Genomic DNA, 57,671 nt, shown 5'->3' with positions numbered 1-57,671 from the left:
ATTGTGGAGCCGCCTGCCTGACGAGGAGATCCTTAGCAGACAGCCCGGTTATCTTTAGTATAATTTCATGACTAATACCATTCGCTAACATCATCTGGGCAATGCGTAATGCCTCTTGTTGTTTGGCTTCCTGTTGCAAGACTTCCGCGATAGTCATCAGACGTTCCTTTTGCTGTGGTACCCGATGGGCAACCTCACGGATAAATTTATCAACGTGAGGCGTATTTCCAAACTGCATCATGTAATTAAATAGCGTTTTGAGCTGGCTGTCATTAGCGTATCCCGTAGCCAGCAATGAGACCAGTTGCTCCACTAACCCCATTAAATCACGCTTGCGGATATGTTTTTGCATCAATTCCAGCAGTGCTATACGGCGATGCTGCATAATTTCGTCATCGGGTATTACTGTGATATCCACCAGCGGAAATGTTGCTGAGTAAAGCTGTCGTGCCAGTGCGGGATCGTCAAACTCATCCAGCCAGCAGAGTGAAAAGGGGTAGGGGCTGAGAGCGCCATGATAAAACAACATCGGTATCACCAAAGGTAATGTTTTATGGCCAGCATCCAAATGGCGTTGCATTGCAGCCATGGCATAGCGCATCAGCCGAAATGCCATGTGAGCGTCTGGCGAACTCTGATGCTCGATAACAACATAGATATACCCATCGCCTTCGTTTGTTTTTAATGACCACAGCACGTCGGAGTAGCTGGCTCGCAGGCTATCCTCAATAAAACTGCCTGATTCCAGTTTTAGCGTTTGCAGATCACATAGCTCCCGCAAGGTTGATGGAAGATAGATATCCAGAAAATCTCTTGCGGTATCGGGATGGTACAAGAACTGTTTGAAGACTGCGTCATGTGGAGTGGCTGTTGTCATTTTTGTCATGGCGATCCGTCACCGTTAATTAAGATAACGTGACTGTAATCGCCCACATGGCGAGGCGCATTGGGTGATTAACGCTTATGCGAGCTGGTATCGAAGGAAAATGCCCCACCTTGTAACGCATTCATTTTTAGGGAACTGAGTACGCATTTTAGCGTGTTCTCAAACCGTTCAGTAGCACGGCTTGAGAACAGCGAAATTACCCGTGCAGAAAATCTTCGCGTATGGGCGTGAAGGTATCAAGCAATGTCCCCGGCTTTAAACAGACGCAGCCGTGCATGATATTGGGTTGCTTGTACAGGGTGTCTCCTGCACTGACAACATGCTTTTCTTCCCCAATCGTAAATTCAAACTCACCCGATAAAACGTACGTGAGTTGTTCATGCGGGTGGTTGTGCATCGGGCCAACTGCGCCCTGCTCGAAATTCACTTCCACGGCCATCATTTTGCCATCGTGAGCCAGAATACGCCGGGTAACGCCGTTACCCAGATCTTCAAGCGTGGTTTCTTTATGAAAAATAAACATTCGGTATTCTCGCAATAAAATGAAACATTATTTCATTAAATTTATATCAGAAAATAAAAAAAGGAAATGTGCGCCGACAGATGTGGAAAGTTGATCACATCTTTGGTTCACTGGGAGGACAACCACGAATAAGGGCAAATGATGAAAACGATTGGTCTGTTAGGCGGAATGAGCTGGGAATCCACTATTCCCTATTATCGTCTGATTAATGAAGGGGTTAAGCAGAGTCTGGGCGGTCTGCATTCTGCGAAGATTCTGCTGCACAGCGTCGATTTCCATGAGATTGAAGCCTGTCAGTCGAACGGTGACTGGCAGCGGGCAGGGGAGATCCTGGCGCAGGCTGCGGTGGGGTTACAGCAAGCGGGTGCTGAAGGGATTGTGCTGTGTACCAACACCATGCATAAAGTGGCCGAGGCCATTGAAACGGCCTGCGATGTCCCGTTTTTGCACATTGCCGATGCAACGGGGCGGGCCATACAACAGCAGAAGATGAGTAACGTCGCGTTGTTGGGCACGCGTTACACCATGGAACAGGATTTCTATCGTGGGCGTTTACAGACGGAATTTGGCATTAGCACGCTAATCCCTGACGCTGATGACCGACAGAAAATAAACCAGATTATTTTCGAGGAACTGTGCCTTGGTGAATTTAGCGAAACGTCCCGTGATTACTACCTGAGCGTGATTGAGCGACTGGCTCGTCAGGGTGCACAAGGGGTGATCTTCGGCTGCACCGAAATTGGCCTGCTGGTTCCCACTGAAATGAGCCCGTTGCCGGTCTTCGATACCGCGGCGATCCATGCGCAGGATGCTGTGACGTTTATGCTTTCACCTGAGACTGCAAAATAGCATCCAGTGGATCGGTAAGCCGGTGGAGATGGGCCTGTAGATGTGCCGTAAAAGCATCAACCAGCGCGGATGCCGGACGATGCAGTGGATGAATGAGGCTGACGGTAAAAGGTACCGAAACACTAAAACGCCGGATGGCAATCCCGCTGCCTGCGTAATCCAGTGCGGTCAGCGGGTTCACTACTGAGATCCCCACGCCGGCACGCACCATCGCACAAATTGATGCGGCACTGTGCGTTTCTATTACCATTCGGCGCTTGACCTGATGATCATTAAACAGGGTATCCAGCAACTGGCGATAGCTGTCGGTGCGCGACAGGCTGATATAGTTTTCCCCCTGAAAATCTTGCGGTGTTAATACTGCTTTCCCGGTTAGCGGATGTCCCTGCGGCAGCACGCACACTTCATCCAGCGACAGTAACTCAGTGCGTTTAGTCCCAGCGGGGGTATGCAGGGTCTCAGTTAACCCGAGATCGTGACGTTGTGCTGATAGCCACTCTTCCAGCAGCGGCGACTCCTGCGGCACAATCTGAATGTTAACCTGTGGGTAGCGGGTGAGGAAGGGGTGTAGCAACGGAGGTAAAAAGGACTGTGAGAACACGGGCAGACAGACAATCGACAGCTCACCCTGACGAAATTCACGCAGGCTTTCGGCGGCGCTGACGATCCGATCCAGGCCATACCAGGATCGCTGCACCTCTTCAAACAGGCGTAGACCTTGCACTGTAGGATGCAGCCGACCTCGCGTACGTTCGAACAGTGTTAACCCCAGAACTTTTTCAAATCTTGCCAGCTCGCGACTGACGGTAGGCTGCGACGTATGCAGCATCCGTGCGGCTTCCGTCAGGTTGCCTGCTGTCATAATGGCGTGAAAAATTTCAATGTGGCGTAAGTTAACGGCGGGCATTGTCGATCCTCAAATAAACATCCCATATCATTTTTGCATAGACTCGCGATAAAACGATATTTTTTATTCTCTTCGTGCTGTGGCGTAATCATAAAAAAGCCAATACCGGAGCACACCATGCCACGCCCACTCAACAGCACTGATACTGACCTGACCGCAGATAACCTGCTGCGTCTGCCCGCCGAATTCGGCTGTCCGGTATGGGTTTACGATGCGCAGATTATCCGCGCGCAGATAGCCAAACTGAGTCAGTTTGATGTGGTGCGTTTCGCCCAAAAGGCCTGCTCGAATATTCATATACTGCGCCTGATGCGCGAGCAGGGCGTGAAGGTGGATTCCGTCTCGCTTGGTGAGATTGAACGTGCGCTGGCGGCAGGTTTCGTGCCGGGAAATGATGAGATCGTCTTTACCGCCGATATGATTGACCAGGCGACGCTGGCCCGGGTGTATGAGCTACGTATTCCTGTAAACGCCGGGTCGGTTGATATGCTGGAACAACTGGGTCAGGATTCGCCAGGCCATCGCGTGTGGCTGCGCGTCAACCCAGGTTTTGGTCACGGGCACAGTCAAAAAACCAACACCGGCGGCGAGAACAGCAAACACGGTATCTGGTACAGCGATCTACCGGCGGCGCTGGAAGTAATCCAGCGCTACCAACTGAAGCTGGTGGGTATTCATATGCATATCGGATCCGGTGTGGACTACGGCCATCTGGAACAGGTATGCGGCGCGATGGTGCGTCAGGTTGTCGAGTTCGGTCAGGATCTGGAGGCGATCTCCGCGGGCGGCGGGTTGTCGATCCCGTATCGCGAAGGAGAAGAGGCGATCAACACCGATCACTACTTTGGTTTGTGGAGCGCGGCACGCGATCAAATAGCCAAACATCTGGGGCATCCGGTGAAGCTTGAGATCGAGCCAGGACGCTTTCTGGTGGCGGAAGCGGGTGTTCTGGTGGCGCAGGTGCGCAGTGTGAAAGAGATGGGCAGTCGTCACTTCGTGTTGATCGACGCTGGCTTTAACGATCTGATGCGGCCAGCAATGTACGGCAGCTATCACCATATCTCCGCACTGGCCGGGGATGGCCGCTCGCTGGATAATGCGGCGCAGATTGAGACGGTGATTGCCGGTCCACTGTGCGAATCGGGCGATGTTTTTACCCAACAGGAAGGTGGCAAAGTCGAAACCCGTCTATTACCTGCGGTAGTGCCGGGAGATTACCTGGTATTGCATGATACCGGTGCGTATGGCGCATCGATGTCGTCGAACTACAATAGCCGCCCGCTGCTACCGGAAGTGCTGTTTGATAACGGCGTGGCGCGACTGATTCGTCGTCGCCAGACCATTGAAGAGCTACTGGCGCTGGAGCTTATCTGATTGCATGCCGGATGGCGCTACGCTTATCCGGCCTCCGAAATTAACGGTGGGTCTGTAGGCCGGATAAGCGAAGTCACCATCCGGCCTCTGATTACTTAAAGTACGGTCCAGGCGTTACGGAGTCACGCAACACCAGGGTGCCCGTAAACGGTGGAATGGGTTCTACGTCTTCGTCATTAGCCAGACGAATCGCCTGATCGATTGCCGTGGTTATCATGGTATCGATCGGCAGATAGACAGTGGAGAGTCCTGGCTCCAGCCATTTCGCGCTGGGCGCATCATCAAAACCGAACAGCGAAACATCCTCGGGGATCTTTAGTCCAGCCTGATGTAATGCTTTCGATGCACCTAACGCCATGTCATCGTTACAGGCGAACAGTGCGCTGAATTTCACCCCTTCATCCAACAATTCACGACAGGCTTCATAGCCCCTGGTCATCGTTGAATCGCCGTATTTGACCTTGGTGGGTTCCCAGGGAATACCATTTTTTTCCAGTGCCTTACGATATCCCATCAACCGGGATTTACCGGTTGGCGTATGGCCGGGGACGGTGATGCAGGCAATATCACGATGTCCTTGCGAGATGAGGTAATCGACTGCCTGAAACGCCGCGTCTTCCTGTTCAAAGAAAATCGCACGGTCGCGGGCCTGGCTGACGTCGCGGTTAATGACCAGCAATGGCATATCAATGCGGGTCATCAACGACATAATCGCTTTTTCGCTCATGTAGCGGGTGTAGAGAATAATGGCGTCGCACTGTCGGTCGGCCAACATTTGAACAGCTTCCTGCTCACGCTCTGGTGTATCATGGCCGTCGGTGACAATCAGCTGTTTGCCGTGAGATTCCGTCTGGCGCGATGCCTGTTGCAGCAAACGACCAAAGTAGAATCCATCAAATGTAGACACCACCAAACCAATGCTGTTGCTGGTGCGGTTTGCCAGTGAGCGGGCTAAAAAATTAGGCCGATAATCTAACGCCTGCATGGCTTTGAAGACTTTCTGGCGCGTGCTTTCTTTAACCTGCCCCGTACCATTAAGTACGCGTGAAACGGTCGCTTTCGATACGCCAGCATGTCGTGAAACGTCTAACATCGTTGTCATGACGCAATCCTGATTAATCGTTTGACGAAGAATTTCCCGGCTCTGTCAGCGCTGAAACGGAATGCCGACGTACCAGCGTTGGGTTAAAGACGTGAGTGATTTCCGGGACCGGACGTTTTTCGGCCAGCGCCAGCGCCAGCTCGGCGGCCTGGGTTGCCATCGTCACGATAGGGTAGCGTACCGTCGTCAGCCGTGGGCGCACGTAGCGTGAAACCAATACATCATCAAAACCAATCAGCGAGATTTCGCCCGGTACATCAATGCCATTATCGTTTAACACACCCATAGCGCCCGCCGCCATTGAGTCGTTATAGCAGGCGATTGCCGTGAAGTTTTTGCCGCGACCAAGCAGCTCAGTCATTGCCTGCTCGCCGCCGCTTTCATCGGGCTCGCCAAACGTGACCAGTCGATCGTTTACCGGAATATTGCTTTCCGCCAGCGCGTCGTAATAGCCTTGCAAACGATCTTCCGCATCTGAAATGCTGTGGTTGGAACACAGATAACCGATGCGCGTATGGCCCTGCTGAATAAGATGACGGGTTGCCAGCCACGCACCGTAACGATCGTCCAGCGCAACGCAGCGTTGTTTGAATCCCGGTAAGATTCGGTTGATCAGTACCATTCCGGGGATCTGTTTCATCAATGATGCGAGCTCGGCATCCGGGATAATTTTAGCGTGGACCACGAGGGCTGCGCAGCGGTGGCGAATAAGCTGCTCAATCGCCTGACGTTCCTTTTGCTCGTTATGGTAGCCGTTGCCAATCAGTAAAAAATTACCGGTGTTATAGGCCACCTGCTCGACAGCTTTAACCATTGCCCCAAAGAATGGATCGGACACATCACCTACTACCAGACCGACGGTTTCAGTTGATTGTTGTGCCAGCGCACGCGCATTGGCGTTGGGGTGGTAGCTGAGTGATTCCATTGCACTCATTACAGCCAGACGCGATGCTTCGCTGGCTTTGGGGGAGTCATTGATCACTCGAGAAACGGTGGCGACTGATACACCAGCTAGTCGGGCTACATCCTTTATGGTCGCCATGATAGTACCTGTTGTGGGTAAACGCTTACATCCCGTCAGTGTTACGGAAAACGGCTGTCTGTTCAAGCAGATTGCCCGTCAGGACGTCGCAAATGTGAGCGGACACGAGCGAAGTAAGACAGAAAATTGAAAATGAAAACCTTTGCTTACACTTTGCGATGTGCTGTTGCGATTGTTCGCTGGTGAGGGGAGAGAGCGGATTGATAAAGTTGAGATCCCAGAGGTATTGATAGGTGAAATCAACTTTCGGGTTGATCACAAGATTTACACCAGCCTGCGCAGATGCGCAGGTTTTTTTTTGCGTTCAGCGTATCTGTAACAGTAACCGATAATTTACACAACTCGTTGCACTTGGGTTCATTCCTTTGCGTTTTCCAACTGGCGGAACGGCGCGGTGACGACCACAATCAAGATCCCAGAGGTATTGATTGGTGAGATTATTCGGTACGCACTTCGTACCTGTCTCTTGCACCGACCTGCGCGGATGCGCAGGTTTTTTTTCGGACTCTATTTACCCGTTACCTGTCGCGCCCATTCCCCAACTCGTATACTCTCCCATCATTGATGTTTATATAATTAATGGCACAGGGAGTTGAGATGCTATTTGGCTTTTTTCGTAAGCTGTTTCGCGTACTTTTTCGTGTTCGCGTCACGGGCGATGTCAGCGTGCTACGGGGAGAACGTGTCTTAATCACGCCTAACCATGTCTCATTTATCGATGGTATCCTGCTGGCGCTCTTTTTACCGATTCGCCCTGTGTTTGCCGTTTATACTTCTATTAGTCAGCAATGGTATATGCGCTGGCTCACTCCACTGATTGATTTCGTACCGTTAGACCCAACCAAACCGATGTCGATTAAACATCTGGTACGCTTGGTTGAACAGGGACGTCCGGTGGTTATCTTCCCGGAAGGGCGTATTTCGACCAGCGGTTCACTGATGAAAATCTACGACGGTGCCGGGTTTGTTGCCGCAAAATCAAAGGCGACGGTGGTGCCTGTGCGTATTGAAGGCGCGGAACTGACCCATTTCAGCCGTCTGAAAGGTCTGGTTAAACAGCGATTCTTCCCGCAAATCAGCATCCATATCCTACCGCCAACGTCATTGCCGATGCCGGAAGCGCCGCGCGCGCGCGATCGTCGCAAAATGGCCGGTGAAATGCTGCATCAGATTATGATGGAAGCGCGTATGGCCGTCCGCCCGCGTGAAACGTTATACGAGTCTCTGCTGGCGGCAAAATACCGGTTTGGCGCAGGCAAAAACTGCATTGAAGATATTAATTTCACGCCGGACAGCTATCGCAAACTGCTGACGAAAACGCTGTTTGTCGCACGTATTCTGGAAAAATACAGCGCCGAGGGGGAAAGAATTGGCCTGATGCTGCCAAATGCGGGTATCAGCGCGGCGGTTATTTTTGGTGCTATTGCGCGTCGACGTATCCCGGCCATGATGAACTACACCGCGGGTGTGAAGGGGTTAACCAGCGCCATTACCGCGTCAGAAATCAAAACCATTTTTACCTCCCGGCAGTTTCTCGATAAAGGCAAGCTCTGGCATTTGCCGGAACAACTTACTCAAGTGCGCTGGGTGTACCTGGAAGACCTGAAGGCCGATGTGACCTTTGGCGATAAGCTGTGGATTTTTTCACATCTGCTGGCTCCGCACCTGGCACAGGTGAAACAGCAGCCGGAAGAGGCCGCGGTGATCCTCTTTACCTCGGGATCAGAAGGCCACCCGAAAGGTGTTGTACACAGCCATAAGAGCCTCCTGGCGAACGTCGAACAGATTAAGACGATTGCCGATTTCACCGCCGACGATCGCTTTATGTCAGCATTGCCGCTATTTCATTCCTTTGGCCTGACGGTAGGGTTATTTACGCCGTTGCTGACCGGTGCTGAAGTGTTTTTGTACCCCAGTCCGCTGCATTACCGCATCGTTCCTGAGCTGGTATATGACCGTAACTGCACCGTGTTGTTTGGTACCTCAACGTTCCTTGGCAATTATGCGCGGTTTGCTCATCCCTATGATTTCCACCGTCTGCGCTATGTTGTTGCCGGGGCCGAAAAGCTGCAAGACAGCACGAAGCAGTTGTGGCAGGAGAAATTCGGTCTCCGCGTTCTTGAAGGCTATGGGGTGACGGAATGTGCGCCGGTGGTGTCGATTAACGTACCAATGGCGGCGAAATCGGGAACGGTAGGGCGCATTCTGCCTGGTATGGATGCCCGACTGTTGGCGGTGCCTGGTATTGAAGATGGCGGGCGTTTACAGCTGAAAGGCCCTAATATTATGAGCGGCTATCTGCGCGTCGAAAAGCCGGGTGTACTGGAAGTCCCAACCGCAGAAAATGCCCAGGGCCAGATAGAACACGGCTGGTACGATACCGGTGATGTCGTGCGCTTTGATGAAAATGGCTTTGTACAGATTCAGGGGCGCGCCAAGCGCTTTGCCAAAATCGCCGGTGAGATGGTGTCACTGGAAATGGTTGAACAACTGGCGCTGGCGGTATCTGCTGACAAAATGCATGCCACGGCTATCAAGAGCGATGCCAGTAAAGGGGAAGCGCTGGTGCTGTTTACTACAGACGGCGAGCTGACCCGTGAAAAATTACTCCAGTATGCGCGCATCCACGGCATTCCAGAGCTTGCCGTACCGCGTGATATCCGCCACCTGAAACAACTCCCTCTGCTCGGCAGCGGTAAGCCAGATTTTGTCACACTGAAAAGCTGGGTCGATGAACCGGAAAAACAACATGCGTGAGTCAGCACACACTAGCACTTCAATCTGGTCAAAAGGGATGATGTCCGTTATCGCCGCGCAGTTTTTGTCAGCGTTTGGCGATAACGCGTTGTTGTTTGCTACCCTGGCTTTGCTCAAGGCGCAGTTCTACCCGGACTGGAGCCAGCCAATTCTGCAAATGGTGTTTGTGGGTGCTTACATTCTGTTTGCTCCTTTTGTCGGGCAGGTCGCGGATAGCTTTGCGAAAGGCAGAGTGATGATGTTCGCCAACGGTCTCAAGCTGCTGGGGGCGGCGAGTATCTGTTTCGGCTTTAACCCGTTTCTGGGGTATACGCTGGTGGGTATTGGCGCAGCGGCGTATTCTCCGGCCAAGTATGGCATCCTGGGTGAGCTGACGACCGGCGACAAGCTGGTGAAAGCCAACGGTCTGATGGAAGCTTCCACCATTGCCGCTATCTTGCTGGGTTCTGTTGCTGGCGGTGTGCTGGCCGATTGGCATGTCATTGCTGCGCTTTCCGCCTGCGCCCTGGCTTATGCTGGTGCTGTGGTGGCTAACCTGTTTATCCCGAAACTGGCCGCGGCTCGCCCCGGTCAGTCGTGGCATTTGGGGAAAATGACGCGCAGTTTCTTCTGTGCCGCCTCTTCGCTGTGGCGTAACGGCGAAACACGTTTCTCGTTGGTAGGAACCAGCCTGTTTTGGGGCGCGGGCGTCACACTGCGTTTTCTTCTGGTGTTGTGGGTGCCGGTGGCGTTGGGCATTACCGATAACGCCACACCGACCTATCTTAACGCTATGGTGGCTATCGGGATTGTTGTGGGTGCCGGTGCGGCAGCAAAACTGGTGACGCTGGAAACGGTGTCGCGTTGCATGCCTGCGGGGATTCTGATCGGCGTGGTCGTCCTGGTTTTCTCGCTCCAGCATGCGCTGTTGCCAGCTTATGCCTTACTGATGCTTATCGGCGTGTTGGGCGGTTTTTTTGTGGTGCCGTTGAATGCGTTGCTTCAGGAACGGGGCAAGAAAAGCGTCGGTGCGGGTAATGCGATAGCGGTGCAAAACCTCGGTGAAAACAGCGCGATGTTGCTGATGCTCGGTATCTACTCACTGGCGGTGTTGGTGGGTATTCCTGCGGTAGCCATTGGCGTTGGATTTGGTGCGCTGTTTGCCCTGGCGATTACGGCTCTGTGGATTTGGCAGCGCCGCCATTAGTCTGTTGTATGCTGTTGCCGGATGGCGGCGTTGCCTTATCCGGCCTACAGGACGCTCACTTTGTAGGCCTGATAAGCGTAGCGCCATCAGGCGCTAATCGTCGCGGTGCGAGATAAGTATGCTATGAATGTGCCGGATGGCGGCGTTACCGTATACGGCCTACAGGATGCTCACTTTGTAGGCCTGATAAGCGTAGCGCCATCAGGCGCTAACTGTTACGGTGCAGGATAGGTATACACCTGATGCACCGCTTCAATCTCCGCCAGTACTTCTTCACTCAACTGCAGATGCAGGCTTTCAACGTTGGTTTTTAGCTGCTCCATCGTCGTTGCGCCCAGCAGTGTGCTGGCGACAAACGGCTGACGACGAACAAAGGCCAGCGCCATCTGCGCAGGATCGAGGTTATGGCGTTTGGCGATATCCACATAGGCAGCTACCGCTTTTTGCGTTTGTTCGCTGCTGTAGCGCGTAAAACGGCTAAACAGCGTATTGCGCGCGCCGGCAGGTTTCGCACCGTTCAGGTATTTGCCGGTTAAGGTGCCAAAACCAAGACACGAGTAGGCCAGGAGCTCAACGCCTTCATACTGGCTCACTTCGGCCAGTCCAACTTCAAAGCTGCGGTTTAGCAGGCTATACGGGTTCTGGATAGTGGCGATACGCGGCAGGTCATGTTTGTCTGCCAGGTGCAGGTAACGCATTACGCCAAACGCCGTTTCGTTAGAAACACCGATGTAACGAATCTTACCTGCACGCTGAAACTCTGCCAACGCGTCCAGCGTATCCAGCAGGGAAACGACCGGCGCGGAGTCCGTCCAGCTATATCCCAGCTTACCAAAGCAGTTTGTTGGACGCTGCGGCCAGTGGACCTGATAGAGATCGAGATAATCGGTCTGCAGTCTTTTCAGACTGTCGTGCAGTGCCTCACGGATGTTTTTACGATCCAGCGCCTGATTCGGTCGAATACCGCTGTCATTGTTACGTGCCGGGCCGCTAACTTTAGAGGCAACGATCAGTTTTTCGCGGCTGCCGTGTTTGGCAAGCCAGTTGCCCACATAAGTTTCGGTGAGTCCCTGGGTTTCAGGGCGAGGCGGTACCGGATACATCTCGGCAACGTCGATTAAATTTATGCCTTGTGCAACGGCATAGTCGAGCTGTGCATGTGCGTCGGCTTCGCTGTTTTGTTCACCAAACGTCATTGTGCCCAGCCCCAGTGTACTGACTTCCAGCGAGCTGTGGGGTATACGGTGATATTGCATAGCCGTTTCCTTTTTATAATCACGACATAAGGATTATAAAAATGGCTGAGGGAAGGGAAAAAGGGAAGCAAAATTGTTAAGGCCAGCAGCGTGGCTGACCTTAACCATCAACGCTCAATGATTTGAGAGACTTCGTCGCGGTTAATTTGCATCGCATTGCCTTGCTGATCGTGGTAACTCACCAGACCGGTATCATCGTCAATTTCTGGTTTACCATCGGTCAGGATCATTCGACCATCTTTTGTTGCCATCACATAATCACTGCTGCATCCGGAAACGGCAAAAGCCAGCCCGACGGCGGAAATTAAAACTGCCCATTTTTTCATCTGCTTATCCTCACATGGCCTGCGTCTGACACTAGTTTAGTAATAACGCGAAGTTGTGCGGGGCGAAAGCAGTAAAATCTTAATCTGTGAGAGAGGGAAGGTGCGCAGGGAGTATTCGCTCCCCATGCGGGGAGCGATAGTATCTGTCAGAGCGGATTTTTTTTATTGCGCCACAGGTTCAGAGTCTCTACAGCGATAGAGAAGAACATAGCGAAGTAAATGTATCCTTTCGGCACATGGACATCGAAGCTTTCCAGGATTAGCGTGAAGCCAACCAGTATCAGGAAAGAGAGTGCCAGCATTTTTACCGAAGGGTGACGATCAACAAACTCACCGATTGGGCGGGCTGCGAACATCATTACACCCACGGCAATCACGACGGCTGCCATCATAATAAACAGATGATCGGACAAGCCTACTGCGGTGATTACTGAGTCCAGACTGAAGATAATATCCAACAACATGATCTGCACAATCGCGCCGAGGAAAGAAGAGACGCGGGTTTTCAGCCCTTCCTCTTCGCCCTCAATGGACTCGTGGATCTCTTTACTCGCTTTCCAGATCAGGAACAATCCGCCGAGCAGAAGGATCAGATCGCGCGCTGAAATCGCCTCGCCAAACAGCTCGAATAACGGATTAGTGAGCCGCGTTACCCAGGCGATGGATGCCAGCAGCGCCAGGCGCATCACCATCGCTGCCGCCAGCCCGATTCGTCGGGCATGATTGCGTTGTGCTGTTGGGAGTTTTGCTACAACCAGAGAAAGGAAAATAATATTGTCGATCCCGAGAACGATCTCCAGCAGCGTCAGCGTACCGAGCGCCAGCCAGGCGTTAGGATCGGTTATCCATGCAAATAACATCGAACAAAGTCCTGCCAAAAAAAAGAAGCGGTAATTATAGGCGCGTAACGCGACGGGCGAAAGGTCAGGGTGTGTTATTGAGCCTGGAATAGAAAATGCCGTTCCAGCAGTGCGCGCGTAAAGTTCTTCTTCAGGTAAAATCCGCGTGGCAGAGTCAGGATCGGTTCACCATGGGCACCGATAGCCTCGGTAAGCGCCCGGGCGTTGGCGGCTTTTGGGCGTAGTTGTAAAACTTCACCATGACGGGCGGTGATACGTTCGACGTGCCCTAACACAATCATGTCCATTAACTCTTCCCAGTCCAGACGTAACTGTCGATCTTCCTCTTCATTCGGACTCCACAACAGCGGGGAGCCAACGCGACGTTCAGCCACAGGGATGCTGCGTTCACCTTCTACGGGTATCCACAATACGCGTTTAAGCTTGTGTCGAACATGGCTGGTTTCCCAGGTCACGCCGGTATTGCCGGTTAACGGTGCCACGCAGACAAAGGTCGTTTCCAACGGTCTGCCAAGGCTATCCACAGGGATCGTTTTTAACTCCACGCCCAGCGCGGCAAAATCCTGCTCCGGTTTACTGCCCGCACTGGCCCCAAGCCAGATTTCCAGCAGCACGCCAATCCAGCCTTTGTCCCGCTTCAGATCCTTTGGCGCGACGAGTCCAGCCATCGACGCCAGTTCTCCCAGCGTGTAGCCCGAAAGTTGCCGTGCCTGGTGCAGCAACTGGGCTTCGGATTCAGGAGGCGAAAGCAATGGATGGAGTTCTGGCATCAGGTTTACCCTTGGGGTTAAAAAATGAGCAATGATTTTATACCGTGTGGACAGAGTTTATCTTTTTCCACATGCTTTATCCAATTGCATGATTTATAGTGGTTTTTATATTTTTATGTAAAGTGTTGCGCAACAGAAAACTGGGTTTTCCAATTCTGGTCACTGACAATGAACAGGATCTTACACCATGTTATCCACAGAAAGATGGGATAACTGTGAAAAACCCCCACTACTGTTTCAATTTACAGCCTTGACGTGCGACGAAAATCGAATTTTCACACAAATTGTGCCTAACTTATTGGCATAATCTGTGGATAAAACCAACGCTGGTCGATCTTTCATCAGGTCGGAGATCGTATGCGTGATGCACATCACATTTCTGCATGTTTAGCTACGGTTGTTGCTTTTAACTTAATGAATATATAAGACTATTTTTGTTATGTGACGGATGTCTTATTCAGACTGTTCCGGGTTTTCCCATAGTAATTCCGTACTTCTTCACAACTATATCCACAGAAAAGGTGAATAAAATCGCCTATGTAGCGTATCTTCTGTTTATAACTTGGCCCTTTGCTGTGAGTTATTCAATTGTTATTAGAATATCGCGCCCTTAACAGAGTGGTTTACCGCCCCTCTGGAGTGTGAAACAATCGTTTGTATATAAGGTTTATGTTGAGGTAGTCCGGTGATTGATGACGATGGCTACCGCCCGAATGTAGGGATAGTAATTTGTAACCGCCAGGGGCAGGTCATGTGGGCCCGGCGATTTGGTCAGCACTCCTGGCAATTCCCGCAAGGCGGGATAAATGCAGGAGAGACAGCAGAGCAGGCGATGTACCGGGAACTCTTTGAAGAAGTCGGTCTGAGTCGTAAAGATGTACGGATCCTTGCTTCTACTCGTAACTGGTTGCGTTACAAGTTACCGAAACGTTTGGTGCGTTGGGACACAAAGCCGGTTTGTATCGGCCAGAAACAAAAATGGTTTCTTCTGCAGTTGGTCAGCAGCGATGCTGAAATCAATATGCAAACCAGCAGTACACCTGAGTTCGACGGCTGGCGCTGGGTGAGTTACTGGTATCCGGTTCGACAGGTGGTGTCATTTAAACGCGATGTCTATCGCAGGGTGATGAAAGAATTCGCAAGTGTTGTGATGGCGCTTCAGGAGAGCACTCCTAAGCCGCAAAGCGCACCTGCGTACAGACGTAAAAGAGGTTAAGCTACGCAAATTATGCTCACCCGCCTGCGCGAAATAGTCGAAAAGGTGGCCAGTGCCCCACGTCTCAATGAGGCGTTGAATATTCTGGTTACTGACATCTGTCTTGCGATGGATACAGAGGTCTGCTCGGTCTACCTGGCCGATCACGACCGACGCTGTTATTACCTGATGGCGACCCGAGGACTTAAAAAACCACGCGGTCGCACTGTTGCACTGGCGTTTGATGAAGGGATCGTTGGCCTGGTTGGCAGGCTGGCGGAACCTATCAACCTCGCCGATGCGCAAAAACACCCCAGCTTTAAATATATTCCTTCGGTGAAAGAGGAACGTTTTCGTGCGTTCTTAGGCGTACCGATCATCCAGCGGCGCCAGTTATTAGGCGTCCTGGTGGTACAGCAACGTGAGTTGCGCCAGTACGACGAAAGCGAAGAATCTTTTCTGGTTACGCTTGCCACACAGATGGCCGCTATTCTGTCTCAGTCGCAGTTAACCGCGCTATTTGGGCAATACCGGCAAACGCGTATCCGCGCGTTGCCAGCCGCACCCGGTGTGGCGATCGCTGAAGGCTGGCAGGATGCCACGCTGCCGCTGATGGAGCAGGTGTATCAGGCTTCAACGTTGGATCCGGTGCTTGAGCGTGAACGTCTGACTGGCGCACTGGAAGAAGCCGCGAATGAATTTCGCCGCTACAGTAAGCGTTTTGCTGCCGGGGCACAGAAAGAGACAGCGGCAATTTTTGATCTCTATTCGCACCTGCTCTCCGATACCCGTCTGCGCCGCGAGTTGTTTGCAGAAGTGGATAACGGCTCGGTGGCCGAGTGGGCGGTTAAGACGATCATTGAGAAGTTTGCCGAACAGTTTGCCGCGCTAAGCGATAACTATCTTAAAGAACGCGCCGGGGATTTGCGCGCCTTGGGGCAGCGTCTGCTGTTCCATCTTGATGACTCTGTTCAGGGACCGAATGCCTGGCCGGAACGTTTCGTGCTGGTGGCGGATGAGCTGTCTGCCACTACGCTGGCGGAACTTCCCCAGGACCGGTTGGTAGGGGTTGTCGTCAGGGATGGTGCCGCCAACTCTCACGCGGCGATTATGGTTCGTGCGCTGGGGATCCCGACCGTAATGGGGGCTGATATCCAGCCGTCTGTGTTGCACCGCCGCACGTTGGTGGTGGACGGTTATCGTGGCGAACTGTTGGTTGATCCGGAGCCGGTATTAATCCAGGAATATCAGCGTCTCATTAGTGAAGAGATCGAACTGAGCCGCCTGGCGGAAGATGATGTTAATCAACCGGCGCAGTTGAAAAGCGGCGAGCGCGTGAAGGTGATGCTCAACGCGGGGCTAAGCCCGGAACATGAAGAGAAGCTGGGTAGCCGAATTGACGGTATCGGGCTGTATCGTACTGAAATCCCGTTCATGCTGCAAAGCGGCTTTCCATCTGAAGAAGAGCAGGTTGCGCAGTATCAGGGCATGCTGCAGATGTTTAACGATAAGCCCGTAACTCTGCGTACGCTGGATGTCGGGGCCGATAAACAACTGCCGTACATGCCCATCAGCGAAGAGAATCCATGCCTTGGCTGGCGGGGTATCCGCATAACGCTCGATCAACCGGAGATCTTTTTGATCCAGGTTCGCGCCATGCTGCGTGCGAATGCGGCAACCGGAAACCTGAGCATTTTACTGCCGATGGTGACCAGTATTGATGAAGTGGATGAAGCGCGACGCCTGATAGAACGTGCCGGACGCGAAGTGGAAGAGATGATCGGCTACGAGATCCCAAAACCACGCATTGGCATCATGCTGGAAGTCCCGTCGATGGTGTTTATGTTGCCGCATTTGGCAAACAGGATCGATTTTATCTCGGTCGGGACCAACGACCTGACCCAGTATATTTTGGCTGTCGATCGGAACAACACGCGCGTTGCCAGCATTTATGACAGCCTGCATCCGGGAATGTTACGTGCGCTGGCGATGATTGCGCAGGAAGCGGAGAAAAGCGGCATCGATTTGCGATTGTGTGGTGAAATGGCGGGCGACCCGATGTGTGTCACCATCCTTATTGGGCTTGGTTTCCGTCATTTATCGATGAACGGGCGTTCTGTAGCACGTGTGAAATACCTGCTGCGCCATATCGATTTTGACGAAGCGCAAACGCTGGCGCAGCGCAGCCTGGAAGCGCAACTGGCGACGGAAGTACGCCATCAGGTGGCGGCCTTTATGGAGCGCCGTGGCATGGGGGGATTGATTCGCGGAGGATTGTAGGCCTGATAAGCGTAGCGCCATCAGGCAATACGGGGGGTAAAGATTACCTATACAGATCTTTTACATCTTCCCGGCATCCGCTGCGATCCCCTTGTGCTATCATTCGCACCTTTGGAGCGCCTGCATTATGCAGGCGCGCTTATCAATTGCTGTCTGACTTCAGCGAAATAACAAGAACTTGTGGTGACAGATGACCAGTAGCTATCTGCATTTTCCGGATTTCGATCCGGTCATTTTCTCAATTGGACCCGTCGCGCTTCACTGGTACGGCATGATGTACCTGGTGGGGTTTATTTTCGCGATGTGGCTGGCAACGCGCCGGGCTAATCGTCCAGGCAGTGGCTGGACCAAAAACGAAGTAGAAAACTTACTTTATGCAGGCTTCCTCGGGGTCTTCCTCGGCGGGCGTATTGGCTACGTGCTGTTCTATAACTTCCCGCTGTTCCTTGATAATCCGCTGTATCTGTTCCGCGTCTGGGATGGGGGCATGTCCTTCCATGGCGGGCTTATCGGGGTGATCCTGGTGATGATTATCTTCGCCAAACGCACCAAGCGTACATTCTTCCAGGTCTCTGATTTTATTGCTCCACTGATTCCGTTTGGTTTGGGCGCAGGTCGTCTGGGTAACTTTATTAACGGTGAACTGTGGGGGCGCGTCGACCCGGACTTCAAGTATGCCATGTTGTTCCCTGGCTCCCGTACTGAAGATATTTTATTGCTGCAAACCAACCCGCAGTGGCAGTCTATTTTTGACACATACGGCTCTTTGCCTCGCCATGCCTCACAGCTTTATGAGATGGCGCTGGAAGGGGTTGTGCTGTTTATCATTCTTAACCTGTTTATTCGCAAACCGCGTCCGATGGGCTCGGTTTCCGGTCTGTTCCTGATTGGCTATGGCGCATTTCGTATTATCGTCGAATTCTTCCGCCAGCCGGATGCACAGTTTACCGGCACATGGGTCCAGTACATCAGCATGGGGCAGATCCTGTCTATCCCGATGATTGTCGCAGGTATTATTATGATGGTTTGGGCGTATCGTCGCAGCCCGCAGCAACACGTTTCCTGAGGAACCATGAAACAGTATTTAGAACTGATGCAAAAAGTGCTGGATGAAGGCACACAGAAAAACGACCGCACCGGAACCGGAACGCTTTCCATTTTTGGTCATCAGATGCGTTTTAATCTGCAGGAAGGGTTTCCGCTGGTTACGACTAAACGCTGCCATTTACGCTCGATTATCCATGAACTGTTGTGGTTTTTGCAGGGCGACACCAACGTTGCCTACCTGCATGAAAACAATGTCTCAATCTGGGATGAATGGGCTGATGAGAACGGTAATTTAGGTCCGGTGTACGGCAAACAGTGGCGTGCATGGCCAACACCGGATGGCCGCCATATTGACCAGATCACGACGGTGCTGAACCAGTTGAAAAACGACCCGGATTCCCGTCGTATTATCGTTTCCGCGTGGAACGTAGGCGAACTGGATAAGATGGCGTTGGCACCGTGTCATGCGTTTTTCCAGTTCTACGTGGCGGATGGCAAACTCTCTTGCCAACTGTATCAGCGTTCATGCGATGTGTTCCTCGGTCTGCCGTTCAACATCGCCAGCTACGCCTTACTGGTTCACATGATGGCGCAGCAGTGCGATCTTGAAGTCGGTGATTTTGTCTGGACAGGCGGCGACACGCACCTGTACAGCAACCATATGGATCAGACACATCTGCAGCTTAGCCGTGAGCCACGCGCGTTGCCGAAGTTGGTTATCAAACGTAAACCCGATTCAATTTTCGACTATCGTTTCGACGACTTCGAAATTGAGGGTTACGATCCGCACCCAGGCATTAAAGCACCGGTCGCTATCTGATCGGGGTTAATCCTGTCACAACCGGCGCCTTACGCGTCGGTTTTTTTTTACCTTACATTCCATTCTGCGGCGCTGATTCCTGAAGTTTTGCAACGTGATGCAATGCGATAAATATTCTCCGTAGCTTGCCGAAGAAGCTGAATTTCCCCCTCGTTATTAATTTCTCTCACGCCATACTGGCGGCATGAAAAAACAACAAGGCTACACGCTTCTCGAAACCCTGATTGCAATACTGATTGTCGCGGCGCTTGGCGCATCGGGGTTGTACGGTTGGCAGCGCTGGCAACAACAGCAGCGGTTATGGCAAACAGCCAGCCAGGTGCGGGATTACCTGCTGCAATTGCGTGAAGATGCTAACTGGCGCAATCGTGATCACGTCATCAACGTGCTCCGCGAAGGGGGGACATGGTGTCTGGCAAGCTCAGCGACGTCACAAACTTCGTGTCAGCCTGTTTCACCGTTGATATTTACGCCACTCTGGGCTGATGTCGAGATGGCAGAGATAACGCCGTCACTGGCTTTTTTCGGCCTACGTAATACCGCATGGGCCGGGCATATCTATCTGAAGAATGCTGCAGGTGAATGGCGTGTGGTGGTGTCTGGTTGGGGACGAATCAGGCTTTGCGAACGCGGTGAGGCGGATCAATGTCGGTAAGTGAACGTGGCTTTTCACTGCTTGAGGTGCTTATCGCTATGGTGATAAGCAGCATTTTACTCCTCAGTGCTGCGCGATTTTTACCTGCGCTGCAGCGAGAGATTTTGCATAACTCTCGTCAGCTAGTGCTTGAAGATGAGCTTTGGCAGCGGATCTATACCGTGGCGAAGCATCTCCAGCGGGCTGGCTATTGTCGGGGAAACTGTATCGGAGAAGGGCTGATGATATCAGCCGCGGGAGACTGTGTGATTGCACGCTGGGATGCCAACAGCAACGGTGTCTGGGAAGATACTCCGGCAAAGGAGGCCGATGTCGTTGGGTTTCGTGTTCAAGATAAGGTGCTGGAAACCTTGCGTGGTGCAACAACCTGCGTGGGAAAAGGTTGGGAGAAAATGACCGATCCGAATTCTATTCAGATTGAGGTATTTCAGGTGGAGCGCCTGAATATTAACGGATTTGCGCCAGTGCTTTCGTTGCACCTGCGCGGGAGAAGCAACGCCGATCCTCAAAAGGTCATTGAGGCATTCTATGGCGTCACAGGATTCAATCTGTGAACCGTGAGCGAGGTGTTTCATCGCTTGCAATGGTGCTTTTACTCCTGGTACTCGGCAGTCTGTTGCTGCAAGGCGTGAGCCGACAGGAGGCGAGTTTTGCGTCGCGGGTGGCAACGGAAAGCCAGTCGCTACACCATCAGGCAGTGGTGCAATCCGCCATGGAATGGGCACGTATGCAGCCCTGGAGTTTGCAGATGGCAACGCAGTGTCGACGCTATACCACGCAGGGGGCGACAGTCTGCCTGCGTGTGCTCGACGACGATCTTGTGCTGCTTATTGCGCAATATGAAGGTATATCGTTATGGCGTCAGGGGATGATTATCGAGGGTACTATCGAATTCTCAGCGCATGGCTGGAGCGATTTCTGCCCGTTAAAGGTGCTGGCGCTATGTCTGATACCCTGAACAGACAGCGTGGTTTTAGCCTGCCGGAAGTGATGTTGGCAATGGTGCTGATGATTATGATCGTGACCGCGCTTTCGGGATATCAGCGGGCGCTGATGAAGAGCTTTTTAGTCAGAAGCCAGCATCAACAATTGTGGCATCACGCCTGGCAGCAAACACAGTTGCATGTGTTTTCACCACCTTTAAACTGGCAAATTAACCGAATGCAGACAACGGTAGCGGGATGTGTCAGCATCAATGTTAAAATTACTTCCCCTCTGGGCAGGCAGGGTCAGATGACACGACTGCACTGCCCAAATCGTCAGTAGTCAGGAGTCGCTATGTTAAGGGTCTACCACTCCAATCGTCTGGATGTGCTGGAAGCGTTGATGGAATATATCGTTGAGCGCGAGCGGCTGGACGACCCCTTTGAGCCCGAGATGATCCTGGTTCAAAGCACCGGTATGGCGCAGTGGTTGCAAATGACTCTGGCACAGAAGTTTGGTATTGCCGCTAACATTGATTTCCCGCTGCCAGCGAGTTTTATCTGGGATATGTTTGTGCGCGTATTGCCGGATATCCCAAAAGAAAGCGCATTCAGCAAACAGAGCATGAGCTGGAAGCTGATGACGCTGCTCCCCCAATTGCTGAATAACGATGAGTTCGCACTGTTACGCCACTATCTCACCGACGACACAGACAAACGTAAGCTGTTTCAGCTTTCATCACGCGCCGCGGATTTGTTCGACCAGTATTTAGTCTACCGTCCTGAATGGCTGACGCAGTGGGAGGCGGGGCAGCAGGTGGAAGGATTAGGGGATGCTCAGGCCTGGCAAGCGCCATTGTGGAAAGCACTGGTGGAATACACGGCTGAACTGGGACAGCCACGCTGGCATCGTGCCAATTTATATCAGCGGTTTATTCAGACCCTGGAAAGTACGTCTGACTGCCCACAAGGCTTACCCTCGCGCGTCTTTATCTGTGGTATCTCCGCGCTACCGCCCGTGTATCTGCAGGCATTACAAGCGCTGGGTAAGCACATTGATATTCATCTGCTTTTTACCAATCCCTGTCGTTACTACTGGGGAGATATTAAAGACCCCGCTTATCTGGCTAAACTGTTGGCGCGTCAGCGTCGGCATAGCTTTGAAGAACGACATTTACCGCTGTTTCGCGATAGTCAGAATGCTGAAGGACTGTTTAACAGCGATGGTGAGCAGGATGTGGGGAATCCGATGTTGGCCTCATGGGGAAAACTCGGACGTGACTACATATATCTGCTTTCGGAACTGGAAAACAGCCAGGAGCTGGATGCGTTTGTCGATATTATCCCTGATAACCTTTTGCATAATATTCAGTCAGATATTCTTGAGCTAGACAGTCGGGCTGTGGCGGGAGTCAGTCTGGAGGAGTATTCACGTAGCGACAATAAACGGTTGCTTGAGCCGAATGATACTAGTGTGACGTTCCATGTCTGTCATAGCCCACAACGCGAAGTGGAAATACTCCACGACCGGTTGCTGGCAATGCTGGAAGCGGACCCAACGCTGACGCCGCGCGACATCATCGTGATGGTGGCGGATATCGACAGCTACAGTCCATTTATTCAGGCTGTCTTTGGCAGTGCACCGGCCGACCGTTACCTGCCGTATGCTATTTCCGATCGCCGGGCGCGTCAGTCTCATCCCGTGTTACAGGCGTTCATTAGCCTGCTTTCGCTACCGGATAGCCGCTTTGTCTCGGAGGATGTGCTGGCATTACTGGATGTGCCTGTGCTGGCTGCGCGTTTCAACATCAATGAAGAAGGGCTGCGCTATCTTCGTTTGTGGGTCAATGAGTCTGGAATTCGCTGGGGCATTGACGACGACAACGTGCGCGAACTCGCGCTTCCCCCAACTGGCCAGCATACCTGGCAATTTGGTTTAACACGTATGCTGCTGGGCTATGCGATGGAAAGCGCACAAGGTGAGTGGCAGTCGGTATTGCCCTATGATGAGTCCAGTGGTTTGATTGCCGAGTTAGTCGGGCATTTGGCCTCGCTGCTGATGCAGCTTAATCTCTGGCGCCGGGAGCTGGCAGTAGAGCGTCCGTTGGCGGCGTGGCTGCCTGTTTGTCGCGAAATGCTGAATGATTTCTTCCTGCCGGATGCTGATACCGAAGCCGCGATGACGCTGATTGAACAGCAGTGGCAGGCCATTATTGGCGAAGGTTTGGGAGCCGAGTATGACGGTGCCATACCGCTTTCGTTGTTGCGTGATGAGCTGGCACAGCGACTCGATCAGGAACGAATCAGCCAGCGTTTCCTGGCCGGGCCTGTCAATATCTGTACGCTGATGCCGATGCGCTCCATTCCTTTCAAGGTGGTGTGTCTGCTTGGTATGAACGATGGCGTTTATCCGCGCCAGCTTGCGCCGCTGGGCTTTGATCTGATGAGCCAAAAACCGAGGCGTGGTGACCGAAGCCGCCGTGATGATGACCGCTATCTGTTCCTGGAAGCGCTGATTTCAGCGCAGCAAACGCTCTATATCAGCTATATCGGCCGCTCAATCCAGGATAACAGTGAGCGCTTCCCGTCGGTGCTGGTGCAGGAACTTATGGATTACATTGGGCAAAGCCACTATTTGCCGGGCGATGAATTACTCACTAGCGATCAAAGTGAAGCGAAAGTAAAAGCGCACATTACCCGTTTACATACCCGTATGCCCTTTGATGCTCAAAACTATCTGCCTGGTGAGCAGCAAAGTTATGCGCGCGAGTGGTTGCCTGCGGCAAGCCTGTCAGGTAAAGCGCATACGGACTTTGTCCAGCCGCTCCCCTTTGAAATGCCTGAAACCCTGACGCTGGAAACGCTACAACGCTTTTGGGCTCATCCGGTGCGGGCGTTTTTCCAGATGCGCCTGAGGGTAAATTTCCGCTCTGAAGAGAGCGAGATCCCGGAAACTGAACCCTTTATCCTTGAAGGGCTTAGCCGCTATCAGCTTAATCAGCAGTTGCTTAACACGCTGGTCGAAGAACACGATGCAGAACGTTTGTTCCGCCGCTTCCGCGCTGCGGGGTCGCTTCCCTATGGTGCATTTGGCGAGATTCTCTGGGATACACAACACCAGGAGATGCAGTCGCTGGCTGAGCGCATTATTGCCTGTCGTCAGCCCAGCCAAAGCATGGAAATTGACCTGACCTGTAATGGTGTACAAATTACGGGTTGGCTCCCGCAGGTACAAGAAGACGGATTGTTGCGCTGGCGCCCATCTCTGATAAGCGTTTCGCAGGGTGTGCAACTTTGGCTGGAACATCTTGTCTATTGTGCCAGTGGCGGCACGGGAGAAAGCCGGTTGTTCTTGCGTAAAGACGGTGAGTGGCGTTTCCCTCCGCTGGAAGTTGAACAGGCGTTACAGTATCTGTCGCAACTTATTGAGGGATATCGGGAAGGCATGTCATCACCGCTACTGGTATTACCGGAAAGTGGTGGGGCGTGGATAAAAACCTGTTATGACGCCGTAAATGATGCCATGTTAGATGACGATGATACGTTGCAAAAAGCGCGCAGTAAGTTTTTGCAGGCCTATGAAGGCAATATGATGGTCCGTGGTGAAGGTGATGATATCTGGTATCAACGCCTGTGGCGTCAACTGGAACCTGAAACTCTGGAGACTATTGTTTTACAGTCTCAACGTTATCTGTTACCGATTTTTCGATTTAATCAGTCGTGACGATTGTATAAAAATTGCGCAATTTGATGGCTTCCACTATGATGCGCTTTCTGTCACGGACTGATTCTTACAAAGAGAAGAGGCTGACGCGTTCAGCACAGAGTCTTGCCCTGTTCAGACCACGCTAAAGGCGTTGTTTGCAGTGAACAGGTGAATACGTTAATGATGAGGTTTGTGAATGCCCCGCAGCACCTGGTTCAGCGCATTACTGTTGTTCGTCGCCTTTTGGGCGCCCGTAAGTCAGGCAGATACCGGTTGGCAGCCTTTAGCTGAAACCATCCGTAAAAGCGATAAAGATACCCGCCAGTATCAGGCCGTGCGCCTTGATAATGGCATGGTCGTGTTGCTGGTATCCGATCCTCAGGCCGTTAAATCCCTCTCTGCACTGGTGGTGCCTGTCGGCTCGCTGGAAGATCCGGACGATCATCAGGGGCTGGCGCATTACCTTGAACACATGTGTCTGATGGGATCGAAAAAATACCCGCAGCCGGACAGCCTGGCCGAGTTCCTGAAAATGCACGGCGGCAGCCACAATGCCAGCACTGCGCCTTATCGCACCGCTTTCTATCTTGAAGTCGAAAATGACGCGCTGGTCGGGGCGGTAGATCGTCTGGCGGATGCGATTGCCGATCCGTTGCTGGATAAAAAGTATGCCGATCGCGAGCGAAATGCCGTTAATTCTGAGCTGACGTTGGCGCGTACCCGCGACGGTATGCGTATGGCACAGGTGAGTGCGGAGACGATCAACCCGGCGCATCCTGGTTCGCGCTTCTCCGGCGGAAATCTGGAAACGTTGAGCGATAAGCCGGGTAACCCGGTGTTGAAAGCGTTACTGACATTCCATGAAAAGTACTACTCCGCTAACCTGATGAAGGCGGTGATTTACAGCAATAAACCGTTGCCAGAGTTGGCGAAGATAGCTGCTGACACCTTTGGACGCGTGCCAAACAGAAATATCGAAAAACCGGAAATAACCGTCCCGGTTGTCACCGACGCGCAAAAGGGCGTCATCATCCACTATGTTCCCGCGATGCCGCGTAAAGTGCTGCGCGTTGAGTTTCGTATCGATAACAACAGCGCACAGTTCCGCAGCAAAACCGATGAGCTGGTGACCTACCTGATTGGTAATCGCAGCCCGGGAACGTTGTCTGACTGGTTGCAAAAGCAGGGATTAGTTGAGGGCATTCGTGCGGACTCCGATCCTGTCGTTAATGGCAACAGCGGTGTGTTAGCGATTTCCGCGACGTTAACCGACAAAGGGTTGGCAAATCGAGATGAGGTTGTTGCCGCAATTTTTAGCTATCTCAATCTGTTACGTGAAAAAGGTGTCGATAAACGCTATTTTGACGAGCTGGCGCACGTGCTGGATCTCGACTTCCGTTACCCCTCTATCACCCGTGATATGGACTACGTTGAATGGTTGGCGGATACCATGATCCGTGTTCCCGTGGAACATACGCTCGATGCAGTTAACATTGCCGACCAGTACGATGCCAAAGCCGTTGAGCAACGGCTAGCGATGATGACACCACAGAATGCGCGCATCTGGTATATCAGTGAGAAAGAGCCACACAATAAAACAGCTTATTTTGTCAACGCGCCTTATCAGGTAGATAAAATCAGCGAGAAAACATTCGTCGACTGGCAGCAAAAAGCGAAGGGCATTGCTCTGTCGTTGCCAGAGCTGAACCCGTATATTCCGGATGATTTCACGCTGATTAAGACGGATAAAAAATATGCTCATCCGGAGCTGATCGTTGATGAACCTGATTTACGCGTGGTGTATGCCCCGAGTCAATATTTTGCCAGCGAGCCAAAGGTTGATGTCAGTGTGATACTGCGTAACCCGAAAGCGATGGACAGTGCCAGAAACCAAGTCTTATTCGCCCTGAACGATTATCTGGCGGGTATTGCACTCGACCAGTTAAGTAACCAGGCCGCAGTGGGTGGTATTGGTTTTTCTACTAACGCTAATAACGGGCTGATGCTCAATGCCAATGGCTATACTCAGCGTTTGCCACAGCTTTTTCAGGCGCTGCTGAGCGGTTATTTCAGTTACACCTCAACAGATGAACAGCTGGAACAGGCGAAATCCTGGTATGCCCAGATGATGGACTCTGCGGAGAAAGGCAAAGCCTACGATCAGGCGATCATGCCGGTTCAGATGCTGTCCCAGGTACCGTACTTTTCACGTGATGAACGGCGTGAGCTGTTGCCATCTATTACGTTGAAAGAAGTGATGGCCTACCGTGACACCTTAAAAGCCGGTGCGCGTCCCGAATTCCTGGTGATCGGCAATATGAGTGAAACTCAGGCAAAAACCATGGCTCGGGATATCCAGAAGCAGCTTGGTGCGAATGGCTCACAGTGGTGCCGAAACAAAGATGTTGTGGTAGACAAGAAGCAGTCAGTCATCTTTGAAAAAGCGGGCAGTAGTACGGATTCAGCGCTGGCGGCGGTGTTTGTACCCACCGGCTATGACGAGTACAGCAGCTCGGCTTACAGCGCGATGTTAGGACAGATTGTTCAACCGTGGTTCTACAATCAACTGCGTACTGAAGAGCAATTAGGTTATGCCGTCTTTGCTTTCCCAATGAGCGTTGGCCGCCAGTGGGGAATGGGCTTCCTGTTGCAAAGCAGTGACAAGCAACCGTCCTATCTCTGGGAACGCTATAAGGCATTTTTCCCGACGGCGGAAGCGAAGCTGCGGGCGATGAACGCTGATGAGTTTGCACAAATTCAGCAGGCGATCATCGCGCAAATGCTGCAGGCTCCGCAAACTTTGGGGGCCGAAGCCTCTCAGTTAAGCAAAGATTTCGATCGCGGCAATATGCGCTTCGATTCACGTGATAAAATCGTGGCTCAGATTAAACTGCTGACGCCGCAAAAGCTTGCCGACTTCTTCCATCAGGCGGTGGTTGAGCCGCAAGGCATGGCGATACTGTCACAGGTTTCCGGTAGCCAGAATGGGAAAGCAGAATATGTGCACCCGGAAGGCTGGAAAGTGTGGCAGACCGTCAGCGCGTTGCAGCAAACCTTACCCCTGATGAGTGAAAAGAATGAATGATGCCGCTGAGCCCCTTGATCCCCTACGCTTGCCCCTGACGGGCGAGCGTCTGATTGAAGCCTCCGCAGGCACCGGTAAGACCTTTACCATCGCCGCCCTGTATTTACGTTTACTGCTTGGACTGGGCGGCCCTGCCGCCTTTCCTCGTCCTCTGACTGTCGAAGAGCTGCTCGTGGTTACTTTCACAGAAGCTGCGACAGAAGAGCTGCGAGGTCGAATTCGTAGCAACATTCATGAACTACGCATCGCCTGCCTGCGTGAAACCACGGATAACCCGCTCTACGCTCGTTTGTTGGAAGAAATCGCCGATAAAAAGCAGGCCGCACAGTGGTTGTTATTGGCTGAAAGGCAGATGGATGAAGCCGCGGTGTTTACCATCCACGGTTTTTGTCAGCGCATGCTTAGTCTGAATGCCTTTGAGTCAGGCATGTTGTTTGAACAGCAGTTGATTGAGGATGAGTCGCTGCTGCGCTATCAGGCCTGCGCAGACTTCTGGCGTCGACATTGTTACCCGCTGCCTCGCGACATTGCACAGGTTGTTTTTGAAACGTGGAAAGGTCCACAGGCGCTGCTGAGGGATATCGATCGCTACCTGCAGGGTGAATCCCCGGTGATTAAAGCGCCACCGCCAGCCGATGAAACGCTGGCAGCCCGGCACGAAAAAATTCTGACGCGTATCGACCAGATTAAGCAGCAATGGCGAGATTCCGTTGCTGAACTGGACGGTTTACTGGAAGCATCCGGGATCGACAGACGTAAATTTAATCGTGGTAATCAGGGAAAGTGGATCGAAAAGATCAGCGCCTGGGCACAGGAAGAAACCCGAAGCTACCAGCTTCCTGACGCACTGGAGAAATTCTCTCAGCGTTTTCTGGAAGACCGCACCAAAGCTGGTGGTGTAACCCCTCAACATCCGCTGTTTGTCGCGATTGATGAACTGCTGAGTGAACCGCTGACAATCCGCGATCTGGTGATCACCCGGGCATTGTCGGAAATCCGCGAGACGGTTGCACAGGAGAAACGCCGACGCGGTGAGCTTGGTTTTGACGATATGCTCAGTCGCCTGGACGCGGCGCTGCGTAGCGAAAGCGGCGATGCGCTGGCGGCGGCCATTCGTACCCGTTTCCCGGTGGCGATGATTGATGAATTCCAGGATACCGACCCGCAGCAATACCGTATTTTCCGCCGTATCTGGCAGCATCAACCGGATACAGCGTTGTTGCTGATAGGCGATCCTAAACAGGCTATTTACGCCTTTCGTGGCGCGGATATTTTTACCTACATGAAAGCGCGTAGCGAAGTCAGCGCGCACTATACGCTTGATACTAACTGGCGTTCGGCCCCTGGCATGGTTAACAGTGTCAATACGTTGTTCAGCCAGATGAGCGACGCTTTTATGTTCCGCGAAATCCCTTTTAGCCCGGTGAGGTCAGCAGAGAAAAATCAGTCGCTACGGTTTGTGCTGGAAGGGGAAACTCAGCCGGCGATGAGTATGTGGCTGATGGAAGGGGACAGTTGCGGTGTGGGTGATTATCAGAACTTTATGGCCCAGGTGTGTGCGACACAAATTCGCGATTGGCTTAAAGCCGGGCACTCTGGCGAAGCGTTGCTGGTCAGCGGTAAAACGTCCAGGCCGGTACGCGCGTCTGATATCAGCGTACTGGTGCGCAGCCGTCAGGAGGCGGCGCTGGTACGCGATGCGTTGACGCAACTGGCCATCCCATCGGTGTATCTTTCTAACCGTGACAGCGTCTTTGATACGCTGGAAGCCCAGGAACTGCTGTGGGTTCTGCAGGCAGTGATGACGCCGGAGCGTGAAAATACGCTGCGTAGTGCGTTGGCAACCTCAATGATGGGATTGAATGCGCAGGATATTGAAGCGCTGAATACTGACGAAAAAGCCTGGGATGCGGTTGTTGAGGAATTTGATAGCTACCGACAGATCTGGAATCGACGCGGCGTGATGCCCATGCTGCGCGCGCTGATGTCCGCTCGCCATATTGCGGAAAACCTGTTGGCAACGGCAGGGGGCGAACGCCGTCTGACCGACATTTTGCATATCAGCGAGCTGTTGCAGGAAGCGGGGGCGCAACTGGAAAGCGAGCATGCGCTGGTACGCTGGTTATCGCAACATATTCTGGAGCCCGACAGCAATGCGTCCAGCCAGCAGCTCAGGCTGGAAAGTGATAAGCATCTGGTCAAAATCGTCACTATCCATAAATCGAAAGGGCTGGAATATCCACTCGTCTGGCTGCCGTTTATCACGAATTTTCGCGTCCAGGATCAGGCGTTCTATCACGATCGCTGTTCGTTTGAAGCCGTGCTGGATCTCAGCGAAGCGGATGAAAGCCTTGAACTGGCAGAGGCTGAACGTCTGGCAGAAGACTTGCGCTTGCTTTACGTCGCGCTCACCCGCTCGGCCTGGCACTGTAGTCTTGGCGTGGCACCGTTGGTCCGCCGTCGGAGCGATAAGAAAGGTGATACCGATGTGCATCAAAGTGCTCTTGGTCGCCTGTTGCAACGGGGTGAACCAATGGATGCCGCAGGTTTGCGTAGCGCTATTGAGGCGCTGTGCGGTGAGGATATCGCCTGCCTGACGCCGAATGAACCGGATGGAGAGCGCTGGCAGGTTGTACAGCCTGCCAGTTCTACGTTGAATGCAAAAATGCTGCAACGAACGCCTGGTGACAGTTGGCGTGTTACAAGCTATTCCGGTCTGCAACAGCGTGGGCATGGTATTGCACAGGATCTGATCCCACGCCTGGATATCGACGCGGCAGGTGTTGGTGAAACCATTGAGGAATCGGGCCTTACGCCACACCAGTTTCCTCGCGGCGCGTCACCGGGGACATTTTTGCATAGCTTGTTTGAAGATCTGGATTTCACCCAGCCGGTTGAGCCAATGTGGGTACAAGAAAAGCTTGCGCTTGGCGGATATGACGCGCACTGGGAGCCCGTTCTGACGCAGTGGCTGGATACTATTTTGCATGCGCCGCTCAATGAAACCGGTGTGAGTTTGAGCGATCTTTCTGCGCGTGAAAAACAGGTGGAGATGGAGTTTTACCTGCCGATTTCGCAACCGCTGGTGGCCGACCAGCTCGATGCAGTGCTCCGTAAATACGATCCTCTTTCGGCTGGCTGCCCGCCGCTGGACTTTATGCAGGTACGCGGCATGCTGAAAGGGTTTATTGACCTGGTGTTCCGCCACCAGGGGCGGTATTACCTGCTCGACTACAAGTCAAACTGGCTGGGTGAAGACAGTTCTGCGTATACCCAGCAGGCAATGGCCTCAGCCATGCAGGCGCACCGCTACGATCTGCAGTATCAGTTGTATACCCTGGCGCTGCACCGTTATCTGCGCCATCGCATCGCTGATTATGACTATGAACGCCATTTTGGCGGCGTTATCTATCTTTTCCTGCGTGGCGTTGACGGCGACGATCCGCAGCAGGGAATTTTCGCCACCCGACCCAATGGGGAATTGATCGCGTTGATGGATGAGATGTTTGCCGGTGCGGCTCTGGAGGAGATGCAATGACAATCCAGAAACGATTGCTGGAGGCCGTAGAGCAAAAACAGCTCCGTCCTCTGGATGCACAGTTTGCGCTGGCGGTTGCAGGAAATGACAACCCTGCCGTTACGCTGGCGGCGGCTCTGCTCAGCCGTGACGCGGGCGAGGGGCACGTTTGCTTACCGCTTTCCCGACTATCTTTACGCGAAGATGCCCATCCACTGTTGAGCGCCTGGCTGTGCGAGGCCGGTGAACCGGAAGATTGGTCGGAATGCCTGCTGGCCTCCGCTGCGGTAAGTCACGGCGAACAGCCAACACCGCTGGTGTTATATGACAATCGCCTGTATTTGAACCGTATGTGGAATAACGAACGCACGGTGGCCCGTTTTTTCAGTGAGGTAAACCAGGCCATTGAGGTGGATGAGCCTCGGTTGATCTGCACGCTGGAAGCGCTCTTCCCGCCATCGGAAGGTGTGAACTGGCAAAAAGTGGCGGCTGCTGTGGCGCTGACCCGCCGTATATCAGTGATCTCCGGGGGACCAGGCACCGGTAAAACGACAACGGTAGCCAGACTGCTGGCAGCATTGATACAGATGGCGGAGGGGGAGCGTTGTCGCATCCGTCTGGCAGCACCGACGGGAAAAGCGGCAGCACGTCTGACGGCATCGCTGGGGGCGGCACTGCGTGAGTTACCGCTGACCGATGAGCAAAAGAAACGTATTCCTGATGATGCCAGCACGCTGCACCGGTTGTTAGGCGCACAGCCAGGTAGCCAGCGTCTGCGCCATCATGCGGGTAATCCGCTGCATCTGGACGTGCTGGTGGTGGACGAAGCTTCCATGATTGATTTGCCCATGATGTCGCGCCTTATCGATGCACTACCGCAGCACGGACGGGTGATTTTTCTTGGCGATCGTGACCAGCTTGCTTCTGTCGAGGCGGGGGCCGTGCTGGGAGACATTTGTGCATTTGTGAATGACGGATTTACCCCGGAACGTGCCAAACAACTCAGTCGGCTGACCGGTAGTCCCATTCCAGCGGGAACCGGAACTCAGGCCGCGTCTTTGCGTGACAGTTTATGCTTGCTGCAAAAGAGTTACCGTTTTGGCAGTGATTCTGGCATCGGTCAACTGGCTGCGGCCATTAATCGGGGTGACAAGGCCGCGGTTAAAACCGTTTTCCAACAGGGATTCGGTGATATCGAAAAGCGTACGCTTAATAGCAGCGAAGATTACACCGCGATGCTGGATGAAGCCCTGACGGGGTATGGTCGCTACCTGGATTTACTGCGTGAAGGGGCTACGCCGGACACCATTATTCAGGCCTTCAATGATTATCAGTTGCTGTGTGCACTGCGCGAAGGTCCATTTGGCGTTGGCGGATTGAATGAGCGCATTGAGCTGGCGATGGTGCAAAAACGTAAAATTTACCGATTTGCACACTCTCGCTGGTATGAAGGGCGACCGATAATGATTGCGCGTAATGACAGTTCGCTGGGGCTGTTTAACGGTGATATCGGCATCGCGCTCGATCGTGGTGATGGTTTACGCGTGTGGTTTGCATTACCGGATGGCTCTATCAAGTCGGTGCTGCCTGGCCGTTTGCCGGAGCATGAAACGACCTGGGCGATGACAGTACACAAATCACAGGGTTCTGAGTTCGACCATGCGGCGTTGATTTTGCCCAGCCAGCATTCGCCAGTTGTTACCCGAGAGTTGGTGTATACCGCAGTGACCCGTGCCCGCCGCAGCTTGTCACTGTATGCCGATGAGCGGATTTTGAGTAGCGCCATTGCTACGCGCACTGAACGCCGCAGCGGATTGTCAGCATTATTTAATGACGGCCTGCAGTGTGCCTGATGGCGACGCTAACGCTTCTTATCAGGCCTACGGTGCCAGCGAGGTAGGCCGGATAAGGCATTTATGCCGCATCCGGCAATGACTACTATCCCAGATCCGCCATCAATACTTTTGACCGCCGCTGATAGTTGTACATCTCTTTTTTGCTTTCCGGCAGCAGATCGATATCGACCGGCGTGAAGCCGCGCTCCTGGAACCAGTGAATGCTGCGCGTCGTCAACACGAACAGCTTACTCAGCCCCATTTGTCTGGCCTGCACTGCAATCCGCTCCAGCAAAACTTCGCCGCGTGATGAGCTACGGTAGTCCGGATGCACTGCCACGCACGCCATTTCGCCAATCTTCTCCTCCGGAAAAGGGTACAGGGCTGCACAGGCAATGGTCAGATTATCGCGCTGAATTATGGTGAACTTATCGATCTCCATTTCCAGTTGTTCACGGGAGCGACGTACCAGAATACCTTGCTGTTCCAAAGGACGAATCAATTCCAGAATGCCGCCAATATCGTTAATGGTGGCGCGACGGATCTGCTCGGCGCTTTCCATCACGATTTGCGTACCGATCCCATCGCGGGAGAACAGTTCTTGTAACAACGCGCCATCTTCCTGATAGCTAATCAGGTGACAACGGCGCACGCCGCTACGACAGGCTTTAACGGCACCGCGCAGGAAACGCACCGTACCGGAGCTGTAATCACCTTTCTCTTCCTGTGACTCAACACGCGCTTGCGCTTCGTTGGGAAAGAGTTCGGAAACAATATCGCCATTATCGTTAGTCACCCCTTGAGAGGAGCAAAAACCGATCATTTTCTCTGCTTTCAGTTTGATCGCCAACTGGGTGGCGACCTCTTCGGACGTCAAGTTAAAGCTCTCGCCGGTCACGGAAACGGCGACCGGGCCCAGCAGAACAATAGCACCGCTGTCCAGTTGACGGTGAATTGCTTCTTCATCAATTCGACGAATACGTCCGCTATGGCAGTAATCCACACCGTCATCCACACCCAACGGTTGCGAGATAATAAAATTACCGCTGACCACATTGATGTGTGCGCCCTGCAAAGGCGTATTGTTCAGACTCATCGACAGGCGGGCGGTAATATCAAGTTGAAGCAAACCCGCAGCCTGCTTGACCAGCTCCAGGGTTTTGGCGTCGGTGACGCGCGTATTTTTGTGATACACCGGTTCATGGTGATGCGCGGCCAGATTGGCATCAATCTGCGGCCGTGCGCCATAGACTACGACAAGGCGAATGCCGAGGCTATGAAGGAGACCAATGTCATTGACGATACTGGAAAAGTTTTCATGCTCGATGGCTTCGCCGCCCAGCATAATGACAAACGTTTTTCCCCGATGGGTATTGATATAGGGAACAGAATGGCGGAATCCCTGTACCAGTTCGGTTCTACGTTCCTTCACCACGGCACACCCTCATTGCATGATTATTCGTAATTAATGTATTTCTATTCTGTTTCTGCCCTGTGTGCAAGCGTAATTTTTACCCCAGCCGAAGATTTTCTTCAGTAATACCGTGAATATAAAAACAATGTTTACCCTTTTATTGATGACAGATTATGCGTCATTCGCTAAAGTTTCCGGTCAATTCGGACGTTTTACGTATTACCTCAATATAGATTTCTTTTGCTCGGGAGAAGCATGTCGGGATCCAACTCAGCAATCAGTCGCCGCCGTTTACTGCAAGGTGCGGGTGCTATGTGGCTTTTAAGCGTCAGCCAGGTCGGTTTGGCTGCCGTGAGCCAGGTCGTTGCCGTACGTATCTGGCCCGCGTCCAGTTATACCCGCGTTACGGTGGAATCCAACCGTCTGCTGAAATACAAACAGTTTGCCCTGAGTAATCCTGAGCGTGTGGTTGTAGATATTGAAGGCGTTAATTTGAACTCGGTGCTGAAGGGCATTGGGACGCAGATCCGCCCAGACGATCCCTACATTAAATCCGCACGCGTCGGGCAGTTTGACCCGCAGACCGTGCGTATGGTGTTTGAACTGAAACAAAATGTGAAACCTCAACTCTTTGCATTAGCGCCAGTTGCAGGCTTCAAAGAACGTTTGGTGATGGATCTCTATCCTGCCAATGCTCAGGATGTCCAGGATCCGCTGCTGGCATTGCTTGAAGATTACAACAAAGGCGATCTGGATAAACAGGTGCCACCTGCGCAAAGCGGCCCACAGCCGGGTAAAGCGGGACGCGATCGTCCGATTGTTATTATGCTTGACCCTGGCCACGGTGGAGAAGACTCCGGTGCCGTGGGGAAATACAAGACACGTGAAAAAGATGTGGTACTGCAGATAGCCCGTCGCCTGCGAGCACTTATAGAGAAAGAAGGCAACATGAAGGTCTATATGACGCGTAATGAAGATATCTTCATTCCGTTAAAAGTGCGCGTGGCGAAAGCCCAGAAACAGCGTGCTGACCTGTTTGTTTCTATTCATGCAGATGCGTTTACCAGTCGCCAACCCAGTGGTTCGTCGGTGTTTGCACTCTCAACCAAAGGTGCGACCAGTACAGCGGCAAAATATCTGGCACAAACCCAGAACGCCTCGGATTTAATTGGTGGCGTCAGCAAAAGCGGTGATCGCTACGTCGACCACACCATGTTTGATATGGTGCAATCGCTGACTATTGCCGACAGCCTGAAGTTCGGAAAAGCGGTGCTGAATAAACTCGGTAAGATTAATAATCTGCATAAAAATCAGGTTGAACAGGCCGGGTTTGCCGTGTTGAAAGCGCCGGATATTCCGTCCATTCTCGTAGAAACTGCATTCATCAGTAACGTTGAAGAAGAACGCAAGCTCAAAACGGCGACCTTCCAGCAGGAAGTGGCAGAGTCGATTCTGGCCGGGATTAAAGCTTACTTTGCTGATGGGGCGACGCTGGCGAGAAGGGGATAACAAAAAAGCGCTGAGAAGCGCTTTTTTTATGGGCGACAGAAACAAAAAAACACCCGTTAAGGTGTTTAATGTGTTGGTTGCGGGGGCCGGATTTGAACCGACGACCTTCGGGTTATGAGCCCGACGAGCTACCAGGCTGCTCCACCCCGCGTCACCGTACTGCTTATATTTTATCAAATTTGATTGGTTGCGGGGGCCGGATTTGAACCGACGACCTTCGGGTTATGAGCCCGACGAGCTACCAGGCTGCTCCACCCCGCGTCACCGTACTGCTTGTACTTCATCAAATTTTAATTGGTTGCGGGGGCCAGATTTGAACTGACGACCTTCGGGTTATGAGCCCGACGAGCTACCAGGCTGCTCCACCCCGCGTCCGTGGATGCGCACTATACTCTGCTCGCATTTTCATGCAACCCTTTTTTCACCTTGATCACGTTTTTAGGCTGAAAATGAACAAAAACAACGCATTCTGGATTATTTTTTGCTCAAAATTTGCGTTGGGGTATGTATACGCATTTCATTAGCTTCGGGGGTTTGTTATCTTCGTCTCGCATTCAGGCAACATAAGACGAGAACAATGAAAGGACGTTGGGCAAAATATCTTCTGGCGGGAGCTGTAGTCGCGATGCTCGCCGCGTGTTCCTCAAAACCCACCGATCGTGGGCAGCAGTATAAAGACGGGAAATTTACCCAGCCTTTCTCACTGGTGAACCAACCTGATGCGGTTGGCGCGCCAATTAACGCCGGCGATTTCGCCGAGCAGGTTAATCAAATTCGCAGCGCTTCCCCGCGTTTGTACGGTAACCAGAGCAACGTCTACAACGCTATCCAGCAGTGGCTACGTGCGGGCGGTGATACGCGCAGTATGCGCCAGTTTGGTATTGATGCCTGGCAAATGGAAGGGGCGGACAATTATGGTAACGTCCAGTTTACCGGTTACTACACGCCGGTTATCCAGGCGCGGCATACGCGCCAGGGCGAGTTTCAGTATCCTATCTATCGCATGCCGCCAAAACGTGGGCGCTTACCCTCTCGTGCTGAGATCTATGCAGGCGCGCTCAGCGACAATTACATTCTGGCGTACAGCAACTCTCTGATGGATAACTTCATCATGGATGTTCAGGGCAGCGGATATATTGATTTTGGTGATGGCAGCCCGCTTAACTTCTTTAGCTATTCCGGGAAAAATGGCCACGCTTATCGCAGTATCGGTAAGGTGCTGATCGATCGCGGTGAAGTGAAGAAAGAAGATATGTCGATGCAGGCCATTCGCCATTGGGGTGAGACGCACAGTGAAGCCGAAGTGCGTGAGCTGCTGGAGCAGAACCCATCGTTTGTCTTCTTTAAGCCGCAATCTTTTGCACCGGTAAAAGGGGCCAGCGCGGTACCGCTGATTGGTCGCGCATCCGTGGCGTCAGACCGCAGTATTATCCCGGCAGGTACGACGTTACTGGCGGAAGTTCCTCTGCTGGACAATAACGGGAAATTCACCGGTCAGTATGAATTACGTCTGATGGTCGCGTTAGATGTCGGTGGGGCGATTAAAGGCCAGCACTTCGACATCTATCAGGGTATTGGTGCAGACGCCGGACACCGTGCAGGGTGGTATAATCACTACGGACGCGTGTGGGTGCTGAAAACAGCGGCCAACGCGGGTAACGTATTTAGCGGTTAATTTCCTGATGACGGCTGCGCTTTATCAGGCCTGCTCAATAATGTAGGCCGGATAAGCGAAGCGCCATCCGGCAGTCATACTGCTCGGTATTAATGAATTTGAGGTTTTATGTCTGTAGTTATCAGTGATACCTGGCGCCAGCGTTTTGGCGGTACGGCACGCCTGTATGGCGAAAATGCGCTGCAGCTGTTTGCCCAATCGCACGTTTGTGTCGTTGGAATTGGCGGCGTGGGGTCGTGGGCGGCGGAAGCGCTGGCGCGTACCGGTATTGGCGCGATTACTCTCATCGATATGGATGATGTGTGCGTCACTAATACTAACCGTCAAATCCATGCTTTGCGTGATAACGTCGGCCTGGCGAAAGCCGAGGTGATGGCCGAACGTATCCGCCAGATTAACCCGGAGTGCCGGGTGACCGTGGTTGATGATTTTGTCACGCCGGATAACGTTGCCGACTATATGAGCGCAGGATTCTCGTATGTTATTGATGCAATTGATAGCGTGCGCCCAAAAGCGGCGCTGATCGCATATTGCCGACGTAATAAAGTTCCGCTGGTGACCACCGGCGGTGCGGGGGGACAGATTGATCCCACGCAGATTCAGGTGGTTGATTTGGCAAAAACCATCCAGGACCCACTGGCGGCGAAGCTACGTGAGCGGCTGAAAAGTGATTTTGGGGTGGTGAAAAACAGCAAAGGCAAGTTGGGCGTGGATTGCGTGTTTTCGACGGAGGCGTTAGTTTACCCGCAGGCAGATGGCTCGGTGTGTGCAATGAAGGCCACGGCGGAAGGGCCGAAGCGTATGGATTGTGCATCCGGGTTTGGCGCTGCCACCATGGTGACGGCGACTTTTGGTTTTGTGGCCGTGTCCCACGCGCTGAAGAAGATGATGGCGAAGGCGGCGCGCCAACCCTGATTGTGTCGGATGGCGCTGCGCTTCCGACCTACTGTTCACGCCGTGTTATAGGCCGGATAAGACGCATCAACGTTGCCATCCGGCATCCTGAGCTGCCTCAACGAGCGCATTCAGCCCCTGACTACGTGACGCGCTCAGTTGTGCGCTTAAGCCCAACTCATCAAATAACGCCATCGGCGAACGCGCCTGTAACTCCGCGGTAGTTTTACCTTCGATAGCAGTGAGTAGTACCGCCAGCAGGCCGCGTACAATTCGGCCTTCACTATCACCGAAGAAGTGAAGTGTGCCATTCTCATGCAGACTGTATCCCAGCCAAACGCGGTTTTCACATCCGGCAATCTCTTTTGCCTGCGCCTTCAAATCATCCGAAAGGGCCGGAAGTTGCTTACCCAGTAGAATAAGTTGACGATATTTATCTTCCCACTGGGTGAGCGGGATAAAAGTATTGCGTAACGTCTCTTCGGTTACGGTTGTGCCAAACGGGTGTCCGGCGAACAGAGGGCTTGTCATTAGTCCACCAATATTTCCAGTGCGCGGTCAACGGCAGTGACCAACGCATCAACATCGCTTCGGGTATTATAAGGTGCAAATGAGGCGCGCAGCGTCCCGGATACCCCCAACTCGGCCAGTAACGGTTGCGCACAGTGCTGTCCGGCGCGCAGCGCAATGCCATACTCAGCCAGCAGCGTCACCATATCGCTGTGGTGCACACCTATAAAATCAAAGGCTAACAGGCTTGAGTCCTGGCAACGGAAGGAGCGAAATCCCGGCCGTTTCGCCAGCGCATCTTCCGCCAGCGTTGCCAGACTGCGGCTCCAGTTTTCGGCTTGCACGATATCAATATCCGCAAGCCATTCAAGTGCCGCACTTAATCCAATGACGCCCGCAACGTTTGGCGTGCCTGCCTCAAGCTTCCACGGTGCCGCTTGTGTGGTGAAACCGTCAAAGCTGACTTCGCTAATCATTTTACCGCCGCCGAGCCACGGTGACATGGCTTCCAACAGTTCTGGCTTACCATATAATGCACCAATGCCCGTCGGACCATATAATTTGTGACCAGAAAAAGCATAGAAATCAATATCTAACTGCTGGACGTCAGCCGGGAAATGTACCACTCCCTGAGCGCCATCCACCATCACCACCATGCCTGCTGCATGAGCAAGCGTAATCGCGCGGACTAAGTCAGGGCAGCCACCGGTGACGTTCGACATCTGACCGAGAGCCAGAATGCGACTGCGGGAGGTGATGAGGTCCGCCAGACATTCAGTGTCAGGCAGCAAATGGGCATTGAGCGGAAGCTTGATGACTTTAGCCCCCGTTTGCTCCGCCACCATCAGCCAGGGAACCAGGTTGGCATGATGCTCCGCTACGCTTACGATAATCTCGTCGCCCGGTTGTAAGCGCGGACGCGCGTAACTTTGGGCAACCATGTTGATAGCCTCCGTCGTACCGCGGGTCCAGACCACCGTCTTGTCATCGGGAGCATTGATGAGACGCGCGACTTTTTCCCGCGCGGCCTCATAGCACGCGGTCAGACGCTGGGCTTCAGCAAACTGGCTGCGATGGACGTTCCCGCCGCTCAGACTATAAAACTGATGGGTCGCCTCAATCACTGCCTGCGGCTTCAATGCCGTCGCGGCGCTGTCGAGATAGACACCTGCATCGTTGAGTGCGGGAAATTGTGCGCGAAACTGCGTGGGGTTAAAAGCGTTCATGGTATTCCTCAGTTCAGTAAACCGATCGTGGCGCAAAAAGGGCGCAGACACAAGGGTTGCGCTAACCATCGGAATCCTCTGGATATCCCGGCGAAGTCTGTGCAGTGTCTTATGCTAAATAGTGTTAGGCGAATAATTTTGCCTGTTATGGAATTCGCTTTATCTGGCATAAATTGCTGTGAGGAGAAGAATATGAAAAAGACTGCCGCCATAATCTCTGCCTGTATGCTGACTTTTGCCCTGAGCGCCTGTTCTGGTCCGAATTACGTGATGCACACCAACGATGGCCGGACAATCGTGTCTGACGGTAAGCCAAAGACCGATAATGAGACAGGAATGATTTCGTATAAAGACGCTAACGGCAACAAACAGCAGATTAACCGTACCGATGTGAAAGAGATGGTCGAACTGGAGAAATAGCCGGTCGTCATTGGCAGACACACGGACAAAAAAAAGCACCGCAATTTGGCGGTGCTACATTAATCACTATGGACAGACAGGGTAAATGTACAGGAAGTGAAAAAGGGTAGCTTTGCTACCATGGTCTGAATCGCAGACCAATTGCAAACACAACAACACAACATCACAACCGTAAGCCAAAAGCCCACCAGAACACGCATTCCGATAAAACTTTTCGTTCCGGCTTCAGGAAGTGCCGCCACTATAGGTATTTGCTGGTAGAACCTCAACGGACAATTTATAATGGCTCAGATTAAAAAAACTAATAGGTTACAGCCTGTTAGGTAATTGTTAAATTCATTTAACATCAAAGCCTAAAAGTCATGTCAAAACGATTACCACCCTTAAATGCGTTACGTGTTTTTGATGCTGCCGCGCGCCATTTAAGCTTTACGCGCGCAGCAGAAGAACTTTTTGTGACGCAGGCCGCAGTAAGTCACCAAATCAAGTCACTTGAGGATTTTTTGGGGCTGAAGCTGTTTCGTCGGCGCAATCGATCGCTGTTGTTGACGGAAGAAGGTCAAAGCTATTTCCTCGACATCAAAGAGATTTTTTCGCAATTAACCGATGCGACGCGTAAACTTCAGGCACGCAGTGCAAAAGGCGCGCTTACCGTCAGTTTATTGCCCAGTTTTGCGATTCAATGGCTGGTGCCCAGACTCTCTAGCTTTAACTCAGCTTATCCGGGAATCGATGTCAGGATCCAGGCCGTGGACCGTCAGGAAGACAAACTGGCCGACGATGTCGATGTGGCTATTTTCTACGGACGAGGCAACTGGCCGGGCCTGCGCGTTGAAAAATTGTACGCAGAATATTTATTGCCGGTCTGCTCGCCGCTGCTACTTACCGGTGATAAGCCACTGAAGACGCCGGATGATCTGGCAAAACACACATTGTTGCACGATGCATCGCGGCGTGACTGGCAAGCTTATACGCGCCAGCTCGGGCTGAATCATATCAACGTACAGCAGGGACCTATCTTCAGCCATAGCGCCATGGTGCTACAGGCCGCTATCCATGGGCAGGGCGTTGCGTTGGCCAATAACGTTATGGCGCAGTCCGAAATTGAAGCCGGACGTCTGGTTTGTCCTTTTAATGATGTTCTGGTCAGCAAAAACGCATTTTATCTGGTTTGTCATGACAGTCAGGCAGAACTGGGTAAAATAGCCGCCTTCCGTCAGTGGATACTGGCGAAAGCGGCCACGGAACAAGAAAAATTCCGCTTTCGTTATGAACAATAATTTACGTAGGGTATTAACATGACCAGCCGTTTTATGCTGATTTTTGCCGCCATCAGTGGCTTTATCTTTGTAGCTCTGGGAGCCTTTGGGGCACATGTTCTGAGTAAAACCCTCGGCGTTGTTGAAATGGGGTGGATCCAGACTGGCCTTGAGTATCAGGCATTTCATACGCTGGCTATTTTTGGTCTGGCCGTCGCCATGCAGCGACGTATTAGCATTTGGTTTTACTGGAGTAGCGTGTTTCTGGCATTAGGGACCGTGCTGTTTAGCGGCAGTCTGTATTGCCTCGCGCTTTCTCATTTACGCCTGTGGGCGTTTGTTACCCCTGTCGGTGGTTTTAGCTTCCTTGTAGGCTGGGCACTGATGTTAGTGGGCGCTATTCGATTGAAACGTAAGGGCGTAAGCCATGAATAAGGTTGTATTGTTGTGTCGCCCGGGTTTTGAAAAAGAGTGCGCCGCAGAAATTACGGATAAAGCAGGGCGTCGCGAAATCTTTGGTTTCGCCCGCGTCAAAGAAAATGCGGGTTATGTCATCTTTGAATGCTATCAGCAGGAAGATGCGGAAAAGCTCGTTAAAGAGTTGCCGTTTAGCTCGCTGATTTTTGCTCGCCAAATGTTTGTTGTTGGCGAGCTACTGCAATATTTGCCGCCGGAAGATCGCATCACACCGATCGTCGGTATGCTGCAGGGCGTGGTGGAGAAAGGCGGCGATTTGCGTGTCGAAGTTGCCGACACGAATGAAAGCAAAGAGCTGGTGAAATTTTGCCGTAAATTTACCGTACCGCTGCGCGCCGCGCTGCGTGAAGCGGGTGTGCTGGCAAAGTATGAAACGCCAAAACGTCCGGTAGTGCACGTTTTCTTTATTGCACCTGGCTGTTGCTATACTGGCTACTCCTGGCCTGATAATAACTCGCCGTTCTATATGGGTATTCCGCGACTGAAATTCCCGGCTGATGCGCCGAGCCGTTCAACGCTGAAGCTGGAAGAGGCGCTGCATGTGTTTATTCCTGCCGATGAGTGGGATGAGCGTCTGGCCAATGGAATGTATGCCGTTGATTTAGGTGCATGTCCTGGCGGTTGGACCTACCAACTGGTTAAACGCAATATGTGGGTGTACTCGGTGGATAATGGTCCGATGGCGCAAAGCCTGATGGATACTGGGCAGGTCACCTGGCTGCGGGAAGATGGATTTAAGTATCGCCCGAATCGTAACAACATCTCGTGGATGGTCTGCGATATGGTGGAGAAACCGGCCAAAGTTGCAGCGCTGATGGCGCAATGGCTGGTGAACGGCTGGTGCCGCGAGACGATTTTTAACCTTAAGCTGCCGATGAAAAAGCGCTACGAGGAAGTGTCGCAAAACCTGGCTTATATTCAGGCACAGCTCGATGAGCATGGCGTGAATGCGCAGATTCAGGCGCGTCAGCTTTATCACGACCGTGAAGAAGTCACCGTGCACGTACGTCGTCTGTGGGCTGCCGTCGGTGGTCGCCGCGACGAACGATAATCGTTATTTGCCGGATGGCGGCGTGAACGCCTCATCCGGCCTGGATTGTTTCAATCATTTCTGTATCTGAAATAATATGCGTCACATTTGCCAGATGCCCAATCTGCACCTCACCCGAGCGATTAAATTTACTCTTATCAATCAATAATAATGACTGCGCCGCACGCTTAAGCAGGATGGATTTAAAATCGGCGTTAATCGCATTTGAATCCCAGAGTGTACCGCCGTGGTCGATCCCCTCGCAGGAAAAGATAAACAGATCGATATCAAGTGACTTTAGCTGTGAGATGAGCGATGGATTAACGTAGCAACCGTATTTACGCTCAAGTCGACCACCGGAACTGATCAGCTGAATATTTTCACGTTTTCCCAATTCGAGGCAAATCGGTTGGCTATTCGTAAATACGTGAATGTTAATGTCTGGCAACAGGCGAGCCAGGTACCAGCAAGTAGAACTGGCATCCAGCGCGATCACCATGCCTTCTTCTATCCACGTTAACGCGTCTCTGGCGATATCTGCTTTGTGGGAATAATGGCTTTTCAGTCTGATATGAAACGGCTCGCCGCAGTCCTGGTTTACCCGATGTATCACTTTGGCGCGCCCGTGATTACGCAGTACCTTACCCTGCGCCTGCAGTTGCGTAAGATCGCGACGGATAGTTTCTTTACTGACATTAAGCTGTGAGGATAAAGTTTCAGTCGTCAGACTTTTATGGTTGCTCAACAGATCCAGGATCGCTTGCAGGCGTGCTGCTTTCATGTTTTCTCCCCCCATCATGCGATGAATGCCCGTACCTGCCGGGCATTCAGGTAAGAGATTATGGCGTTACCCCTTTTTTTAACAGGATATTTCCGTACTTTGCCCGCTCCCCTGTAATAACGATTGCGAATACTTTTTGTGCGCGTTCATAAAATGCATAACGGTCAATGCGCGTGATGTCCGGGCAAGGTGTTTGTAATGACAATGCCTGCCGATATCGCGCTTCTACGTCGGGGTCGAGCGAGTCTCCTTCGACGGCGGCCATCATCACCAGTGGTGAGGCGTAACTGTCCAGTTCAAACAGCGGAATAATCGCCCGCAACAGGTCGCTGACCTGCAGGCCATCGGCCCGGATAACCTGCGGGCCCATACTGTGGGCCGGAAAGTGGGCGTCGGAAAAGATAATCTCATCACCGTGACCCATTTCAGCCAGTACCTTTAACAGGTCAGGGGAAATTAAGGGGGAAATCGTTTTGAGCATGTCACTCGACTCCTGTGAATACGGGTTCTGTTTGTGGGTAGAAGTAACGATATTGATAGTCCACCTGCGCACGAGCCTGCTCCGGAGAGGCAAATTCGCCGATACCGGACCAGGCAAACATCGCAGCACCGGCAACCGTCGTTTCGGCATCATCCAGCACTTTGATGGGAATACCCAGAACGTTCGCTTTTATCTGATTCCATAGTGCATTACGACTTCCTCCACCAACCAGAAGTAGCTCTGTCGCGTTGAAATGACCGATGGTTTCTAGTGTGTGTAGATTGTGCTGCAACTGGGCCGTCAATCCTTCCAGCGCAGCGCGGTAAAAGTGTCCGCGGGTACTGTTGAGTGTGACGCCCTGCCAGCCTGCACGTGGACTGGCAAGCAGGTCGCAGTGCATGGTTATACCTTCAGCGCCCGCCGGGACGGCCTGCGCTTCATCAATGAGCGTTTGCCAGGGGGTGTCGGGTGTCCACAGCAACTTACGTACCCACTCAAGCACGCCGGATGCCAGCCACTGCATACCGGGGTTATAGAGTCCCGACCGACTGTCCAGTTCACAAGTAGAACCCACATAGTCGCTGAGTAAGGCCGTATTCACCTGTGCGCTGCGTACCATCAGTATTTCCCATGTACCGGAAGAGAGCACGGGTTCATCTGGCTGTGCGCCTGCGCCAAAGAGCGCAAACTGCGTGTCGTGGCCGGCAGAGATAACCGGAATCCCCGCTGTGAGCCCAAGTTGCTTTGCCGCGTCATTTTTCAACGTTCCGATCTGCTCTCCCGCTTCAACTAAACGTGGAAACAGTCGGCGTGGTATCCCGGTAGCCTGCAAAATATCAGCACTGAAATCGCGCTGATGAATATCCAGCATCTGGCTGGTACCGGCCATGGTGATATCTGTGGTGAACTCACCGGTGAGGCGATGGTTGAGCAGTGATGAAATAAATAACCAGGCGTGTGCCTGTTCCAGCAATTGTGGGTGATTCTCTTTAAGCCATACCAGCTTGTACAGCGTGTTGAAACTGAACGCGCCAACGCCTGATATATCCTGTAATTTCTGAGGTGATATCCGTTGGCTGATAGAAGCCATGACGGCGGCGGTACGTGGACATTTCCAACTGATAACCGGATAAAGCAGTTTGCCATACGCATCAACCAGCGCGCCATCAACGCCAAATGTGGTGACCGTTATTCCTCGAATGTTACAGGCGGTCAGTTCCGCGGTGAGTTGTTGGCAGCAATCGGCAAAGCGCTGCACAATGGCGTCGAGGGACCACTGATGCCAGCCAGCGTTCTCGACGGCGGTATCACTGGCGTTCGGGGTTGAGGCGCGGGCGATAATTTTTCCCTGGCGGTCAACGGCGATTGCCCGCACGTTGGTCGCGCCACAGTCGAGGACCAAAATAACGTCATTCTTCATAATCTTCCCCGAGAAGTTGCCGGATGGCGGCGTAAACACCTTATCCGGCCTACAGGCTGCTCACCCGTAGGCCCGGTAAGCTTGCGCCACCGGGCTGAGTCACATTAACGCTTATACAGCGGGCCGTAGTTTTGGCAGGCGCGATAATCCTGGCCTTCGCTGTCCATACCGTGGGCAGCCCATGCGGAAGGGCGATAGATCTTCTCTTCTTCCACGTTGTGCATACACACTGGAATACGCAGCATGGCGGCGAGCGTAATAAAGTCAGCACCAACGTGACCAATCGTCAGCACACCGTGGTTGGCACCCCAGTTAGCCATGACGGAATAGACATCGCTGAACGGACCTTTGCCGGTTAAGCGCGGTGCAAACCAGGTTGTTGGCCAGGTAGAATTGGTGCGAGCATCAAGCTGAGCATGCACCTCCTTCGGTAATTCCACACTCCAGCCTTCCGCAATTTGTAGCACCGGGCCCAGGCCTTTGATGATATTGATGCGGGTCATGGTGAACGGTACGCCACCTTCGGTAAGAAAACGGGAAGAGTAGCCGCCGCCTCGGAAATACTCGTGGATCGCCGGACACCATTCGGTCGCCGCCAGGCAATCATCAGCTTCCTGCTGTGAGATCTCCCAATGTGGTTTCATGGTGGGTTGGCCTTCGCTGTCACGCTGTTTGCAGGAACCATCCAGTGCCGCAGAGCCGGAGTTAATCAGGTGAATAATGCCGTGCTTAGCAAGACCGGTCAGCGGTTTACCTGTGACGCGTTCTACTGCTTCCGGTGACCAGTAGGTCCGTACATCAGCAAAGACCTGCGCTGTGCCGGTGAGTTGGTGGCCAAACAACATTGCGACACCGTTCAGGCTGTCGTTCTCGGTGGCGACGACATACGGTTCGCGCACGCCATTCCAGTCAAATGAGCTATTCAGCAACGCTTCGGCGGTGTCACCGTTTGGATATTGATCCGTCCAGTGACGCTGGCCCTGGAAGCCGGCGGCAATCGCGTTGTACCCCATCGACTCTTCAACCCGGCCTTTCTCTGCCAGTTTCTGATTACCCTGCATCATGTCGCGGATGCACATTGCCATCAGCAGGCTCTCTTTCAGCACTGCACGGCTCTGTTCTTCATTTCGCTTATACTGTTGTGCGTTCTGATCCTCGCCATAACGGAAATGTTTATCCGCCCACGCCAGGGCAATTTCCAGTTCCGCTTCGTCATAGATTTTCTGGTCAATACGACGACGTAATTCGGTCATATCAACAGGTTGAACCTTCATTCCCAGCCAGGATTCAAAGAAGTTATGGTCGACAATAGAGCCTGCAATTCCCATTGAAACGCCGCCGACGGACAGATAGCTTTTGCCTTTCATGCTGGCAACGGCTAAACCTGCCCGGGTGAAACGCAGCAGTTTTTCTTCAACATCGGCAGGGATAGTGGTATCACCTGCATCCTGCACGTCATGACCATAAATAGAGAAGGCGGGAAGCCCTTTTTGATTATGTGCAGCCAGGGCTGCAGCCAGATACACGGCACCCGGACGCTCCGTCCCGTTGAAACCCCAAATGGCTTTCGGGCGCATGGGGTCCATATCGATAGTTTCGCTGCCGTAGCACCAACATGGCGTGACGGTAATTGTCACGCCGACGTTCAGGCTACTGAATTTTTCTTCACAGGCGGCAGATTCAGCCAATCCGGCAATACAGGTGTCTGCGATAACGCACTCGATCTGTGCCCCGCAGGCATGACGAAGTTTCTCGGAAATCAGTGCGGCAGTGGCTTTTGCCATGTTCATGGTTTGTTCTTCGAGCGACTCGCGTACACCCATACGACGCCCATCAATCACCGGACGAATACCGATTTTCGGTAAACTATTTTTTTTCATTCGAGGTTCCTCATCTCACTTTATGCCGTGCTGCAAAAGCGGATGTTGGACACCACTGTCGCAGTTGGCTGAATTACCCATTTTTGCTAACTCGAGTTAGCTTAGGTATTAGAGAGTTTTTTGCACAACTTTTTTGTTATGGAACTGTGAGAAACCTCACGAGAAGTGGTTAAAATTCGATCTGCGTCAAATAAACAAATACAGATTTTTTCATTAAATTCTTTTTAAATTAATAAGATAAAATAAATTGTCTGTTCAGTGTCACAGTTTTAGACCAAATGATTTGGCTATTTTTGGCAGCTAAAATAGCTTTAAAAGGCAATCGCTAACTCGAGTTAGCATCGTTGATAAAACGCATATGATCTTGTAGGCACATTCGCATTAACGGTGACGATGGCTTCCTGGCAACGCTGTTTTTCGCCTGATTCACTGATTACAGTTTCTGTATATTGAGGAAAGCAGCAATGTCTGAAACATTTTTACAGATGAGTCATATTACGAAACGCTTTCCCGGCGTATTAGCGTTGAGTAATGTGGATTTTACTTTACGCAAAGGTGAGGTTCATGCGCTGTTGGGGGAGAATGGCGCGGGAAAGTCTACCCTGATGAAAATTTTATCCGGTGTATATCAACCTGATGAAGGTGATATTATTTTTGAGGGCCAACCCGTTTCGTTTGCAAACCCATTGAGTGCACAAAACGTAGGTATCACCATTATTCATCAGGAGTTTAACCTTTTTCCTGAACTGACGGTCGAAGACAATATATTTATTGGCAGGGAGTTTTGCAAAAATAACCGCTGGCGTCTGGATGAGAAACAACAGCGACAGGCTGCTATCGATATTTTGCAAAAATTAAACCTGAATATCTCCCCAGACACGCTGGTTGCCGATCTTACTGTTGCTCAGCAACAAATGGTTGAGATTGCGAAAGCGATATCGGTGAATGCCAAGATTCTTATTATGGATGAACCAACGGCGGCGTTGACTGAAACTGAAATTGACAGTTTATTCCGGGTTACACGCTTACTTAAAGAACAGGGAACGGGCATCGTTTATATCTCGCACCGACTGGAAGAGTTGGCGCTGATCGCCGATCGCGCTACCGTCATGCGGGATGGGCAGTTTATTGCCACAGTGGATTATGACTCGGTCAAAATCAGCGACCTGATTGCCATGATGGTTGGGCGCGACCTTGGCAATATTTATCCCCGCCGGGAGCCGCAACCCCAGCGTAAACCGGTGCTGGAAGTTAGTGGTCTGACGCGCAAAGGCGTACTGAACAATATCGATTTTACCTTGCATCAGGGGGAAATCTTAGGTTTTGCCGGGCTGATGGGGGCCGGGCGTACAGAGCTTGCACGGGCGATCTTTGGTGCCGATCCCATCGACAGCGGAACCATCAAGCTGAACGGTAAAGAGACGGTAATCAAGGATATTCCTGATGCTATCCAGCAGGGCATTAGCTACTTAACCGAGGACAGAAAAAAAGAGGGCCTGGCATTAGGATTGTCCGTTGAACGCAATATTATGCTAGGAAATTACCCCGAGTATTCTAACCGATATGGCAACGTGGATAGCAAACGCTGTCAGCAAACCAGCGAAGAGCAGGTGAAAGCACTGCGTATTAAGACGCCGCATCTAGAACAGGCTGCGTTGAATTTAAGTGGCGGTAATCAGCAAAAAATTATTATTGCCAGATGGGTATGCAAGGACACCGACATTCTCATCTTTGATGAACCCACGCGCGGTATTGATGTGGGGGCCAAGCTTGAAATTTATGAATTAATGAATCGACTGGTGGCAAAAGGGAAATCAATTATCATGATTTCCTCTGAATTACCGGAAGTGCTGGGTATGTGCGATCGCATTTTAGTTATGCGTAATGGGCGTATTACCGGAGAGTTAGCTTCTGATGACGCCACACAAGAAAAAATCATGCAATATGCGACGTTAGAGGACTAATTTATGACTATCTCTGTAACCTCTTCAGACAGCAATAATAAGAAAATAAAAATTAACAAAGAGCTTTTAATGCGCCTGGCTCCGCTTTTGAGTCTGATTATTCTGGTGATATTTTTTAGTTTTGGATCACCTTTCTTCTTTAACACCGAAAACATTATGACAATTGCCCTGCAAACCTCAGTGATTGGCATCATGGCAATTGGTGTTACTTTCGTCATTATCACCTCAGGAATTGACCTTTCTCTCGGTTCGGTAGTGGCCTTTTCTGGCGTCGCAGTAGGCATTTGCGCCACCCTGGGTTTGCCTTTGCCAATATGCATTCTGGCTGGCGTACTCGCTGGTGGATTATGCGGCTATATCAATGGCTTGCTGGTCACAAAAATGACTATTCCGCCCTTTATTGCCACCCTGGGTCTGATGATGTCTGTCCGGGGGATCAATATGGTAATGACTGACGGCCGGGCAATTTACTTTGCTGATTATCCCACCTTCAAGATGCTGGCGCAGGGACGCTTGTTCGATGTGCTGCCTTATCCCGTTTTTTACCTCGTGGTCGTCGCACTGATCGCCGCATATATCCTCAAGAAAACGGTGATTGGTCGTTATGTCTATGCCGTGGGGAGTAATGAGGTTGCTGCACATCTTTCCGGGATTAAAGTCCAGCGCGTGAAAATTTTTGTCTACGCATTTTGTGGTCTGCTGACCGGGATTGCTGGGGTCATTCTGGCTTCTCGCCTTAACTCGGGCCAGCCGACCGTCGGCGTGGGCTATGAACTGGAAGCCATTGCTGCGGTGGTCATTGGCGGCACGAGCCTGATGGGGGGGATTGGCACTATTGGCGGCACCATTATCGGCGCATTCATTATGAGCGTGTTGAAAAACGGTCTGAACCTGATGGGTGTCTCGCAGTTCTGGCAAATGGTGGCCATGGGCGTAGTCGTTATCGCCGCGGTTTATCTCGACACGTTACGCAAAAAAATTCGTTGATTTACGCACCCGGAAGTCTCGGGACAACATAACCCTGACGTTTAGGGTGACTCACTCAGAACGGAGTAAAACAATGAGAACCAGGAATTTTGTCTATGCGTTATCCCTGCTGGCCTGCATGACATCCAGCGCACTGGCTAAAGATATGAACCTTCCTGTGGTCAGTAAAGGTTTCCAGCATGAATTCTGGCAGACCGTAAAAATGGGTACCGAAGCAGCAGCGAAAGAGTTGGGCGATAAGACCAGCTATGTTGGGCCTGCTGATGAAACTCAGATTGCTGAGCAGATTCAGTTGGTTGAAAACGCAATGGCGCAAAAGCCTAATGGATTGCTGTTGGCAGCATTAGACGCCAATGCGCTTGCACCATTAGTGGAAACAGCGAATTCACGCGGCATAAAGGTTGTGACGTTTGACTCAGGCGTAAATTCTGACATTCCTGTCAGCTTTGTGGCAACGAATAACCGTAAAGCAGGGGCTGAAGCGGCAGATGCTCTCGCTGCACAGGTGGGTAGCAAAGGGAAAGTCGGCATTATTGCGCACGTGGCTGGAACCTCTTCCGCAATTGAACGTTCGGAAGGTTTTGTGGCCAGAATGAAGGAAAAATATCCGGATATCAAAGTGCTGCCGGTTCAGTACAGCGATGGCGATCCGCAAAAAGCGATGGATAAAACCATCGATATGATCCAGGCAAACCCCGATATTGCCGGGATCTACGGCACCAATGAAGGCTCAACGCTGGGTGTGGCGAACGCCATTGATAGCCAAAACCTGAAAGGTAAAGTGAAGGTGATTGGTTTTGATAGCACTGAAGCAATCATTGCCTTCCTGAAATCTGGTGTAATCCAGGGCTTTGTTGTACAGGACGCGTACCAGATTGGCTATCAGGGTATTAAGACGCTGAATGCGGCCGTGTCAGGTCAGTCAGTACCGAAAGAAATTGATATTCCGGTGAAATTTGTGAATGCGCAGAACATTGATACACCGGAAATCGACAAGCTGTTGCACCCATTCGGTAAAAAATAAGACCGCGGGGGCGGTGCATTCGCCCCATTATTAGCCAGCGTCAGGGAGCTACTATGAGCAGTGGATATTTCCTCGGAGTGGATGTCGGTTCTGCCAGTGTCAGGGCGGGTGTTTTTGATGCCAGTGGCAAACGGCTGGCTTTTGCGACATTCCCTATCTCGCAGTTTCGACCTGGCCCTGAGCGGGTAGAGCAGTCATCTGCCGAAATCTGGCAGCAGGTTTGCCATGCCGTGAAGGAGGCAGTGTCGTCAGCCGGGGTTTGCGTTGAGGAGATCCGCTCGTTGGGGTTTGATGCCACCTGTTCGTTAGTGGCTCTGGATGAACAGGGGCAAGGTCTGGCGGTTTCACCTGGTGAACCGTCAGATCACAACATCATCATGTGGATGGATCATCGTGCGGTGCAGGAGACACAGCGGATCAACGCAACGCGGGACCCCGCGTTGCGCTATGTCGGGGGGGAAGTCAGTGTCGAAATGGAACTGCCCAAAGTGCTGTGGCTAAAAAACCATTTCCCTGCGACCTGGCAGCGAGCACACCGCTTCTACGATCTGGCGGATTTTTTGGTCTGGCAAGCCACCGCTTGTGATGTTGCAGGTCTGTGTACTTTAACCTGTAAATGGAACTATCTGGCACATGAACAACGCTTTAGCCACTCCCTGCTGGATGCGGTTGAATTAACGGATTTGTTGAGCAAAATTCCGTCGCGGATCCTGCCCCCTGGCGCGGCCGTTGGGACGCTCAGCCCCGATGCGGCACAAGCGCTGGGACTGACGACTGCGGTGGTAGTCGCCAGTGGCATGATCGATGCGCATGCGGGGGGCGTGGCGCTTGCTGGTGTCGAGCCTGCGGGAACATTGGCGTTGATCAGCGGAACATCAAATTGCCATATGTTGTGCAGCGAGCAGGAAATTCATACACCGGGAGTATGGGGGCCGTACTGGTCCGCCATGCTGCCGGGTTACTGGCTGACGGAAGGGGGACAAAGCGCTGCCGGGGCGCTGGTTGACTGGACGCTTCAGGAGTCAGGTGCCAGCGCTGAGTTGTATCACAAGGCTGAGGCACGAGGTTGTCATCCGATAGTGTTAGTTAATGAATGGGTGGCTGCATTGGAAGCACAGGAGTCAGAGCCTGGTCGTTATCTGCATGTACTGGCCGATCATCACGGTAACCGTTCCCCGCGTGCGCGACCTGATGCCCAGGGCAGCGTTTGCGGTTTGACGCTTGAACGAGGCGAGATGCAGGTTGCTCGTCTGTATCTGGCGACATTACAGGCGATTGCCTGCGGCACCCGACACATTATGGAAGTGATGCGCGAAAACGGTCATACCATTTCTCGACTGACGCTGTGTGGTGGTGCAACACATAATCCACTGTGGTTGCGAGAGTATGCAGACGCCACCGGATGCGATATTCACCTTTTGCAGGAAGAAGATGCCGTGACGTTAGGTGCGGCTATTACTGGTGCGGTAGCCTGCGGAGGGTGGGCAGATGTTCCCTCCGCCTGCCGGGCGATGGTTCGCCCAGGCGGGGTGATTAAAGCGAATCCGGCACGACAGGACTTCTATGACCGTAAATTCCAGGTATATCTGATGATGTGGGATCAACAGCAAGCGCTTAACCAGGTTATGCAGTAAGACAAAAGTTTAAAATACTTTTATGATTGTGAATTGACGTTTTTGGATGTGAACTGGGACATATAAATGGCTAAAACAGTAGAACAGATAGCCAGCGATCTGAATTTATCGGTGACGACCGTGCGACTGGTGCTGAACGGGAAGGCTGAGCAATATCGTATCAGTGTCAAAACCCAAACGCGTATTAATGAATACGTTGAACGGTATGGTTATGTCATAAACCATTCAGCCCGCAGCCTGAAACTGAATAAAACAGATACGTTGGGGCTGATTGTGCCCAATATATCTAACGTCTTTTTTGCCACACTTGCCGAAAAACTTGAACAACGTTGCCGTCGCTCTGGATATCAATTAACGATTAGTTGTACCTACGATGATGTTGATTATGAAAACAAATTAACGAAAGCGTTAATAGCTCGTAATGTTGATGGCCTTTTTATTGTTCCCTCAACCTTAGAGAATCAGCAACACCATTTGCGTCAGGTCAGAAAACCGATGGTGCTACTCGACAGGGATTTTAAGTATACCGATAACGCACTGGTTGAAAGTCATAACATTTTAGGTGGTGAAAAGCTGACGCAAAGTTTGTTTGATGCAGGAAAATCTCCGATCTGGTTTTTAGTCGGGGATACCGGATTGCCCAGTATTGGTGATCGTTTGAAAGGTTATCTTAACGCATTGAACAATAATGGAATTGCTCACCGTGACTGGGTGCGTGAAGGTCCGGATAATACGCCGGATGGTGGCTACCGGTTGATGGAGAAACTGATCAACGAACAGGGCTGTCCGCAGGCGTTTATTGCCTCATCATTACCTGTGCTGGAAGGTGCCGTCATTGCTCTTCGCAATCGTTTTGGCGTGATTCCACCGGACATTAATATCGGGACATTTGATGAACATCCGATGCTGGGATTCCTCGCTAATAATGTCTGGTCAATGCAGCAGGATGAAAATGTCTGGGCGGAAAAAGCCTTCACTATGATGATGAGTGCTATTGATGACCAGCCAATTAAAGAAACCGTAAAAGTTGAGATGAAACTAATTAAGCGTGTAAGACAACAATAATTCGTCGCACTAACTAAATCGGCCAACTGAATCTGAATAAATATGTTCAGTGGCTGCTCATATCTGAAACCTGACCCGTCTTACTCTGCGGCAGCATTTTTTCGCAATAAAGACGAGGGGCAACTGTACCCGGAGAATCATTATGGAAAGAATGCGTTTATCACGTGAAATCATCGAAACCTGCCTGGAAATGACCCGTCTTGGGTTGAACCAGGGAACCGCCGGAAATGTGAGTGCGCGATATGAAAATGGAATGCTGATCACACCCAGCGGTATCCCTTACGAAAGACTCACTGAAAACATGATCGTGTTCGTAGATAACGACGGCAAATATGATAAAGGACAATTACCTTCCAGTGAATGGCGTTTTCACCTGGCAGCTTATCAGACGCGTCCGGATGCCAATGCGGTCGTTCATAACCATGCGATTCATTGCACCGCCGTGTCAATTTTGAACCGTCCTATTCCGGCAATCCATTACATGATTGCCGCGGCTGGGGGGAACTCTATCCCGTGTGCGCCGTATGCGACGTTTGGTACACGAGAGCTGTCAGAGCATGTGAGCGTCGCGTTGAAAAGCCGTAAGGCAACGCTGTTGCAGCACCATGGGTTGATTGCCTGTGAAGCGAATCTGGAAAAAGCACTATGGCTGGCGCATGAAGTGGAAGTTCTGGCCCGCCTTTATCTGAGCACCCTGGCGATTGTCGACCCGGTGCCGGTGCTGGATGACGAAGAGATCGCCATTGTGCTGGAGAAATTCAAATCTTACGGATTACGAATTGAAGAGTAATTTCGCATAGCGAAAAGGAGAAATACGATGGCGAACAGAATGATTCTGAATGAAACGGCATGGTTTGGCCGGGGAGCTGTTGGGGCATTAACGGACGAGGTCATCCGTCGGGGTTATCGCAAGGCTTTGATTGTCACCGATGCAAACCTGGTACAGTGCGGCGTTGTCGATAAGGTGACATCCCGTATGGATGCCGCCGGTTTGCCGTGGGAAATCTATTCCGGCGTGATCCCGAATCCTACAATTGCAGTGGTGAAGGAGGGATTGGGAGTCTTTCAGCAAAGTGGTGCTGATTATCTGATAGCGATAGGCGGCGGCTCCCCGCAAGATACCTGCAAAGCGATTGGCATTATCCACAATAACCCTGAGTTTGCCGATGTCCGCAGCCTTGAAGGGTTATCGCCAACACGTGCTGCGAGCGTACCGGTGATGGCAATCCCTACGACGGCAGGGACGGCGGCGGAAGTGACCATTAACTACGTGATCACGGATGAAGAAAATCGGCGTAAATTTGTCTGTGTCGATCCGCATGACATCCCGCAGGTGGCGTTTATTGATGCCGATATGATGGACGGTATGCCTGCCGCGTTAAAAGCGGCGACCGGGGTCGATGCGTTGACCCATGCTATTGAAGGTTATATTACGCGGGCGGCGTGGGCACTCACTGACGCGTTGCACATCAAAGCCATTGAGATCATTGCCGGGGCGTTGCGCGGCTCTGTTAATGGCGACAGCCAGTCCGGTGAGGCAATGGCGCTGGGTCAGTACGTTGCCGGGATGGGATTTTCAAACGTCGGTCTGGGACTCGTGCATGGCATGGCGCATCCGCTGGGGGCCTTTTATAACACTCCACACGGCGTCGCCAATGCTATTTTGTTACCGCACGTGATGCACTACAACGCCGAATACACCGGAGAGAAATTCCGCGATATCGCCCGGGTGATGGGGGTGAAAGTGGAAGGTTTGACGCTGGAAGAGGCGCGTAAGGCAGCGGTAGATGCTGTGTTTGCGCTTAACCGCGATGTGGGGATCCCGCCGCACTTACGTGATGTTGGGGTACGTAAGGAAGATATTCCTGCGCTGGCGCAGGCGGCATTTGACGATGTTTGCACTGGCGGTAACCCGCGTGAAGCAAGCATTGCCGATATCGTCGAGCTTTACCATACTGCCTGGTAATCACCTGGCGCTTATCCGGCCTACAGTGTGATTGATTTGTAGGCCGGATAAGGTGTTTACACCGCCATCCGGCAACAGAGCTATCGCCAAAGAACTACCGTGCCAGCCGTAGCTGCTGGAGGTTTCCGTCAATATGTAAGTCCGTTTGCAGGCGCGCGATATCACGGCACAGAAACGCCATCTCTTTATGTATTTCGAGTTTCTTACGCCACTTTTCCGGCACGTCTTCCAGATGTGCGTAAATCCCTTCCAGATGCTGAAATTGCACGAGTAGCTGCGTTGCGCTCTTGGGACCAATACCTGCAACGCCCGGCACTTTTGAGCTGCTGATCCCGGCCAGTCCCCAGTAGTCCGGCAACTGCTGAGGCATTACGCCGAATTCTTTCTCAATGAATGGCGCGTCCAGCCAGCGCTTCTGGAAATAGTCGCGAATGCGTAATGTTGGGGAGAGCAACTGGCAATAACCTTTGTCTGTCGAAACGATGGTGGCCTGATGTCCCGCCTGGGTGACTTTCACCGCCAGCGTTGCAGCTAAATCATCGGCTTCATTCCCGCTCGAGACCCAACAACAGACGCCGCGCTGTTCAAAAGCGGCGCGTAGGGCGGGCATTTCGTGATGCAATTCGTCGGGCATCGGTGGGCGACCTGCTTTGTAGTCAGGTAGCCGTTGGTGACGCCAACCGCTGTTACGTGCCTCATCATCGAATACCGCCACGGCGTGCGTGGGTTGGCTGTGCACAATCAGCTGATCGAGTGCGTGCTGGCATGTCTCCACACAGGGCGACCCCTGGACGGCGTGAATGCGACGAATGAGATTGAGTGCATCGACAATGAGCAGATGGACGGCCACGGTGTTCTCCCTAACAAATTAGTCTGTAGGGTAACATTCACGACGAGTGGAGACGAGCATTGTGAAATAGTGCTATCCGTAGGCCTGATAAGCGCAGCGCCATCAGGCAATAAAAGCCGGATGCGGCGAGCGCCTTATCCGGCCTACAGATACGAAAATGTGCTGAGAATTAATCGCAGGTAACGATCTTCATCGCCAGACCGCCACGCGAGGTTTCGCGGTATTTGGCGTTCATATCTTTACCCGTCTCGTACATGGTCTCGATAACTTTATCGAGGCATACACGAGGCTCGCTGGTACGGCG

General features: G+C 52.1%; 48 protein-coding genes and 3 tRNA genes (2 of these 51 cut by a window edge). 30 read left to right on the top strand and 21 right to left on the bottom strand.

Translation table 11 applies throughout. The features are described from left to right. On the bottom strand, positions 1-886 hold the 5' portion of the coding sequence (locus tag NNO08_RS02785; RefSeq protein ID WP_271456143.1) for an Rpn family recombination-promoting nuclease/putative transposase. The gene continues 2 nt to the left of window position 1, outside the view; the window shows 886 of its 888 coding nt (coding positions 1-886); its start codon is at positions 884-886; its stop codon straddles the left edge of the window (only 1 of its three bases is visible, at position 1). 196 nt (positions 887-1,082) lie between these two features. Then, positions 1,083-1,409 carry a cupin domain-containing protein gene (locus tag NNO08_RS02780; RefSeq protein ID WP_271449492.1) on the bottom strand — a complete coding sequence of 109 codons (327 nt, stop codon included), beginning with the start codon at positions 1,407-1,409 and terminating at the stop codon, positions 1,083-1,085. Positions 1,410-1,550: 141 nt separating this feature from the next. Here NNO08_RS02780 and NNO08_RS02775 point away from each other — a divergent pair, with 141 nt between their 5' ends. Beyond that, entirely contained in the window at positions 1,551-2,258 is a 708-nt protein-coding gene (locus NNO08_RS02775) for an aspartate/glutamate racemase (RefSeq protein WP_271456191.1), read from the top strand. On the opposite strand, the gene NNO08_RS02770 is transcribed toward NNO08_RS02775, so the two are convergent. Then, positions 2,230-3,165 carry a LysR family transcriptional regulator gene (locus NNO08_RS02770; RefSeq protein ID WP_271456142.1) on the bottom strand — a complete coding sequence of 312 codons (936 nt, stop codon included), beginning with the start codon at positions 3,163-3,165 and terminating at the stop codon, positions 2,230-2,232. The two genes, NNO08_RS02775 and NNO08_RS02770, sit on opposite strands and share 29 nt — an antisense overlap. 117 nt (positions 3,166-3,282) lie before the next feature. Here NNO08_RS02770 and lysA point away from each other — a divergent pair, with 117 nt between their 5' ends. Further along, on the top strand, positions 3,283-4,539 hold the full coding sequence (gene lysA / locus NNO08_RS02765) for a diaminopimelate decarboxylase (RefSeq protein ID WP_271456141.1): 1,257 nt from the start codon (positions 3,283-3,285) through the stop codon (positions 4,537-4,539). Between the two features lie 91 nt (positions 4,540-4,630). On the opposite strand, the gene NNO08_RS02760 is transcribed toward lysA, so the two are convergent. Together NNO08_RS02760 and galR are read right to left on the bottom strand one after the other, a co-directional pair. After that, positions 4,631-5,632, bottom strand: coding sequence for a LacI family DNA-binding transcriptional regulator (locus NNO08_RS02760; protein ID WP_271449540.1), 1,002 nt, complete (start codon positions 5,630-5,632; stop codon positions 4,631-4,633). 22 nt (positions 5,633-5,654) lie between these two features. After that, positions 5,655-6,683 (bottom strand): HTH-type transcriptional regulator GalR, encoded by a 1,029-nt coding sequence (gene galR, locus NNO08_RS02755; protein WP_271456140.1) that lies wholly within the window; start codon positions 6,681-6,683, stop codon positions 5,655-5,657. 597 nt (positions 6,684-7,280) lie between these two features. Between galR and aas the strand changes: the two genes are divergently transcribed. After that, positions 7,281-9,440, top strand: a complete 2,160-nt coding sequence (gene aas, locus NNO08_RS02750; RefSeq protein WP_271456139.1) for a bifunctional acyl-ACP--phospholipid O-acyltransferase/long-chain-fatty-acid--ACP ligase — start codon at positions 7,281-7,283, stop codon at positions 9,438-9,440. Next, positions 9,433-10,626 carry a lysophospholipid transporter LplT gene (gene lplT / locus NNO08_RS02745; protein WP_271456138.1) on the top strand — a complete coding sequence of 398 codons (1,194 nt, stop codon included), beginning with the start codon at positions 9,433-9,435 and terminating at the stop codon, positions 10,624-10,626. The genes aas and lplT overlap by 8 nt, the downstream gene beginning before the upstream one ends. A 215-nt stretch (positions 10,627-10,841) precedes the next feature. Here the strand turns inward: lplT and NNO08_RS02740 are convergent, their stop codons facing one another. From NNO08_RS02740 to mutH, 4 genes are all read right to left on the bottom strand, one after another. Continuing rightward, positions 10,842-11,882: an NADP(H)-dependent aldo-keto reductase gene (locus tag NNO08_RS02740; RefSeq protein ID WP_271456137.1), complete on the bottom strand. Its 1,041-nt coding sequence runs from the start codon at positions 11,880-11,882 to the stop codon at positions 10,842-10,844. 107 nt (positions 11,883-11,989) lie between these two features. Next, the gene (gene ygdR / locus NNO08_RS02735) at positions 11,990-12,208 is read right to left on the bottom strand and encodes a lipoprotein YgdR (protein ID WP_005123410.1); all 219 of its coding nucleotides are present in this window, start codon (positions 12,206-12,208) and stop codon (positions 11,990-11,992) included. Positions 12,209-12,354: 146 nt separating this feature from the next. After that, a complete protein-coding gene (locus NNO08_RS02730) occupies positions 12,355-13,068 on the bottom strand; it encodes a TerC family protein (RefSeq protein ID WP_040232169.1) in 714 nt (237 codons plus the stop codon). A 74-nt stretch (positions 13,069-13,142) separates the two neighbouring features. After that, positions 13,143-13,838: a DNA mismatch repair endonuclease MutH gene (mutH, locus tag NNO08_RS02725; protein WP_271456136.1), complete on the bottom strand. Its 696-nt coding sequence runs from the start codon at positions 13,836-13,838 to the stop codon at positions 13,143-13,145. A gap of 685 nt (positions 13,839-14,523) precedes the next feature. Here mutH and rppH point away from each other — a divergent pair. From rppH to recD, 12 genes are all read left to right on the top strand, one after another. Next, a complete protein-coding gene (rppH, locus tag NNO08_RS02720; RefSeq protein WP_003825602.1) occupies positions 14,524-15,054 on the top strand; it encodes an RNA pyrophosphohydrolase in 531 nt (176 codons plus the stop codon). Positions 15,055-15,066: 12 nt separating this feature from the next. After that, entirely contained in the window at positions 15,067-17,313 is a 2,247-nt protein-coding gene (ptsP, locus tag NNO08_RS02715) for a phosphoenolpyruvate--protein phosphotransferase (protein WP_115642935.1), read from the top strand. Between the two features lie 190 nt (positions 17,314-17,503). Next, positions 17,504-18,379 (top strand): prolipoprotein diacylglyceryl transferase, encoded by an 876-nt coding sequence (gene lgt / locus NNO08_RS02710; protein WP_271456135.1) that lies wholly within the window; start codon positions 17,504-17,506, stop codon positions 18,377-18,379. A 6-nt stretch (positions 18,380-18,385) separates the two neighbouring features. Further along, positions 18,386-19,180 (top strand): thymidylate synthase, encoded by a 795-nt coding sequence (gene thyA / locus NNO08_RS02705; protein ID WP_005123418.1) that lies wholly within the window; start codon positions 18,386-18,388, stop codon positions 19,178-19,180. Positions 19,181-19,364: 184 nt separating this feature from the next. Beyond that, positions 19,365-19,835 carry a prepilin peptidase-dependent protein gene (locus tag NNO08_RS02700; protein WP_271441070.1) on the top strand — a complete coding sequence of 157 codons (471 nt, stop codon included), beginning with the start codon at positions 19,365-19,367 and terminating at the stop codon, positions 19,833-19,835. Further along, positions 19,826-20,389, top strand: coding sequence for a prepilin peptidase-dependent protein (locus NNO08_RS02695; protein ID WP_271456134.1), 564 nt, complete (start codon positions 19,826-19,828; stop codon positions 20,387-20,389). Before NNO08_RS02700 ends, NNO08_RS02695 begins: the two co-directional genes overlap by 10 nt. Further along, positions 20,386-20,793 (top strand): DUF2509 family protein, encoded by a 408-nt coding sequence (locus tag NNO08_RS02690; RefSeq protein WP_271456133.1) that lies wholly within the window; start codon positions 20,386-20,388, stop codon positions 20,791-20,793. Before NNO08_RS02695 ends, NNO08_RS02690 begins: the two co-directional genes overlap by 4 nt. Continuing rightward, entirely contained in the window at positions 20,778-21,101 is a 324-nt protein-coding gene (locus NNO08_RS02685) for a prepilin-type N-terminal cleavage/methylation domain-containing protein (RefSeq protein ID WP_271449499.1), read from the top strand. Before NNO08_RS02690 ends, NNO08_RS02685 begins: the two co-directional genes overlap by 16 nt. A gap of 12 nt (positions 21,102-21,113) precedes the next feature. Then, positions 21,114-24,482: an exodeoxyribonuclease V subunit gamma gene (recC, locus tag NNO08_RS02680; RefSeq protein WP_271456132.1), complete on the top strand. Its 3,369-nt coding sequence runs from the start codon at positions 21,114-21,116 to the stop codon at positions 24,480-24,482. A 178-nt stretch (positions 24,483-24,660) separates the two neighbouring features. Then, positions 24,661-27,549, top strand: a complete 2,889-nt coding sequence (gene ptrA / locus NNO08_RS02675) for a pitrilysin (protein WP_271456131.1) — start codon at positions 24,661-24,663, stop codon at positions 27,547-27,549. Beyond that, a complete protein-coding gene (gene recB / locus NNO08_RS02670) occupies positions 27,542-31,087 on the top strand; it encodes an exodeoxyribonuclease V subunit beta (protein WP_271456130.1) in 3,546 nt (1,181 codons plus the stop codon). The genes ptrA and recB overlap by 8 nt, the downstream gene beginning before the upstream one ends. Further along, positions 31,084-32,919, top strand: coding sequence for an exodeoxyribonuclease V subunit alpha (recD, locus tag NNO08_RS02665; RefSeq protein WP_271456129.1), 1,836 nt, complete (start codon positions 31,084-31,086; stop codon positions 32,917-32,919). The genes recB and recD overlap by 4 nt, the downstream gene beginning before the upstream one ends. A gap of 85 nt (positions 32,920-33,004) precedes the next feature. On the opposite strand, the gene argA is transcribed toward recD, so the two are convergent. After that, entirely contained in the window at positions 33,005-34,336 is a 1,332-nt protein-coding gene (argA, locus tag NNO08_RS02660; RefSeq protein WP_271449504.1) for an amino-acid N-acetyltransferase, read from the bottom strand. Between the two features lie 234 nt (positions 34,337-34,570). On the opposite strand from argA, the gene amiC reads away from it, so the two are divergent. Then, positions 34,571-35,824, top strand: coding sequence for an N-acetylmuramoyl-L-alanine amidase AmiC (gene amiC / locus NNO08_RS02655; RefSeq protein WP_137382705.1), 1,254 nt, complete (start codon positions 34,571-34,573; stop codon positions 35,822-35,824). A 74-nt stretch (positions 35,825-35,898) separates the two neighbouring features. On the opposite strand, the gene NNO08_RS02650 is transcribed toward amiC, so the two are convergent. The 3 genes from NNO08_RS02650 to NNO08_RS02640 all read right to left on the bottom strand — a co-directional run bounded on the left by NNO08_RS02650 (position 35,899) and on the right by NNO08_RS02640 (position 36,196). Further along, positions 35,899-35,975: transfer RNA gene (locus NNO08_RS02650), tRNA-Met, on the bottom strand. Between the two features lie 33 nt (positions 35,976-36,008). Then, a tRNA-Met gene (locus tag NNO08_RS02645) sits at positions 36,009-36,085 on the bottom strand. Positions 36,086-36,119: 34 nt separating this feature from the next. Beyond that, positions 36,120-36,196: transfer RNA gene (locus tag NNO08_RS02640), tRNA-Met, on the bottom strand. Positions 36,197-36,401: 205 nt separating this feature from the next. Here NNO08_RS02640 and mltA point away from each other — a divergent pair. Together mltA and tcdA are read left to right on the top strand one after the other, a co-directional pair. Next, positions 36,402-37,499, top strand: a complete 1,098-nt coding sequence (gene mltA, locus NNO08_RS02635) for a murein transglycosylase A (RefSeq protein ID WP_048213098.1) — start codon at positions 36,402-36,404, stop codon at positions 37,497-37,499. A 108-nt stretch (positions 37,500-37,607) separates the two neighbouring features. After that, entirely contained in the window at positions 37,608-38,414 is an 807-nt protein-coding gene (tcdA, locus tag NNO08_RS02630; RefSeq protein ID WP_271456128.1) for a tRNA cyclic N6-threonylcarbamoyladenosine(37) synthase TcdA, read from the top strand. Positions 38,415-38,480: 66 nt separating this feature from the next. Here tcdA and csdE read toward each other — a convergent pair whose 3' ends face one another. Then, positions 38,481-38,924 carry a cysteine desulfurase sulfur acceptor subunit CsdE gene (gene csdE / locus NNO08_RS02625; RefSeq protein WP_271456127.1) on the bottom strand — a complete coding sequence of 148 codons (444 nt, stop codon included), beginning with the start codon at positions 38,922-38,924 and terminating at the stop codon, positions 38,481-38,483. Further along, on the bottom strand, positions 38,924-40,129 hold the full coding sequence (csdA, locus tag NNO08_RS02620; RefSeq protein WP_271456126.1) for a cysteine desulfurase CsdA: 1,206 nt from the start codon (positions 40,127-40,129) through the stop codon (positions 38,924-38,926). Before csdA ends, csdE begins: the two co-directional genes overlap by 1 nt. A 192-nt stretch (positions 40,130-40,321) precedes the next feature. Here csdA and NNO08_RS02615 point away from each other — a divergent pair, with 192 nt between their 5' ends. The 4 genes from NNO08_RS02615 (at position 40,322) to rlmM (ending at position 43,336) form a co-directional block, all read left to right on the top strand. Next, positions 40,322-40,549: a YgdI/YgdR family lipoprotein gene (locus NNO08_RS02615; RefSeq protein ID WP_202037874.1), complete on the top strand. Its 228-nt coding sequence runs from the start codon at positions 40,322-40,324 to the stop codon at positions 40,547-40,549. Positions 40,550-40,911: 362 nt separating this feature from the next. Continuing rightward, positions 40,912-41,829 carry a glycine cleavage system transcriptional regulator GcvA gene (gene gcvA / locus NNO08_RS02610; RefSeq protein ID WP_101741626.1) on the top strand — a complete coding sequence of 306 codons (918 nt, stop codon included), beginning with the start codon at positions 40,912-40,914 and terminating at the stop codon, positions 41,827-41,829. A gap of 18 nt (positions 41,830-41,847) precedes the next feature. Beyond that, positions 41,848-42,243 carry a DUF423 domain-containing protein gene (locus tag NNO08_RS02605; protein ID WP_005130969.1) on the top strand — a complete coding sequence of 132 codons (396 nt, stop codon included), beginning with the start codon at positions 41,848-41,850 and terminating at the stop codon, positions 42,241-42,243. Further along, on the top strand, positions 42,236-43,336 hold the full coding sequence (gene rlmM / locus NNO08_RS02600) for a 23S rRNA (cytidine(2498)-2'-O)-methyltransferase RlmM (protein ID WP_271441058.1): 1,101 nt from the start codon (positions 42,236-42,238) through the stop codon (positions 43,334-43,336). Before NNO08_RS02605 ends, rlmM begins: the two co-directional genes overlap by 8 nt. Before the next feature lie 31 nt (positions 43,337-43,367). Here rlmM and fucR read toward each other — a convergent pair whose 3' ends face one another. From fucR to fucI, 4 genes are all read right to left on the bottom strand, one after another. Further along, entirely contained in the window at positions 43,368-44,096 is a 729-nt protein-coding gene (gene fucR, locus NNO08_RS02595; RefSeq protein ID WP_271456125.1) for an L-fucose operon activator, read from the bottom strand. Between the two features lie 58 nt (positions 44,097-44,154). Further along, the gene (fucU, locus tag NNO08_RS02590; protein WP_271454872.1) at positions 44,155-44,577 is read right to left on the bottom strand and encodes an L-fucose mutarotase; all 423 of its coding nucleotides are present in this window, start codon (positions 44,575-44,577) and stop codon (positions 44,155-44,157) included. Between the two features lies 1 nt (position 44,578). Next, a complete protein-coding gene (gene fucK, locus NNO08_RS02585) occupies positions 44,579-45,997 on the bottom strand; it encodes an L-fuculokinase (protein WP_271441055.1) in 1,419 nt (472 codons plus the stop codon). A gap of 104 nt (positions 45,998-46,101) precedes the next feature. Next, the gene (gene fucI / locus NNO08_RS02580) at positions 46,102-47,877 is read right to left on the bottom strand and encodes an L-fucose isomerase (RefSeq protein WP_271456124.1); all 1,776 of its coding nucleotides are present in this window, start codon (positions 47,875-47,877) and stop codon (positions 46,102-46,104) included. Between the two features lie 464 nt (positions 47,878-48,341). Between fucI and NNO08_RS02575 the strand changes: the two genes are divergently transcribed. The 7 genes from NNO08_RS02575 (at position 48,342) to fucO (ending at position 56,517) form a co-directional block, all read left to right on the top strand. Continuing rightward, on the top strand, positions 48,342-49,841 hold the full coding sequence (locus tag NNO08_RS02575) for a sugar ABC transporter ATP-binding protein (RefSeq protein WP_271441054.1): 1,500 nt from the start codon (positions 48,342-48,344) through the stop codon (positions 49,839-49,841). Positions 49,842-49,844: 3 nt separating this feature from the next. Beyond that, positions 49,845-50,828, top strand: coding sequence for an ABC transporter permease (locus tag NNO08_RS02570; protein ID WP_271449519.1), 984 nt, complete (start codon positions 49,845-49,847; stop codon positions 50,826-50,828). 73 nt (positions 50,829-50,901) lie between these two features. After that, positions 50,902-51,852: an ABC transporter substrate-binding protein gene (locus NNO08_RS02565; RefSeq protein WP_061068495.1), complete on the top strand. Its 951-nt coding sequence runs from the start codon at positions 50,902-50,904 to the stop codon at positions 51,850-51,852. A 53-nt stretch (positions 51,853-51,905) separates the two neighbouring features. Continuing rightward, positions 51,906-53,486: an FGGY-family carbohydrate kinase gene (locus NNO08_RS02560; protein WP_271456123.1), complete on the top strand. Its 1,581-nt coding sequence runs from the start codon at positions 51,906-51,908 to the stop codon at positions 53,484-53,486. A gap of 66 nt (positions 53,487-53,552) precedes the next feature. Then, the gene (locus tag NNO08_RS02555; RefSeq protein WP_271454869.1) at positions 53,553-54,551 is read left to right on the top strand and encodes a LacI family DNA-binding transcriptional regulator; all 999 of its coding nucleotides are present in this window, start codon (positions 53,553-53,555) and stop codon (positions 54,549-54,551) included. Between the two features lie 142 nt (positions 54,552-54,693). Beyond that, complete coding sequence (gene fucA / locus NNO08_RS02550; RefSeq protein WP_005130946.1) at positions 54,694-55,341, top strand: L-fuculose-phosphate aldolase; 648 nt, start codon at positions 54,694-54,696, stop codon at positions 55,339-55,341. Between the two features lie 27 nt (positions 55,342-55,368). After that, positions 55,369-56,517, top strand: a complete 1,149-nt coding sequence (fucO, locus tag NNO08_RS02545) for a lactaldehyde reductase (RefSeq protein ID WP_048213086.1) — start codon at positions 55,369-55,371, stop codon at positions 56,515-56,517. A 94-nt stretch (positions 56,518-56,611) separates the two neighbouring features. Here fucO and xni read toward each other — a convergent pair whose 3' ends face one another. Both xni and NNO08_RS02535 read right to left on the bottom strand, forming a co-directional pair. Beyond that, positions 56,612-57,367 carry a flap endonuclease Xni gene (gene xni, locus NNO08_RS02540; RefSeq protein ID WP_271441050.1) on the bottom strand — a complete coding sequence of 252 codons (756 nt, stop codon included), beginning with the start codon at positions 57,365-57,367 and terminating at the stop codon, positions 56,612-56,614. Positions 57,368-57,536: 169 nt separating this feature from the next. After that, positions 57,537-57,671, bottom strand: partial view of an L-serine ammonia-lyase gene (locus tag NNO08_RS02535; RefSeq protein ID WP_271441049.1) — the 3' portion only. 1,233 nt of this gene lie beyond the right edge of the window; 135 of the gene's 1,368 nt are visible here — the last part of the coding sequence; its start codon lies beyond the right edge, outside the window — the gene reads right to left on this strand; it ends in the stop codon at positions 57,537-57,539.

It is taken from the genome of Citrobacter sp. Igbk 17 (assembly GCF_028069775.1).
Taxonomy (GTDB): Bacteria; Pseudomonadota; Gammaproteobacteria; order Enterobacterales; family Enterobacteriaceae; genus Citrobacter.
This window is presented reverse-complemented; position numbering and strand designations above follow the sequence as displayed.

Excerpts from the sequence above, each read along its gene's own strand:
- recC (WP_271456132.1), top strand. The coding sequence starts at position 21,114 with ATGTTAAGGGTCTACCACTCCAATCGTCTGGATGTGCTGGAAGCGTTG.
- csdA (WP_271456126.1), bottom strand. The coding sequence starts at position 40,129 with ATGAACGCTTTTAACCCCACGCAGTTTCGCGCACAATTTCCCGCACTC.
- NNO08_RS02730 (WP_040232169.1), bottom strand. The coding sequence starts at position 13,068 with ATGTTATTTGCATGGATAACCGATCCTAACGCCTGGCTGGCGCTCGGT.
- NNO08_RS02695 (WP_271456134.1), top strand. The coding sequence starts at position 19,826 with ATGTCGGTAAGTGAACGTGGCTTTTCACTGCTTGAGGTGCTTATCGCT.
- NNO08_RS02700 (WP_271441070.1), top strand. The coding sequence starts at position 19,365 with ATGAAAAAACAACAAGGCTACACGCTTCTCGAAACCCTGATTGCAATA.
- NNO08_RS02560 (WP_271456123.1), top strand. The coding sequence starts at position 51,906 with ATGAGCAGTGGATATTTCCTCGGAGTGGATGTCGGTTCTGCCAGTGTC.
- NNO08_RS02770 (WP_271456142.1), bottom strand. The coding sequence starts at position 3,165 with ATGCCCGCCGTTAACTTACGCCACATTGAAATTTTTCACGCCATTATG.
- ptrA (WP_271456131.1), top strand. The coding sequence starts at position 24,661 with ATGCCCCGCAGCACCTGGTTCAGCGCATTACTGTTGTTCGTCGCCTTT.
- NNO08_RS02575 (WP_271441054.1), top strand. The coding sequence starts at position 48,342 with ATGTCTGAAACATTTTTACAGATGAGTCATATTACGAAACGCTTTCCC.
- rlmM (WP_271441058.1), top strand. The coding sequence starts at position 42,236 with ATGAATAAGGTTGTATTGTTGTGTCGCCCGGGTTTTGAAAAAGAGTGC.
- recB (WP_271456130.1), top strand. The coding sequence starts at position 27,542 with ATGAATGATGCCGCTGAGCCCCTTGATCCCCTACGCTTGCCCCTGACG.
- NNO08_RS02555 (WP_271454869.1), top strand. The coding sequence starts at position 53,553 with ATGGCTAAAACAGTAGAACAGATAGCCAGCGATCTGAATTTATCGGTG.
- fucI (WP_271456124.1), bottom strand. The coding sequence starts at position 47,877 with ATGAAAAAAAATAGTTTACCGAAAATCGGTATTCGTCCGGTGATTGAT.
- lysA (WP_271456141.1), top strand. The coding sequence starts at position 3,283 with ATGCCACGCCCACTCAACAGCACTGATACTGACCTGACCGCAGATAAC.
- recD (WP_271456129.1), top strand. The coding sequence starts at position 31,084 with ATGACAATCCAGAAACGATTGCTGGAGGCCGTAGAGCAAAAACAGCTC.
- ptsP (WP_115642935.1), top strand. The coding sequence starts at position 15,067 with ATGCTCACCCGCCTGCGCGAAATAGTCGAAAAGGTGGCCAGTGCCCCA.
- csdE (WP_271456127.1), bottom strand. The coding sequence starts at position 38,924 with ATGACAAGCCCTCTGTTCGCCGGACACCCGTTTGGCACAACCGTAACC.
- NNO08_RS02570 (WP_271449519.1), top strand. The coding sequence starts at position 49,845 with ATGACTATCTCTGTAACCTCTTCAGACAGCAATAATAAGAAAATAAAA.
- ygdR (WP_005123410.1), bottom strand. The coding sequence starts at position 12,208 with ATGAAAAAATGGGCAGTTTTAATTTCCGCCGTCGGGCTGGCTTTTGCC.
- mltA (WP_048213098.1), top strand. The coding sequence starts at position 36,402 with ATGAAAGGACGTTGGGCAAAATATCTTCTGGCGGGAGCTGTAGTCGCG.
- fucK (WP_271441055.1), bottom strand. The coding sequence starts at position 45,997 with ATGAAGAATGACGTTATTTTGGTCCTCGACTGTGGCGCGACCAACGTG.
- NNO08_RS02780 (WP_271449492.1), bottom strand. The coding sequence starts at position 1,409 with ATGTTTATTTTTCATAAAGAAACCACGCTTGAAGATCTGGGTAACGGC.
- NNO08_RS02565 (WP_061068495.1), top strand. The coding sequence starts at position 50,902 with ATGAGAACCAGGAATTTTGTCTATGCGTTATCCCTGCTGGCCTGCATG.
- NNO08_RS02615 (WP_202037874.1), top strand. The coding sequence starts at position 40,322 with ATGAAAAAGACTGCCGCCATAATCTCTGCCTGTATGCTGACTTTTGCC.
- NNO08_RS02775 (WP_271456191.1), top strand. The coding sequence starts at position 1,551 with ATGAAAACGATTGGTCTGTTAGGCGGAATGAGCTGGGAATCCACTATT.
- lplT (WP_271456138.1), top strand. The coding sequence starts at position 9,433 with ATGCGTGAGTCAGCACACACTAGCACTTCAATCTGGTCAAAAGGGATG.
- amiC (WP_137382705.1), top strand. The coding sequence starts at position 34,571 with ATGTCGGGATCCAACTCAGCAATCAGTCGCCGCCGTTTACTGCAAGGT.
- NNO08_RS02740 (WP_271456137.1), bottom strand. The coding sequence starts at position 11,882 with ATGCAATATCACCGTATACCCCACAGCTCGCTGGAAGTCAGTACACTG.
- gcvA (WP_101741626.1), top strand. The coding sequence starts at position 40,912 with ATGTCAAAACGATTACCACCCTTAAATGCGTTACGTGTTTTTGATGCT.
- mutH (WP_271456136.1), bottom strand. The coding sequence starts at position 13,838 with ATGCCAGAACTCCATCCATTGCTTTCGCCTCCTGAATCCGAAGCCCAG.
- lgt (WP_271456135.1), top strand. The coding sequence starts at position 17,504 with ATGACCAGTAGCTATCTGCATTTTCCGGATTTCGATCCGGTCATTTTC.
- fucO (WP_048213086.1), top strand. The coding sequence starts at position 55,369 with ATGGCGAACAGAATGATTCTGAATGAAACGGCATGGTTTGGCCGGGGA.
- thyA (WP_005123418.1), top strand. The coding sequence starts at position 18,386 with ATGAAACAGTATTTAGAACTGATGCAAAAAGTGCTGGATGAAGGCACA.
- fucA (WP_005130946.1), top strand. The coding sequence starts at position 54,694 with ATGGAAAGAATGCGTTTATCACGTGAAATCATCGAAACCTGCCTGGAA.
- fucU (WP_271454872.1), bottom strand. The coding sequence starts at position 44,577 with ATGCTCAAAACGATTTCCCCCTTAATTTCCCCTGACCTGTTAAAGGTA.
- NNO08_RS02685 (WP_271449499.1), top strand. The coding sequence starts at position 20,778 with ATGTCTGATACCCTGAACAGACAGCGTGGTTTTAGCCTGCCGGAAGTG.
- tcdA (WP_271456128.1), top strand. The coding sequence starts at position 37,608 with ATGTCTGTAGTTATCAGTGATACCTGGCGCCAGCGTTTTGGCGGTACG.
- galR (WP_271456140.1), bottom strand. The coding sequence starts at position 6,683 with ATGGCGACCATAAAGGATGTAGCCCGACTAGCTGGTGTATCAGTCGCC.
- aas (WP_271456139.1), top strand. The coding sequence starts at position 7,281 with ATGCTATTTGGCTTTTTTCGTAAGCTGTTTCGCGTACTTTTTCGTGTT.
- NNO08_RS02605 (WP_005130969.1), top strand. The coding sequence starts at position 41,848 with ATGACCAGCCGTTTTATGCTGATTTTTGCCGCCATCAGTGGCTTTATC.
- NNO08_RS02760 (WP_271449540.1), bottom strand. The coding sequence starts at position 5,632 with ATGTTAGACGTTTCACGACATGCTGGCGTATCGAAAGCGACCGTTTCA.
- fucR (WP_271456125.1), bottom strand. The coding sequence starts at position 44,096 with ATGAAAGCAGCACGCCTGCAAGCGATCCTGGATCTGTTGAGCAACCAT.